Below are 56,986 nucleotides of genomic sequence, written 5' to 3'. Positions count from 1 at the left end.
GGAAACCCTGGGCACAGCGTGTCGATAGCACGACGGGGATTTGCCGCGCGGCTTCGCTCAGGAATCTCTCCGACTGCGCCGAGAAACCCCCTGCGCCCTTGCCTGCCACGACGATACCGTCGAGTTCGGAGATCGCCGGCAAGCCGACGAGAGGCCCGAAGGTCTCCATGACGATCGCAACGCGGGCGCCGAGGTCGGATACATCGAGATCCGCGTAACTCTCGTCAACGGCTCCCGAACCGGTGAGCGTCACAATGCCGGCCTCGATGGAGCCGCGGATCGCTGTTTCCGGTCCGAAGGGCTGAATGGCCTGTGGCCATACCTTGACGATCGAAACCGGATCGAAAATCCGTCCCGCGAAGGCCACGAGAGCGCTCGCGCCCTTCTGCATGGCCTGTGCCAGAAGTCCGGAATCCGCCAGATTGCGCGGACCGTCGGCATTGGCATTGCCGCCGGGGATCGCCGCACCGGTCAAAACGACGGGCCGATCGCGATCAAAAAGCAGAGCGGCCGCATAGGCGACATCTTCCATTGCGTCGGTGCCGCAGCACATGACGAAAGCTTCGCTCTCGCGATCCTGCCGCATGACGTCACGAGCCCGGCAAAGTGAGGCAAAAGTCAGATCGCAGCTATCGACAGGATCGATATCACGTCCAATCCAGTCTGCTTGACCGCTCGATACGATCAGATCGCGCGCCAGTAGACGCTTGATCGTCCCATCACTCTGATAGCTTTCCGTGATGGTGCCGCCGCAATTCAGGAGTCCGATTTTCATGGAGGGAGCCTTTAGGCAAGCGTATCCGGAATTTCCGCGTACATATCCGCGATGGCTTCGGCATTCTTGATACCCGTGCCCGTCAGCAGGACCACCGTTTCCTCTCGCGCCTCAATCGCCCCCAGTTGCGTGAGCCGATCAAATCCTGCAACCGCGGTCGCCGAAGTCAGCTCCGGCAGAAGGCCCAGTCGCGCAATCCGCCTGAGCGCGTCGACGATTGCTTCTTCCTCCACGGCCACCGTCGTACCGCCCGTCTCTCTGACAGCGTTGATCACTTGCGCCAGCCGTAGAGGATGGGCGATGGCCGTCCCCTCGGAAACCGTCTTTCGGACCTCGCGTGGAATGGGCGTCGTGACGCCCGCCTGAAAGCTGGCATCGATAGGAGAACAGTTCAATGGCTGGCATACGAAGAGCTTGGGCATTTTGTGAATCTGGCCCGCGCGCATCAGTTCCGAGAACGCCAAATAACAGCCGAGCACATTGCTGCCCGCGCCTGCAGGCATGACGATGTTGTCCGGCGCCTGGAAGTTGAGGTCCTCCCAGATCTCGTAGCCGACCGACTTGGTCCCTTCGAGGAAAAATGGCTGCCAATTATGGCTGGCGTAGAAGATGCTCGCGGACTGCAGGACGGCCTCGTCCTCACACGCCTGTCGAGGCCCGTCGACCAGTTGTACCTCCGCCCCGTAGGCTCGCATCTGGGCAATCTTCGCGGGCGACGCGTATGCGGGCGCCAGAATCTTCACGCGCACGGCGCCTGCAGCGCCATACGCCGCCACCGACGCGCCGCCGTTTCCCGAACTGTCCTCCAGAACGGACGCGATGCCTTGCTGCCGCAACATCGAGAGCATCACCGTCGTGCCGCGATCCTTGAAGCTGCTTGTGGGGCTGAACCACTCCAGCTTGAAATGCGGCCGGTGGTCGCCCCACGGCTTCTGGATCAACGGGGTGCACCCTTCCCCCATGGAGATGGGGGAGACGATCTCGACTGGAAGCGACGCGCGATAGCGCCATTGGGAGCGAATGTGTCGATCGATGTCGTCCCGGGAAATGCCAGCCTGCGGCGAGATCAGGAGCGGCCTGCGGTCGTCCGAACACCACCGAGGCGTGTCGAGAGGATAAGTAGTGCCGCTGAGCGGCTCGACATAGTGCGGTTTCAAGTTTTCCGACTCCGCTTTGGCACATACCGGATCGCTGCAAGAGCAAGACGATGACGGCTGGGACGTTGGGGATGAAACACACGGCCCGCGCGCTGCCCATGCAGTTCGAAGGCCACTTGCACCGCCGCGATCACGGCGTCCGGCACGAGCAATTGAGCGACGACATGCTGGTCGACGAGAAGTCGCGTGGCGTCATTTGACATCGCTGTACACCGTTGCGCGCGAGACGCCCAGGTAGACGGCAATGGTGTCCATCGCCCGACGGACCTCGAGCAGGCCAGCCGCCTTGAGCTCCTTCAGGAGCGAGCGGCGGTCCTCCGGCTTGAGCGAGCGCGGTGTCGACGCCATGCGTGCGGCGAACTCGTCGATACGGGCGCGAATGAGATCCGCGCCAGCGGGGTCCAGCGATTCCCTGGCAGGCGTGGTGCCCTCGACCGCCATGAAGCTGCTTAGCATGTTCTGAAATCCCCGGAACAACGTGAGGTCGATATTCAGGCACAACGCGGCGATGTAGTCGCCTTTGGAGTCCTTGATACCGATGGAAGTGCTCTTCACCTGACGGCCGTCCGAGAACTGATTCGGATAGTTGGCGATGATCTGCTCGTAGGCGGCGTCCATGATCCGCGCAAGCCCCAATTCAGTGGCAGGCTGTCCGACTTCTCGACCTGACAGGTTGTTGTGGATCGCGAGCACCGCGTGCTCCGGGTCGAGGAGATCATGGACCACGACCTCGGTAAACGGGGCGAAGGTCTTGGCCAGCCCTTCGGCGACCTGTTTGAGCTGCCCCAGCAGTAGCTGCTGTTCGGGCGTCTTCTTCGGCATGTCGGGTCCAGTGATCTTCCTTGGCATGCCGGGCAGTTTGGCCACGTCAAGACGATTTGTCAAATTCAAAACAATTCGTCTAGATTAAAATCCTGAACATGGTCGGAAGCAACCGCCGGTTCCTGGTTCTTGTCTTGATTACTGGCCCGATTCGTCTGCTGACCATACGGCCAGTTCATAGCCATCGGGATCAAGGAACTGGAAGCGCCGACCGCCAGGGAACGAGAAAATCTGACGGGTGATGGTGGCTCCCGCCGCCTCGATCCTTCGACGGGTTTCAACCAGATCGTCAGCGTAGAGGATGACTAACGGGCCGCCGGGCCGGACGGGCTCACCGGTCGTCAACCCGCCCGTGATCCGGCCGTCGCGAAACTCGGTATAGGTGGGACCATAATCCGTGAAGGTCCAGCCGAACACGCTGCCATAGAAGGCCTTGCTTCGTGCAATGCTGTTAACATTGAATTCGATGTTGTCAATCTGCCGGTCTTTCCCTCGAATGCTCATCCGTGCCACTTTCCTTGGTGTTTGTCGAGAATCGATTATAGGCACCGTGGCCACGCCCATGACGACGCGGGGTAGTTCGGAAGACGTTCGTTTCCGCCCGTTGAGCGATTTCCACGTCAATCCGTAAAAAACCTCCCTCATGACCCCGAGAATCGCTCGTTTTGTTCCGCTGCTGGCGCTCGCCGCGGCACCGTTCGCTCATGCTGACGATAGCCAGTCCTGCAACGACGAAACCATCACGGCCATCGCCCGCTGGGCCGGCATCGCAAGCGCACGCATCGCAACGCGCGACACGAACCGGCTCGTCGTCGCGTCGGCGTGCAAGGTCATGCCGAATGCACCCGAAACGACGATCGCGGCCGTTGCGTTCGATTCGCTTCCCAAAAGCAAGAACCCGGACGAAAGCAGCAAGCTGCAGGTCGTCGCCCTCGTCGAAGGTGGCACGGTCGTGGCGGCCGAGCGTTCGGTGATCCAGGAGGACGCGGCGATACAGATCGGCGAGAACAGTTATCGCATCGATACGGCGCCGTACCGACTGTCGCCGGATGTACGGGCATTCGGCGTCGTGTTCAGCAGCACCGCGCACGGACCGAGCTGCCCGGATGCCTACATGGAGAACGAACTGACACTGTGGATTCGCGAAGGCGCTCGCATCCGCCCCGTGTTTGGTACCAATCTCAATGGCTGGGTCGCCACCACAGGCACCGCGTGCGGCCCCGATACCAGCGACCTGCGCAGCGAGTCCGCCCGCATGACGATTGCGGTCGAGAAGACGTCGCACAACGGCTTTGCGGACCTGTCGATTACGGCACACGTCATGAACGCGGAAAGCAACGACGACAAACAACCGGACGCGGGAAAACGCACCGTGCGCACGATCGTCAAATACGACGGCAAATCATACGGGAGCGATATGTACCGGGACTTCTGGTATTCGCCTGCCTCGAAGAAGCGATTCAAATGACGGTAAGCGGGGCCGCAGTAACGCCGCCCCGCCCGCCTACTCCGCCACCTTCGCTCCGATCGCCTCGCCCGACGTCGGCATCCGCAGCGCGTCGTCCCGAACGCGTCGCGCCTCGCGCGCCGAATAGCGATCCTTCAACCGCAGGAACGGTTTCTCGACGAGGAAATAGCTGGCAGTCGCGGCCATCAGCGCCCACACGATCCCAAGCGGAAACGCATGCGGAACCTGCAGATCCGGATTCGCGAACGGCTGCTGCCACAGATAAAGACTGAACGAGATCGTGCCGACGAACACGACCGGCCGCGCACGCAACCACCGCGCACACCAGAACTCGCTCCGGAAATTCAACACGACGATCACGATCGCGATCAGCGCGGCTTCGACCGTCACGCCATAGGTCGCATTCCAGAACCCGCCGAGCCGATGTTCGGCGAGCGGCATGCCGATCAGTACGATGACGATGATCGCGGTCACGATGCGCGTCTCGTTGCGCCACGTACGAATCCAGGCCTCAAGCCGCTCGCGATTGAGCGACACATAACAGCCGATCAGGATCGGATCGACGCCGGTGTGCAGCATCATCCCGAGCTGCCCGCGCAGCGCAGGCGCAATGAAATATGTCACGGCGCGCACCAGCGGCACGACCAGGATCAACGCAGCCAGCCAGCGCGTGCCGCCACGCCGCATCCCATACACGAACAGCAGCGGCCAGAACCAGTAGAACTGTTCCTCGAGCGCGAGCGACCAGAAATGGCCGAGATACCACGCGCCGTCCGGATGCAGCGCGTTGTCGCCGGTCAGCCCGAACCACGCCGAGTAATTCCACAGGTGCAGCGCCGCATACAGCCACTGCCGTCGATCGACGTCGAACCAGCCGGTGAAGGCCACGATCGCCACCGCCGCGAGATAGACATAGCACGCCGGCCAGATCCGCAGCGCGCGGCGCACGTAGAACGACGTCAACGCGATGCCACCCGTGCGCGCGAACTCGGCGCGCAGCACGTTGGTGATCAGGAAACCGCTGAGGACGAAGAAGATCAGCACGCCAAGCCGGCCGTCGGCGATCAGCCGCAACGGCGCGTACCAGCCCGTGTAGCCGCCGGGCAGCACGTGCTCGGCATGTCCGACAACGACCATCGCGACCGCGACGGCGCGCAACCCGGTCAACTGCGTGACGCGATGGTTCATCGGCTGGTTTCCGTTGGCACGGTGGATGGGCAGCACGCCGGCGCCCCGCTTCGGCACGCCGATATGCCGCCGGGATTTTGTATGAAAAATATCGGAATGAAATTGCTTCAAAAATCCCCGCGCCGCTGCCGGCGGCCGCGCACGCCGCAACGAGCCGACACCCGGGGCGGCGAATGGGCATAATGACAAGCCTTGTCCGGCGGCGGCCGGGTCGATGCCGACACAACGATTTTTGCGGCGGCGCAATATCGGTAGCCCCCGCCCGCACACCGGCCCGCGCGTCGTCCACTTCCTGCCGCCCCTTACCCGGAGCCTGCCTGTGTACCCACCGATCGAACCCTACGCCCACGGCCACCTCGACACCGGCGACGGCCATCGCGTCTACTGGGAGCGCTGCGGCAACCCGGCCGGCAAGCCCGCCGTGTTCCTGCACGGCGGCCCCGGCGCCGGCTGCAGCCCCGACCATCGCCGCCTGTTCGATCCGGCGCGCTACGACATCCTGCTGTTCGACCAGCGCGGCTGCGGGCGCTCGACACCGCATGCGAGCCTCGAGAACAACACGACGTGGGATCTGGTCGCCGATATCGAGCGCCTGCGCGAGATGGTCGGCGCGGACAAGTGGCTCGTGTTCGGCGGCTCGTGGGGCAGCGCGTTGTCGATCGCGTACGCGGAAACGCATCCCGAGCGCGTGAGCGCACTGGTCGTGCGCGGCATCTTCACGATGCGTCGCGCGGAATTGCTGTGGTACTACCAGGAAGGCGCGTCGTGGCTGTTCCCCGACCTGTGGGAAGACTTCGTTGCACCGATTCCGGAAGCCGAGCGCGGCGACCTGATGGCCGCCTACCATCGGCGGCTGACCGGCAACGACGAAGCCATGAAGCTCGAAGCCGCACGTGCGTGGAGTATCTGGGAAGGCCGCACGATCACGCTGCTGCCCGACCCCAAACTCGCCGCGCACTTCGCGGACGGTCACTACGCGCTCGCGTTCGCGCGCATCGAGAACCACTACTTCGTGAACCAGGGCTTCGTCGAGGAAGGCCAGTTGCTGCGCGACGCGCCTCGCCTCGCCGGCATTCCGGGCGTGATCGTGCAGGGTCGCTATGACGTCGCGACACCCGCGCGCACCGCATGGGAGTTGTCGAAGGCGTGGCCGGATGCGACGTTCGAGATCGTGCCCGGCGCGGGGCATGCGTACAACGAGCCGGGGATTCTGGAAGCGCTGGTCGCGGCGACGGACCGGTTCGCCGCGTAAGCGCAATCAACGTGATGCAACGCGGTGCGTGCGGCCGTGCCTGCCGGCACGCTCACGCACCGCCCTGTCAAAGCGCCGCTTCGACGATCGCCCTGCCGCTGATCGCCCGCTCGACGAGTTGCTCGTCGCCGACCTTGCGAATCGCGTCGTCGAGCAATCCTTCCGGCGCTTCGGTCGCCACCTTCAGCAAGCCCGACAGCCCGCGCGCGTCGAGCACCACCAGCGTCTCCATCGAATCCGCCCGGCTCACGAGCACGCGGCGCCACGCCGGCCCCGCGCCGAAGCTCGCGCAGAGCGCAATCGTGTCGCTGCCGAGCGTGTAGTCGAAGTTCTTGATCATGATCCGCCGCCGTTGCAAGGGAATGGCGATGCGCGACGGTGCGGCGCCGTGACGTCGACGCACCCGCGCGTGCCGCCGGTGCCCCGGATCGAGTCCGATCCGTTCGCCGGCATGACCATGCTAGGCGTGCAGTATTAACGAAGACTTAAACGGCATTCGCGCGGGCACACGGCATGCGGCACACGTCAGGGCGCGTCGAGCGGCTCCACCGTCACGCCGACCTTCAGCTCCTGATCCGCGCCGCCGCCGCGAATCACGCCGCGCAGCGGCGTCACGTCCGCATAGTCGCGGCCGATCGACAGCATCACGTAGTCGTCGCCCGGCGCGCGATCGTTGGTCGGGTCGAGCTGCAGCCAGCCGTTGTCCTCGGGCCATGCCGGGTCGTACACCTCGACCCATGCATGCGACGCGTCGGCGCCGATCAGCCTCGGCTGCCCGGGCGGCGGCTGCGTGAGCAGGTAGCCGCTCACGTAACGCGCGGCCAGCCCGAGCGAGCGCAGCGCGCCGATCATCACGTGCGCGAAATCCTGGCACACGCCCTTGCGCAAGCGCAGCGCGTCGAGCGCCGACGTCGTGATGTCGGTGCTGTTCGGCGTATACGCAAAATCGGCATGCACGCGCCGCATCAGCTCCCACGCGGCCTGCACGAGCGGCCGTTGCGGCGTGAAGCTCGCGGCCGCATACGCGGCGAGTTCGGGATCGCACATGACATGCGGTGACGTGAACACGAATTCGCTCGCCGCGTCGTAGGGCTGCCCCGCGCGGAACCGCAAGCGGTCGCGCACCGCTTCCCACGCCATCGCCTGTTTCGCGTCGGGTTTCGCGATGGCGGGCGGCGGCTCGCCGCGCGCCCCGCGCGACCACACCGGCGGCGTCACGCGTACCGTGCTGCGGCTGCGCACGAGCAGCGCATCGTGCGGCTGGTTCAACGCAAACGACGCGCGCGCGTTGCCGAATGCGTCGACCTCGGTCCCGACGGATTCCGGCGCGGGGTCGATGTCGAGCGCGAACGACAGCACCTGCTGGCGCGGCGTGACGAGCGGCTGCAGGCGTGCCTGGTGCTGCGCCGATTCGACGCGCGCCGCGTAACGGTATTCGGTGTCGTGCGTGACGCGCAGCAACCGGCCGGGCGCAACGTCGGCCTTTGCGGCCGGCGCCGATGGCGGTGCCGATGCGTTCCGCGCCGTGCCGGAACCGTGCGGCGCTTTCGCCGCGCCCTTCGTCGTCACCATAACGTCCTGCCCGCCTCGCGCACGTGGCTGAAATAGCGCTCGCCGATCCGGTTCGACAGTTCCCATACTGCCTTCACCGTCGTGTCGAGCGCCTCGAGCAGCTTGTCGTGCCTGCCGCCGTCGGCGGTCTCGCACAGCTCGTGCAGCGACCACGCGGGGACGTCGGGAATCGTCTCGGCCAGCTCGGACAGCGCATAACCTTCGCTGCGCTCGACCTTCGTCAGCCGGCCGCGCAGCGCCTGCACGACCCAGCCGAGCGAGCGCGGATTGTCGGTATCGAGCACGACGAGCGACAGCAGCGGCGCGACGTCGAAGCCGCGCTGGAACCGCGAACGGAACGTGATCGTGCTGTCGAACAGCTCCAGCACGAGTTCGAAGCCGTCCTGCCGGTGCACCGCGCCTTCGTCGAAGGCCGCCTTCAGCACGCTGCACAGGAAGTCCAGCCGGTCGATCTGCCGGCCGATCGACAGCAATCGCCAGCCGTCGTCGCGCGTCATGTTGTCGGTCTGCGCGCCCGTGATCGCGCCGAGCAGCAGGCCGAGGCGCTCCAGCAACTGCAGCGCCTCGTTGCCGATCTGCTCCTCGGCTTCCGGCAGGCCGGCGCTGTCGGCGAACAGCTGGGTCGCGTCGTCGATCAGCCGCCACTGATCGCTCGACAGTCGCTCGCGGATCGCGGCGGCCGCGCCCCGCATCCCGAACAGGCACGACGCAATGCCCGACGTGCGATCCGCGCCGCGCGTCAGCGACGTCGCGAGCGTGTGCTGGAACGCACGCGGCGCATCGACGGCGTTCGGCGCGTCGGCCGCGATCAGGCCCGTCTCGCGGCACAGCGTGTCGAGCAGTTCCAGGTGCGCGGGGCTGTCGACGTCGTCCTCGCCGCGCAGCCGTTCGAGCGCGGCACGCGCGAGGCGCATCAGGTTGGTCGCACGCTCGGTGTAACGGCCGAGCCAGAACAGGTTCTCGGCCGCACGGCTCGCGATCGCGCGCGGGCGTTCGACGAGATCGTCGGGGCCGAGGTGCGTCTGGAGCAGCGTCGTCGAATCGACGATGCCTTCGGTCATCACCCACGTATCGACGGTGCTGCCGCCGCGCGGCATCGGCGCGTTGAACAGCGTGTCGCGCGTGCCGACCCGCGACAGCCCGCCGGGCAGGAGCCGCCAGCGCTGCGCGCCGTCGGCGAGTGCAAACACGCGCAGCAGCACCGGCTTCGGCACGATGCGTGCACCGCCGTTGCTGTCGGGTGCGTCGTGGCCCGGCCAGGTCGGCGCCTGCGACAGCGGCAGGTCGGCCTGCACCGTGTAGTGCTCGGGCCGCGCGAGAATCCGCGCGCGCCACTCGGCCAGTTGCGCCTGCGTGAGCCGCGCGCCGATCACCGGCTCGAATGCGCCGCCTTCCTGCACGTCGGGTGGATAGGATGCCTTGACGATGCCGCGCGCGAGCTGCGGCAGCGCGTCGTCGCACGCGGCGGCCTCGCCGCACCACCATGAATGCACGGCCGGCAGCGTCAGCGTTTCGCCGAGCAGCCCTTCCGCCAGGCGCGGCATGAAGCCGAGCATCGCCGGCGATTCGAGGAAGCCCGAACCCGGCGCGTTCGCGAGCAGCACGTTGCCCGCGCGCACCGCCTGCAGCAACCCCGGCACGCCGAGCATCGAATCGGTTCGCAGTTCGAGCGGATCGAGCCATGCATCGTCGACGCGCCGCAGGATGCCGTGCACCGGCTCGAGCCCGCTCAGCGTCTTCAGGAACACGCGGTTGTCGCGCGCGGTCAGGTCGCCGCCTTCGACGAGCGTGAGGCCGAGGTAGCGCGCGAGATACGCGTGCTCGAAATAGGTCGCGCTGTGCGGGCCCGGTGTGAGCAGCACGATCCGCGAATTCTTTCGGGTCGGGCTGAGCGCCTGCATGCTCTGCAGCAGCGCGCGATACGCGGACGCGAGCCGCTGCACGCGCAGCCCGCGAAACCCGCGCGGAAAGAGCCGCGACACGATCAGCCGGTTTTCGAGCAGGTAGCCGAGGCCGGCCGCGCCCTGCGTGTGCTGCGCGACGATCCGCCACTGCCCGTCCGGGCCGCGCGCAAGGTCGAACGCGACGACGTGCAGCCAGGTATCGCCCGGCACGCGCGCGCCGCGCATCGCGCGCAGGTAGCCGGGATGCCCGGTGACGAGCGCGGGCGGCAGCAGCCCGCGTTCGAGGATCGTCTGCGGCCCGTACAGGTCGGCCAGCGTCGCGTTGAGCAGCCGCACGCGCTGCAGCACGCCGCGCTCGATCGCGACCCAGTCCTCGGGCGTGACGATCAGCGGCAGCAGGTCGAGCGACCACGGGCCGGCCGCGCCGTCGCCCGCGCGCTGCTCGTGCAGTTGATAGAACAGGCCGTTCTCGCGCATGCGCCGGTGCAGTGCGTCGGCGCGGCGATCGAGGTCGGCCACGCCGTCGCTGCCGATCGACGTGAAGAAACTGCGCCACGCGGGCGCAAGCGCGGGCGCGTTCAGGCCGGCCGCGCTACCGCGCAGTTCGTCGTAGCGGCCGGCAGCAGCCGGCGCCGCGAGCGCGGCGGCCAGTTCCGCGGCATCCGGCTGCGCGCCGGTATCGAAAAGCGTGGGCATCGCGTCGAGGGCGGCGAGATGATCGGTGTCAATGGGCGGCACGATGTCGTTCCGTCGTCAGGGCGCGGCCGCGCACGCGCGCCGCCACCCGGGCAGCGGGCTGCGGCGCGCGGCCGCAATCTGCCCGCATCCTAGCATTCCGGCACGGCCGCCAGCGACCGAAACCGCCGGGTATCGCGAACCGCGCATCGTCATCCGCGTCGTCATCGTCCGGTCACGGCCGCCGCAGGTCGAGCGTGAACGGGAATTCACGGCTCGGCGCGGCAGCCGCGACATCCATCCGCCCCGGCGTATGCCCCATCTCGACGAAGCGCGCGAGCCGGCGACTCTCGGCCTCGTACGCATTGACCGGGAACGTCGCGTAGTTGCGCCCGCCCGGATGCGCGACATGGTAGCGGCAACCGCCGAGCGAGCGCTGCAGCCACGTATCGACGATGTCGAACGTGAGCGGCGCGTGCACGCCGAGGGTCGGATGCAGCGCGGACGGCGGCGACCACGCCTTGTAGCGCACGCCCGCGACGTACTCGCCGACGGTGCCGGTCGGCTGCAGCGGCAGCGCGCGGCCGTTGACCGTCACGACGTGCCGGTTGTCGTTCAGCCCCGTCACGCGCACTTCGAGCCGTTCGACCGACGAATCGACGTAGCGCACCGTGCCGCCGGGTGCGCCCTCCTCGCCCATCACGTGCCACGGCTCCAGCGCGCCGCGCAGCGACAGCTCCATGCCGTTCACCGCGATCTGGCCGAACAGCGGGAAGCGGAATTCGAAGTGCGGCGCAAACCATGCCGGATCGAACGCGAAGCCGGCGTCGCGCAGTTCGGTCAGCACGTCGTCGAAATCCATCTGAAGAAACGCGGGCAACATGAAGCGGTCATGCAGCGCGGTGCCCCAGCGCGTGAGCGGCGTCGTGTACGGCGCAGCCCAGAAACGCGCGACCAGCGCGCGCAGCAGCAATTGCTGCACGATGCTCATCCGCGCATGCGGCGGCATCTCGAACGCGCGCAGTTCGAGCAGGCCGAGCCGGCCGGTCGACGAATCCGGCGAATACAGCTTGTCGATGCAGAACTCGCTGCGGTGCGTGTTGCCGGTCACGTCGATCAGCAGGTTGCGCAGCACGCGGTCGACGAGCCACGGCGGCATGTCCTGCCCGAACAGCAGCTTGTTGCGCTGGATCTCCGCGAACGCGATGTCCAGTTCGTAGAGCTGGTCGTTGCGCGCCTCGTCGACGCGCGGCGCCTGGCTCGTCGGCCCGATGAAGAGCCCGGAGAACAGGTACGACAGCGACGGATGGTTGTGCCAGTACGCGATCAGGCTCGCGAGCAGGTCCGGGCGGCGCAGGAACGGGCTGTCGGCCGGCGTCGCGCCGCCGAGCACGAAGTGGTTGCCGCCGCCCGTGCCGACGTGGCGGCCGTCGACCATGAACTTCTCGCTGCACAGCCGCGACTGCCACGCGGCGTCGTACAGGAATTCGGTGTGATCGACGAGCTCGTCGAAGTTGCTGGCCGGATGGATGTTCACCTCGATCACGCCGGGATCGGGCGTCACCTGCAGCAGCTTCAGCCGCGCGTCGCGCGGCGGCGGATAGCCTTCCAGCACGAGCTTCACGCCCAGCGCGTGCGCGGTCAGCTCGATCGCGCCGAGCAGCTCGAGATAATCCTCGAGCGCGGCAAGCGGCGGCATGAACAGGTACAGGATGCCGTTGCGCACTTCGACGCACAGCGCGGTGCGCGTGATCCATGCGGCCGATTCGAAGCGCTCGGGCTGGCGACCCGGGTCGCGCGCGGCCGGCCGCCCGTTGCCGGCCGTGCCGTCGTCGCGCCACTGCATCACGGTCTGCGCGGACGCCTCGCGATGCACGCCGGACAGGTAGCGCGGCGCATCGGCCGGCCCCGCGTAGCGCGCGCGGATCGCGGCGGCATCCGGCAGCGCGTCACGCGGCGCGAACGGGTCGCGCTCGACGAGATACGGATAGTCGGCGCGGCTCGCCCACGGCAGCGAATCGAGCGGCAGCCGATAGCCCATCGGCGAATCGCCGGGCATGAGGTACATCCGCTCGTCGCGGAAGAACCACGGGCCCGTCTGCCAGCGCGGGCCGTCGAGACCCGGCGCGTTTTCCGCACGCTTGACCGGCAGCACGTAGCCGACCACGCTGTCGAGCTGCTGCTCGAACACCTTGCGCAGCCGCGCGCGTTCGAGCTCGTCGTCGAGACGCGAGTCGAACGGGTCGACGTTGACCGGCAGCCGGCGCTCGCGCCACAGGTAGTACCAGACGTCCTCGTAGCCGGGCCGGATGAATTCGCCGGTCAGGTTCAGCCGCGCGGCGAGCGCATCGATGAAGCGCTTCGCGTCGTCGGTCGTATACGCGGACGGCTCGCGTTCGTCGGCGAACAGCGACGGATCGTGCCATACGGGCTGGCCGTCCGCGCGCCAGAAGATCGACAGCGCCCAGCGCGGTAGTTGCTCGCCCGGATACCACTTGCCCTGCCCGAAATGCAGGAAGCCGCCGTCGCCGTATTCCGCGCGCAGCCGCTGCACGAGTTCGGTCGCGTAGCCGCGCTTGGTCGGGCCGAGCGCGTCGGTGTTCCACTCGGCGCCGTCGCGATCGTCGATCGACACGAAGGTCGGCTCGCCGCCCTGCGTGAGCCGCACGTCGCCGGCCGCCAGCGCGCCGTCGACCTGCGTGCCGAGCGCCAGCACGCCGTCCCACTGCGATTCCGTGTACGGCTTCGTCACGCGCGGCGATTCGTACACGCGCGTCACGGTCATCTCGTGCTCGAACGACACCTCGCACTCGTCGATCAGCCCCTCGACCGGCGCGGCGCTGGTCGGCTGCGGCGTGCAGGCCAGCGGAATGTGGCCTTCGCCGGCGAGCAGGCCCGAGGTCGGGTCGAAGCCGATCCAGCCGGCACCCGGCAGGTACACCTCGCACCATGCGTGCAGGTCGGTGAAGTCGACCGACGTGCCGCTCGGGCCGTCGAGCGACTTCACGTCGGGCGTGAGCTGGATCAGGTAGCCCGACACGAACCGCGCGGCGATGCCGAGATGGCGGCACAGCTGCACGAGCAGCCATGCGCTGTCGCGGCACGAGCCCGAGGCCAGTTCGAGCGTCTGCTCGGGCGTCTGCACGCCCGGCTCCATCCGCACGAGATAGCCGATGTCGTGCTGCAGTTGCTGGTTCAGCGCGACGAGGAAGTTCACGGTGCCGGCCGGCGTGCGGTCGACGCCGTCGAGATACGCGCGGAACAGCGGCGACGCGCTCGTCCGCGGATCGCACACGAGATACGGCGCGAGCTCGGTCTTCAGCGCGTCGTCATAGCTGAACGGGTATTGCTCCGCGCTGGCTTCGAGAAAGAAGTCGAACGGGTTGTACACCGACATCTCGGCGACGAGATCGATCGTGATCTCGAAGTGCTCGGTACGCTCCGGAAACACGAGCCGCGCGAGATAGTTCGAGAACGGGTCCTGCTGCCAGTTGATGAAGTGCTGCGCGGGCTCGACCGTCATCGAATACGCGAGGATCGGCGTCCGGCAGTGCGGCGCGGGCCGCAGGCGCACGACCTGCGGGCCGAGGTTGACGAGCCGGTCGTAGCGATAGCGGGTGGTGTGATGCAGCGCGACGTGGATGGACATGGGAGCTCGGTTCGGGTTGGGCCGGCCGCGCGCCGCGTCGCGCTCGATGCGACGCGGCACCCCGGCCTGGCGGATTCGGCGAAAACGTGCGTGAGGTCAGACGAGCTCGGGCGTCTGCACGACGCTGATCTCGACACCGACGGCCGTCGCGCCGAGCCCCGTCACCGGCTGCGCGTCGCGATAGTCGAGGCCGACCGCGATGCGCACGTAGCGCTCGTCCGGGCAGCGATTCATGAACGGATCGAACCCGACCCAGCCGAGCCCTTCCACATACGCCTCGGCCCACGCATGGCCGGCCGGCTGCTGCGTCAGCCCGGCCGCCTGCGACTGCGCGCCGTGCGCCGGCTGCGGCATCCCCTGGGACTGGGACTGGGACTGGGACTGCGACTGCGCGGCATGCGATGCACCGAGCACCTGCTGCATGCCCTCGCCGCTCTGCAGCGCGAGCGCTTCTTCCTCCTCGACGTCGCCCGCGTTCTGCTTCGCGTCGGCGATGCGCTGCATCGCGCTGTCCGCCAGCACGTAACCCGAGATATAGCGCGCGGGAATCTTCAGCACGCGCGCGGCCGCGATGAACGCATGCGCATGGTCGCGGCTCGTGCCCTCGCCGCTTTGCAGCGCGGTTTCCGCGTCGACCGGGGCGTCGGCGGCCAGGTTCGGCGCATACGCGATGCGGTCGTGCACTTCCGTCATCAGCCAGTGCAGCGCGTCGAGGCTGTGCGGCGCGATCGGCAGCGCTTGCGCGAGCGCACGCACGGTGTCGCCCGCCTTCGTCAGTGCGGTTTCGCGCTCGAAGATCCACGGCGGCGCATAGCCTTCAGGATGACCGAGTATGCCCGCGCGGTCCTGCGTCTCGACGACGCCGGCCGCGACGACGACGATCTCGGCCTTCGCGCCGCGGTCGTGCCGCACGAGGTCGATCCGGTTGCCGAGCCCGTCGGCATAGGACAGCGACGGCTCGACGCCGTCGATCGTGACCTGCCACGCGCGCACCGTCTGCCCGGGGCCCGACTGCGGGCGCAGCCGCAGCCGTTGCAGCGCATGGGTGGCTTGATCGTCGAACTGATAACGCGAGATGTGTCGGATGGCGAGTCGCATGGCAAGTCTCAGTCGAAGTTGTAAGCCTGGGCGATTTCGAGCCCGAGGCTGTTGTTGCGGCCGATGAAGTCGGTCAGGAACTCGTGCAGGCCGCTCTTGAAGATCCGCTCGACCGAGGTGTCGGACAGCATTTGCAGGATCTTCGTGGCCGTGTCGTGACACGGGTGTGTCACACCGTAATCCTTTGCGAGCAGGTTCAGGCTCGACACGACGCGCCCGTAGCAATAACGCAGCGAACGCGGCATGCGGCCGTTCAGGATCAGGTAGTCGGCGATGTTCATCGGCTTGTACTGCACGTCGTACACCCAGCGGTACGAACGGTGCGCGGCGACGCAGCGCAGGATCGTCTCCCACTGGTAGTTGTCGAGGATCGTGCCGACGTGCGACACCGACGGCAGCAGCAGGTGGTATTTCACGTCGATGATCCGCGCGGTGTTGTCGGCGCGCTCGACGAACGCGCCGATCTGCGCGAAATCGAAGATCTCGTTGCGCAGCATCGTGCTGTAGAAGCTGCCGAGGATCAGCGCGGTTTCGCGCTTCACCTGGTCGAGCACGGCCGGCAGTTCGCTCTCCGGCACCGGCTGCGCGAGCGCGCGGCGCAACGCGAGCCACGCGCCGTTCACACTCTCCCAGGCCTCGCGCGTGAGCGCCGTACGCACCATCCGCGCGTTCGAGCGCGCCGCCTCGATGCACGACAGCACGCTGGACGGGTTGTCGCGGTCGCGCAGCAGGTAGTCGGTCACGGTATCGGCCGCATACGCGTCGTATTTCTGCCGGTAGCCGTCGTCCGTGCCCGAGCTGACGAGCACCGACGACCATTCGGCCGGCGCGTCGGACGTGCGCGTGAGCGCCATCCGCAGCCCGGCATCGACGATGCGCGCGATGTTCTCCGCGCGCTCGATATAGCGGTACATCCAGTAGAGGCCGCTTGCAGTACGTCCCAGAAGCATCTCGTGTCCACTCCGTCTTCGTTCGGTTGGCGCCCCGGTCGCGGGGCGCGCGGTCGCGTCCGGCTCAGTCGGCCAGCACCCAGGTGTCCTTGGTGCCGCCGCCCTGGCTCGAGTTGACGACGAGCGATCCCTCCTTCAGCGCGACGCGTGTCAGCCCGCCCGGCGTGATGCGGATCCGGTCCGACACCAGCACGAACGGCCGCAGGTCGACGTGGCGCGGCGCGAGGCCGGCTTCGGTCAGGATCGGCGTCGTGGACAGCGCGAGCGTCGGCTGCGCGATGTAGTTCGCGGGGCGCGCGCGCAGCTTCGCGGCAAAGGCTTCGAGCTCGGCCTTCGACGCGCACGGCCCGACCAGCATCCCGTAGCCGCCCGAGCCGTGCACTTCCTTCACGACCAGTTCGTCGAGATGGTCGAGCACGTATTTCAGGCTGTCGGCTTCGCCGCAGCGCCAGGTCGGCACGTTCTCCAGCAGCGCCTTGCGCCCCGTGTAGAACTCGACGATCTCCGGCATGTACGAGTAGATCGCCTTGTCGTCGGCGATGCCGGTGCCGGGCGCGTTCGCGATCGTGATGTTGCCCGCGCGGTACACGTCCATGATCCCGGCGACGCCGAGCACCGAATCGGGGCGGAACGTGAGCGGATCGAGGAACGCGTCGTCGACGCGGCGGTACAGCACGTCGATCGGCTGGAAGCCTTCGGTCGTGCGCATCGCGACGCGGCCGTCGATCACCTGCAAGTCGCTGCCCTCGACGAGATGCACGCCCATCTGGTCGGCGAGGAACGAATGTTCGTAGTACGCGGAATTGTGGATGCCGGGCGTGAGCACGGCGACGGTCGGGTTGTCGGCGTTGCCGCCCGGCGGGCACACGGCCGCGAGCGACTGGCGCAGCATCTGCGGATAGGTCTCGACCGGGCGCACCTTCACCTGCTGGAACAGCTCCGGGAAGAGCTGCATCATCGTCTCGCGGTTTTCCAGCATGTACGACACGCCGGACGGCGTGCGCGCGTTGTCTTCCAGCACGTAGAATTCGTTCTCGCCGGTGCGCACGATGTCCACGCCGATGATGTGCGTGTAAACGTTTCCGGGCGGCCGGAAATCGATCATTTCCGGGATGAACGCCTCGTTGTGCGCGATCAGGTGCTTCGGCACGATGCCCGCGCGGACGATTTCCTGGCGGTGGTAGATGTCGTCGAGGAACGCGTTGAGCGCCATCACGCGCTGCTCGATGCCGAGCGACAGCCGGCTCCATTCGGCGCCCGAGATGATGCGCGGGACGATGTCGAACGGAATCAGCCGCTCGGCGGCCTCCGCGTCGCCATAGACGGCGAACGTGATGCCCGTCTTGCGGAACACGCCTTCCGCGTCGTAGGCCTTCTGGGCGAGGCTCGCGGGATTCTGCGTGTCGAGCCACTGCTTCAGGCGCGCGTAGGGCGCCCTTACCATGTCGCCGGATTGCAGCATTTCATCGAATGGCTTCATCGATCTTTTCTCCATCGATCGTTTTCCCCGGCATTGCGCATGCCGGACCGGCGTAATGAATGCTTTGCAAGGAACGTGCCTTGCTCGACCCCTCGATATCCCCCCGTTTTTGCGCCGCGCCGGGCACGCCCGCGCGGCATTGCGCACCATCACGGTGCAGCGTCCGACGCGACGGGCGACGACGGTGCGTCGCCGGCGCGCACGGTTCATGCTGCGCCGCGTCTTTCGAACATAGTTCCCCCGCGTGTCACGAATGTGCAATCTGCACTGCACAAAAAACGGCCCGCCCCGGCATCGGGCCACCGGAACGAAAGAATGGGAAGGCGGGCCGGCACGCGCACGGCGCAACCGGCCCTGGGGAAGTACCGTCTGCGGCCGCACCGGCAGTTCGACGCGATGAACTGTCCGGTTAAGCCGGGTCCGGCACCTCAACGCTATGCAGCCGTAATCCCGCCGACAACGCCCATGCATATTTCGACTGACACCCATCGAAAAAAAACATCGGGTCGAGCGGCGCGAGGCGCGGTACGCTAGAACGTTCGTGCAGCACACGGTGCCGCCGCCTTTCAGGCGCCCGACTATAAAAAGCGAAGATCGAAATGGAAGCAAAGTGGCTGGAAGATTTCCTGAGCCTTGCGGATACCAAGAGCTTTTCCCGGGCCGCGCGTAACCGGCACCTCACGCAATCGGCATTCAGCAGACGAATAGCGGCACTCGAAACCTGGATGGACGCGAAGCTGGTGGACCGGAGCATCAACCCGATCACGCTCACGCCAGCCGGCCAGATGTTCCGCGGCCTCGCCGCGGACATCCTGCGCAGCATGTATGCGGCGCGCAATCTCGTGAACGGCTACGACCAGTTCGCGGCCAGCGACCAGGTCGTGCGTTTCGCGGTGGCCCATACGCTCGTCTTCACGCTGTTTCCCGAATGGCTCAAGCAGCTCAACGGCGAGGTCGGCCACGTCACCGCGCGCGTCAACGCGGTGAACGTGCCGGAAGGCGTGCAGCAGCTCGTCGAAGGCGAATGCGACCTGCTGCTCGGCTACCACCATCCGCAGTTGCCGATCGTGCTCGACCCGAACCACTTCCCGTTCGTCAGCCTCGGCGTCGAACGGATCCTGCCCGTGTCGACACCCGATGCGCGCGGCAAGCCCGTGTTCCAGCTGCCGGGCACCCCCGATGCACCGCTGCCGCTGCTCGCGTATTCGTCGGGTGCGTTTCTCGGCAACATCGTCGAGATGCTGCTGCTGAATGCCACCGAGCCGTACGTGCTGCACCGCTGCTTCGAGACGCATATGTCCGAGGCGTTGAAGGGCATGGTCGTGGCCGGGCACGGGATCGGCTGGCTGCCGGAAAGCTGCGTCGCGAAGGAACTCGCGGAAGGCACGCTCGTGTGCGCGGGTTCCGGCGACTGGATCACCGAGCTCGAAATCCGCCTGTACCGGTCGGCCCGCAAGCGCGGGCTCGCGGCCGAGCAACTGTGGACCTACATCATGAACCGGCCGCGCACGGCGGTCGAAGATGCAGCCGGCGCGACCGAACCCGCGGCCGCACCGGCGATGCGCATCGCCCGGCGCAGCGCGGGCGGCAGCCGCTGATCGTCGCGTTCGCGTCGCTCCCGCGGACGACGCGAACACCAGTCCGGTTGGCGGCAATCCGGTGTGCGCATCCATTCGCGCCGCGCCGCTGCCCGATTTCGCACCCCGCTCGCGGGTAGCAATCAACGATCCCGCTTTAGCCTGAAAAATGACCGCGCCGGACGCGTAATCGATATCAGACGAATCGCAATCGTTTGCATTCCGACGATGAACTTTTTACGTCCGACATAGCACGCCGGTATTTTCCGTCTGATTATCATGACAGCAATACCCTGTTACAGAACAAATTAAAAGTTTCGATTTACCTGTAACAATCTAAACTACCCACAACGCCTCCTTCGCATTTCATATCGCGCGACTTGTATCTGGATCGATTTCAATTCCCCTGGAACACAGTCGCAAAAATTCCTTTTATCAGTCGTTATTTTTCGGCACGAATGGCCATACGTCCGACGTGATTCAATGCGTGCTCGATCATCGCTACCGAATAGCAATATTCATATTCGGCAATATCGACTTTCTTCATAGCTAAGAGATTCATACGAATACGTCGCAATCCTATTTAAATAGGATATTTAAAGCCGTTCCATTCAGGCCACACGCGGTTGTTGGTTCAAAGTCCATCGTGTATCAATAGCGTGTCTCAAAAAGAACGCTGGCAAATCTGACTCGGAATAAATGCTCGCCATTGATTCCGGACGGGAGGTTGCAATGTCTTCCTCGTTTCGACAGCATGCTCGCCCTTTCCTGAGCGTCTTCCTCTGCACGCTCAGCATGAATGCGATGGCCCAGACGCTCGCGTCCCAGCCACCCGCGTCCGCACCCGCCCCTGCATCCGCCCCGGGTGCGGATCGCTACGTCATTTCGTATATCTGCGGCGATGCGCGGATCGACGGTACCGCCCCGCTGCCGCCCGACGGCCGGCCGTACAACCTGGGCGTGTCGTTTGCTTCGGCCAAGACAGGGCAGCCGCTCGCCAACGTCCAGGTGCGCCTGCGGCGACATGGCCGCGTCCTCGTCGAATTCAATGCGGCAGGGTCGCGTTGCCTGTTCAGCGTGCCCGATGCGAGCTACCGGGTCGAAGGCACCTATCAGGGCGCGACCCAGTTCGCGATCGTCGAAACCGGTGCGCTGACCACGCAGTTGAAATGGTGACCGCCACCTGAGCGCACCCCAATCACGTCTTACACCCGAACGTATCGAATCGAGGAGACATGAATGACTCGTGCAGAACGACAGGACGGCTCGCCCGCCCACCCGCCGAAACCCTCCTGGGGTCCCGGAAAGAACGCGGCGCTCAGCGTCGCCGCATTCGCCGCGATCTTCGGCATCTTCGCGTACGCCGAACGGGACACGACGGTCGGCCATGCGAGCGTGACGCACGACCTCTCCGGCGCGATCGGCACCGCCGTCGGGAAAACCCGCAACGCGATCATGACCCTTGCCTCGCACGCAACCGCAACGGGACCGTCCGGAACCTCGGCCGAGCCCGGGGCAGCCTCGACACGCACGCCTGCCTCGCCGCCCGCGCCGCCGTCGCAGGTCGCGTCGGCTTCGGCCGCGCCCGAGGTATCCACCGCGCCGCCCGTCTCGCTCGCGGTCGAACCGAAAGCCGCGCGGCAGCCCGCCCCCCAAGCCGTCGCGAAACAGCGGCAGTCGGCGCATGCGCCGCCCGTGACGCTCGCGGCCGGTACGCATGCGGCATCGGCCTACGGTCGCGCCGCCACGCGGCACGGCGCCGCGCACCGTGCGCAACGTGCCGAAGCGCTGGCCGGCGCGAGCAGGCGCCTGGACTTCGCACCCAAGCCCCGGCCGGATGGCACCGACACCCTGCGCATGCAGACGGCCAGCATCACGCACGCGGAGCTGGAAAGCGCGCGTGCGCTGGCGAAGGCGCGCTCGTGCGCGGTGATCGACGAATGGGACTGTGTGGAACACAACGCGAGCCGGGCGCTCGCGATCGACCCCAAGAACAGCGAATCGCGCGCCTTGCTCGGTCAGGCGATCCGCAACCGGCTGTAAGTCGGGTCCGCATCGCCGGGCACTCGCAGCCCGGCCGCGCGACGTGCGACGACGTGCGTCGTCAGGCGGGCAACCGATGTGATCGTGTCAAAAGGAGGACACCTCGTGGACAACAATCGGAAACAACAATGCACCACCGTCGCTCCGTCCAGCCGACGGCTCCTCCTGCATGCGCCGCTGGTGTTGCTGCTCGTCGCGTCCGGCCCCTGCTTCTCCGCCGACGGCGATCCGGAAGCGGGCCGCGTCAACGAATTCGCCGGGACCCGCGGTGCCCCGGATGCGGTGCCGCGCGGTGCGCAGCCGACGGTCGTATCGATCCAGATTGCCCAGGCCGAGGTTCCCCCGCCCCCACATGCGCCGACGCCGATCGCGCAGGCTTCGGATGCGTCGATGCAGATCGCGCAGGCATCGAACCCGCAGGCGCCGACCCTGCCGACCACGGTCGTGGTGGAACCGGAAGCACCGCCATCGAGCGCCGCGGTGCCGGGTGCGCGTTCGCCGGATACGGCGAATACGCCGGCACCGGTCGCGCAGACATCGACAGCGCCGATGCTGCTTGCGCAGGCCGAGAACGCCCGCCAGCCCGAAGCGCCGACGCCCGCCGCCGCGACGGGGTCCGACACGTCCGCCTCCCCTTCGCCGGCGCCGCTCGCGCCGCCTTCGGATACCCCGCCGAAGATCGAACAAGCGGCACCCGCCACGCCGCCGCTTGCGCCGACGCAAACCGCGCAGGTATCCGGCACCCCGATGCCGAATTCGCCCGCACCCGTTCCCCAGATGCCTGGCGCGCCGCCGCCGTCGTCCCCGGCGCCGAACTCGCAGACGCCCGGCGCCCAGCTGCCCGGCGAGCCGACCCAGCGATCGCAGGGGCCCGACGTCGAAACGCCGAATGCCCAGGCACCGAATCTGCGTACCGCCGACGTCGAGACCGTGCGCAACGACGTGTTCGGCCTCGCGGCGAGCGGCGGCGCGGTCAAGGCGCTCGATGAAGCGAAGGCCCGCCCCGATGCGTTCTCCGCCGTCGACATCGCGCAACTGGAAGAACTGTCGATTCGCCAGCAGGTGCGCGGCGGCCGCGACAAGTCGCGCTCGATGACGAGTGCCGACCGCTTCGACGGGATCGACACCGCGCTGCGCGCGGCAGACGATCTCGACAAGCGGATGCCGGCCACGCCCGAGTACACGCCGGTCAGGACTGCGCTCGCGGGCGACCGGACGGTCGCCCTTGCGGCGCGCGGCGACATGAAGCAGGCCGTCGCGACGTTCGAGACGATTCCGTCCAACGCGGAAATCTCGATCGACGCGCTGGCGGCCGTGGGCGACGCCTACCTGTACCTGAGCGAACCGGGCAAGGCGAATGCCGTGTACCAGCGCGCGCTGAAGCAGGCGACCGCGTCGCCGACGGATCGCGCGACCCGCGGCTTCCAGTACGGCGAGCGCACGCGTCCGATCGAACTGCGCGAAGGGCTGTTCTGGTCGTACATCGACCAGGGACGCGCGGCGGACGCAAAGCAGGCGCTCGACGACATGGGCGCGTCGCTGCCGCCGGCCAAACAGGTGACCAACGTCGGTCCGGGAGAAAGCGACTATCTGCGCTACTACCGGCTGCGTGCGCAATACCTGATCTTCACGGGTCACCCCGATGAAGGGATCGCCGCACTCGAAGAGCTCGAGAAAGAGGTGCCGTTCAACGCGGAGGTTCGCGCCGCGCACGCCGACGCTGTGTCGGGCCAGGCGCATCCGCGCCAGGCGATCGCGATGTATCGCGCGTCGCTGACCGACCACCCCGACAGCGTCGAGATGCTCGCGGGCCTCGGTCGCGCATCGCTCACGGCAGACGACTACGCGACCGCGAAGTACGTCGACCAGACGCTGGACAACACGTTCCCCGACAGCGGCGCCGTGCGGGGCTTCAAGCGCGACTACAACGCGTACCGCAGCCCGGTCTTCACGACCGACCTGAGCTTCGAGCACGGCAACAGCGCCCTCGCCGACAACAGCTTCACGTCGGACAGCTACCTCTATTCGCAACCGTTCGGCGACAACTGGCGGGTCTTCGCGCACACGTTCTACGGCCATGCGCAAACCGACAGCGGCAGCGTCAGCCGCACGCGCACGGGCATCGGCGGCGACTACCGGCACGGGCCGCTCACCGTGCAGGGCGAAGTCACGCGCTCGCTCGGCGGGGACGGACGCACGGGCGGCCGCGGATCGATCGCGTACGCGCTGAACGACTACTGGACCGTCAGCGGCGGACTCGATTCCAACGACAACTCGCTGCCGTGGAAGGCGTACGCCGCGCACATCTGGGGCCGCTCGGCGAACGTGTCGGTGGTGTATCGCCAGAACGACCGTCGCGAGGTCAAGCTGAGCTACGGCGTGAGCCGCTACAGCGATTCGAACTTCCACCAGGAGATCTCGGCGACCGCCACGCAGCGCGTGTACACGACCGCCACCCAGCAGGTCAACGTCTCGCTGGATCTCGGCACCGACAGCAACACGCGCACGAACGCGCCCTACTTCAGCCCGGGCCGCGACTACGCGGCCGCGGCCACCGTCATGCACCAGCTGACGCTGTGGAAGAAGGGCGACATGGGGCTGCAGCAGCGCGTGTCGGTGTCCGGCGGCATGTACAACGAGCGCGGCTTCGGCACCAGCGCCCTGTGGAGCGCGCGCCTCGAGCACGCATGGACCTTCAAGCACGACATCACGCTGAGTTACGGCGTGGAGGTCAGCAGCCACGCGTACGACGGCCAGCGCGAACGCTCCGAAACCGGCTTCATGTCGGTCAACCTGCCGTTCTAGCAAGGAGATCGAGCCATGCTGCAATCCAGACGGACCTTCATGTGCGGATGCATGGGCGCATTTGCCGCCTGTTCGCTGTTTCCGGGCGTGACCAATGCCAGGATGATCGACCTGCTTCCGCCGTCCGATCCGGCCGACGGCAAGACGTTTCGCGTGATCTGCATGCATGACGTGCGCGACAACCTGATGGCGACGTTCAACTCCGGTACGGCGATGGTCGACGCGTTCGCGGTCGATACCGGCACGCTGACCGCCATCTTCTCGTGGCTGCAGACCAACAACTACCACACCATCACGGTCAAGCAGATCGAGGAGTCGCGGCACGGCGGCAAGCCGCTGCCGCCGCGCTCGGTGCTGCTCACGTTCGACGACGGCTTTCGCAGCCACTACACGAAAGTGCTGCCGCTGCTCGAGCGCTTCAAGTATCCGGCGGTGATGGGCCTCGTCACCGCGTGGATCGACACCCCGCCGGATACGCCGATCCGCATCAGCGACAAGGTTCAGGTGCCGCGCGACTATTTCCTGTCGTGGGACGAGGTGAAGAAGCTCGGCCAGTCGCCGTTCGTCGAGCTCGGTTGCCACACCCACAATCTCCATCACGGCGCGGTCGCGAATCCGCAGGGCAACGAATTGCCGGCGACCACGTCGCATCTCTACCTGCAAGACCAGAAGCGCTACGAAACCGACGCCGAATTCCACGCACGCGTGCACGACGACCTGCAGACTTGTGTGCGGCAGATCCGCGAACGCACGGGCATCGTCGCACGGTCGATGGTGTGGCCATACGGCGCGGAAAACCAGCCGGTGCGCCAGATCTCGACATCGCTCGGGATGGACATCCAGTTCAGTCTCGATGCCGGCCCGAATACGCCGGACGTGCCGCTGGATCGGTTGCGGCGGATCCTGATGATGTACGACGTCGACATCGGCGGGTTCGAGCGCTCGATGCGCGAGCCGGCATCGAACCGCGGCGACGTCGACGTGCCTGAGCGCACCGTGCAGGTCGACCTGGACCAGGTCTACGATCCGGACCCCGCGCGGCAGGAAGCGAATCTCGGCAAGCTGATCGAACGCATCTACCGGATGCAGCCGAAATCGGTTTACCTGCAGGCGTATGCGGACCCGAAAGGCACGGGCGTGGCCGAATCCGTGTATTTCCCGAACCGGCACCTGCCGATGCGCTCCGACCTGTTCTCGCGCGCCGCGTGGCAGCTCAACACGCGCGCCAACGTGCAGGTGTATGCCTGGATGCCCGTGCTCGCGTTCCGGCCGCCGGCCGACAAGCTGCGCGGGCTCGAGGCCGTGAGCGCCTACGGCAGCGCGCCGGCCCGCGAGAACGGCACGCGCACGTTCCGGCTGAGCCCGTTCGATCCGGATGCGCGGCTGATGATCCAGCAGGTCTACGAGGATCTCAGCAAGCACGCCTCGTTCAGCGGCATCCTGTTCAGCGACGACGCGGTGCTCGACGACTACGAGGATGCGGGCCGGCACGCGCTGCGCATCTATTCGCAGTGGGGGCTGCCGGCCGACGTCGGCAAGATCCGCGAGAACCCCGACCTGCTGAAGCGCTGGACCCGCCAGAAGTCGCGCTACCTGATCGACCTGACCAGGCAGCTGGAGCAGATCGTGCTGGCCCATCAGAACGTGGGCGACGTGCTGACCGCGCGCAACATCTTCGCGATGCCGGTGCTCAAGCCCGAATCGGAAGCGTGGTACGCGCAGAACTACGACGATTTCCTCGCGACCTACGACTACGTCGCGCTGATGGCGATGCCGTACATGGAGCAGGCGAAGGATCCCGACGGCTGGCTGGACCAGCTCGTGAAAGCCGTGCACGCGAAGCAGCGCGGCCTGCAGCGCACCGTGTTCGAACTGCAGTCGTACGACTGGCACGCCCAGAAGCCGGTGCCGGCCAGCACGCTGCTCGCGCAGATGCGGCGGCTGCGCAGCGAAGGCGCGGTGAATTTCGGCTACTACCCGGACAACTTCCTGAACGGACAGCCGGAACTCGACGCGATGCGCGACGTGATGTCGCTGAAGTCCCGCCTCGACCCGACCTCGATCAACGCGCTGATGCAACAACATACGCAGGGGACGAAGACGCCATGACCACCCACAGCATCATCCAGCGCCTGCAGGATTTCGTCTTCTACTACCCGTTCTTCATGTCGTACCTGTGGATGATCGGCGGCGTCGTGCACTACTTCCTGCTCGAGGAAGGCCGCGAGCTGTCCACGCGGACGATCGCGTCGAGCGGTATTCCGAAGATCTCGATCGTCGTGCCCTGCTTCAACGAAGCCGCGAACGCGCGCAGCGTGATCAGCCACCTGGACCGGATGCAGTATCCGAACTACGACATCATCGCGGTCAACGACGGCAGCCAGGATCGCACCGGCGAGATCCTCAACGAGCTGGCCGTCGAGATCCCGCGGCTGCTCGTGATCCATCACGCGCGCAACGAAGGCAAGGCGGTCGGGCTCACGACCGCGGCGGCCGTGTCGAACGCGGAATACCTGCTCTGCATCGACGGCGACGCGCTGCTCGCGCATGACGCGATCGGCTGGATGCTCGAGCATTTCCTGACCGATCCGGGCGTCGGCGCCGTGACCGGCAACCCGCGCATCCGCACGCGCACGTCACTGCTCGGCCGCATGCAGGTCGGCGAATTCTCGTCGATCGTCGGGCTGATCAAGCGCACGCAGCAGGTGTACGGCCGCATCTTCACGGTATCCGGCGTGATCACGATGTTCCGCAAGACCGCGCTCGCCGACGTCGGCTACTGGAGCTCGGACATGCTGACCGAGGACATCGACATCAGCTGGAAGCTGCAGTGCCGCGACTGGCGCGTCGTGTACGAGCCGCACGCGCTGAGCTGGATCCTGATGCCCGAGACGGTGAAGGGCCTGTACCGGCAGCGGCTGCGCTGGTCGAAGGGCGGCATCCAGGTGCTGATGAAGTACGCGGGCACGCTCGCGCGGCCGACGCAGATGATGATGTGGCCGCTGTTCGCCGAGTACCTGATCGGCATCGCATGGGCGTACTCGATGACGTTCATCCTGCTGCTCGCGCTCATCAATGTCGTGTACCCGCTGCCGCAAGACTGGCACGTATCGGTCGTGCCGCACTGGCACGGCATGCTGCTGGTCGCCACCTGCATCCTGCAACTGATCATCGGCAGCATGCTCGATCGTCGTTACGACGAAAAACTCCTGATGTATTTCCTGGACACCATCTGGTATCCCGTCGCCTTCTGGCTGATCAGCATGATCACCACCGTCGTCGCCCTGCCAGCCATCGTGCTGCGGGGCCGCGGCAAGCGGGCCGTATGGGTCAGCCCCGACCGAGGCATTCAACATGAAGAACGCACCGATTATTGACCTTTCCCTGCGCACACCGCGCGAACTGATCGCCGAGCGCGGCCGCATCATCGGGTCCGTGCTGACCATCTGGTTCCGGCTCCTGCGGCCGGCGCTGGTGGGCGCCGTGTGGGCATCGATCTGCATCTACACGTACCGCTACCTGCTGCCGTTCAATCCGGCCGAGATGCCGATCGAACAGATGGTGTTCTACGCGACCAGCATCGCGCTCATCGCGGGCACCATCGTCATGTGGCTGATCGCCGGGCGCGTCGTGCATCCGCTGGCCTACCGGCTGCGCGTGTCGAAGATGCTGCGGCGCTCGGCCAGCGCGAAGGTGCGCTCGGTGCCGCCGACCGTGCTGGCAAGCGCCCGCCGGCGCGGCGCGCGGCGCACGACGCGCATTCTCGTCGCGTCGCACGACGCGAACGGCTCGATTTCCGACATCGAATGGGTAGCCCACGCGGGGCCGCAGCCCCGCGAGTAGGTCAGCGGAGACGCGCCGTTGCGCACGGGACGTCATTCGTACGACGCGGCGCTACTCCAGATACCGCGCTGCCGCACTTTGCCGGCAGCCCGGCAACCTTTTGTGGACGAGGTGAATCATGTGCGGAATCGTCGGAGCAAGCGGCCTGAACAACCAGGTCCCGCAACTGGTCAATGCGCTGAGCAGGCTCGAGTATCGCGGCTACGATTCGTGCGGCATTGCCGTACAGGACGACGGCCGCCTGCGCAGCGAACGCACGTTGCGGCGCGTGACCGACCTGCAGGCCCGCGTGCTGACGCTGGGTCTCGAAGCGCAGACCTGCATCGCGCATACGCGCTGGGCGACCCACGGCGCACCGTCCGAAATGAACGCGCATCCGATCATGTCCGGCGACACGATCGCGGTCGTGCACAACGGCATCATCGAGAACCACGACACGCTGCGCGTGGAGCTGCGGGAGCGCGGCTATACGTTTCGCGGCCAGACCGACACCGAGGTGATCGCGCACCTGATCCACAGCCTCTATCGCGACGATCTGTTCGACGCGGTCGTGCGCGCCGTCAAGCGGCTGCACGGCGCGTACGCGATCGCGGTGCTGAGCGCGAAAGAGCCGCAGCGCCTCGTCGCCGCGCGCGCCGGCTCGCCGCTCGTGGTCGGCATCGGCGCCGAACAGAACTACCTCGCGTCGGACTGCGCGGCGCTCGGCGACCTGACCGACCGTTTCGTCTACCTGGAAGACGGCGACGTCGCGCTGATCACGCCGGACCGGATCGCCGTGGTCGACTCGGGCGGGCACGAGGCCCAGCGCCCGCTGTGCCAGGTAAAGGCGCGCGAAGGCGACGCCGCGCTCGGCCCGTACCAGCATTTCATGCAGAAGGAGATCTTCGAGCAGCCGAAGGCGATCGCCAGCACGCTCGACGGCATCGACACGATTTCGCCGGCGTTGTTCGACGCGACCGACGACACGCGCGCGCTGCTGTCGCGAGTGAGGAACGTGCTGCTGCTCGGCTGCGGCACCAGCTACTACGCGGGGCTGACCGCGAAGTACTGGCTGGAGGCCATCGCGGGCGTGCCCGCCCAGGTCGAGATCGCCAGCGAATTCCGCTACCGCGAGACGGTGCCCGATCCGCGCACGCTCGTCGTCGGCATTTCGCAATCGGGCGAGACGGCCGACACGATCGGCGCGATCGAGCAGGCGCGCGACATGGGCCAGGCACTGTCGATGGCGATCTGCAACGTGGCGACCAGCACGATCGCGCGCAACGCGCCGCTGCGGTTCCTGACGCGGGCCGGCATCGAGCTCGGCGTCGCGTCGACCAAGGCGTTCACGACGCAGCTCGTCGCGCTGTTCGTGCTGACGCTGACGCTCGCGCAGTTGCGCGGCCGGCTCGACGCGAAGCAGGTCGCGCTGCACCTGAAGCAGCTGCATGCGCTGCCCGAGCGCATCGGCCACGCACTCGCGCTCGAAACGCAGATCATGGGCTGGGCCACGAAGTTCGCACGCACCGAGAACGCGCTGTTCCTCGGGCGCGGCATTCATTTCCCGATCGCGATGGAAGGCGCGCTGAAGCTCAAGGAGGTGTCGTACATCCACGCGGAAGGCTATGCGGCCGGCGAACTGAAGCACGGCCCGCTCGCGCTCGTCACGAGCGCGATGCCGGTCGTCACGATCGCGCCGGACGACCGCCTGTTCCAGAAGCTGAAATCCAACATGGCCGAGGTACGCGCGCGCGGCGGACGGCTCTACGTGCTGGCCGGCGACCAGCTCGGGATCGACGCCGACCGCGACACGCACCTGATCCGCGTGCGCGAATCGGGCGACGTGCTGTCGCCGATCGTCAACGTGATTCCGCTGCAACTGCTCGCCTATCACGTCGGCTGCGCGCGCGGCGCCGACGTCGACAAGCCGCGCAACCTCGCGAAATCGGTGACCGTCGAATGAAGGGGCGAACGCGCCCGGCACAGGCGGTCGCGCAGTGCGTCGCGGCCGCGCTGTGCGGCGCATGCGGCATCGTCACGGCGATGCCGCCCGCCTTCGCGGCCACACCGGTCGTGCATACGGTCACCGTGCAGGGCGCCCCTTCATCTCGCCCGGCCGTCGATCCGCGCAGCTTCATGCACGGCATCGGCGTGGCCGACGCCGGCAACGGCAAGCGCTGGGTGTTCTTCAGCAGCTCGGGTGTCGTGCCGCGCGGCGCGATGCGCGGCGGCAGCTGGCCGCATGACGTGTACGTCGGCGAATGGCTGCCCGGCAAGCCGAACCTGCTGCACGTCCGCACGTTCATCAGCCGCCCCGAGGCGCAGGAGCCCGTGTCGATCGCGCAGAACGCGCGCGGCGACATCTTCGTCACGTTCGAGGACGGCTGGAACGCGCCGCAGGAAGTCAGCCAGCGCTACGGCGTCTACCGCCGCGACCTGAAGCCGATCAAGCCCTATCCGAACGACGTCGAATCGGGCGGTCACTCGGGGCATGTCGCCACGGCGGCCGACCGCTTCGTCGTGTTCTATTCGGCCGACTGGATCGACGGCGGCGGCGTCGACAACCTCGGCACCGGCAACGGCGTGTACGTGAAAACCTACGACGCGGCCGGGCGCGTGCTGAACCATGTCGCGGTCGTGCCGCACCGCCGCGAGTGGTGGCCCGTCGTCGCGGGCTCGCCGCACACCGCGCTGCTCGTGTGGCAGAAATACATCGAGGGCAGCACGGACGCGACGCTCGAATACGCGATGTTCGACCCGGTCACGGCGAAGCTGGACAAGCTGGGGACGCTGAACGACGCGATCCAGTACTACGTGTATTCGTCGGCTTACGTGCCGGAGATCGACCGCTTCATCGTCGTCACGACGACGGCGGACGATCGCGGCGTCGCGATGCTGATCGCGCCGGACGGCCGCCGCACGGCGACGCTCGACTGCCTGCCGGCGTCGGTGCGCGAATCCGGTATCGGGGTGTCCGGCTCGCATGCGTACGTACCGATCCGCGACGGGCGGCTGCTGACGCTCGCGCTCGGGCCGTCGGACATTTCAGCGAGCGGCGTGCAGCGTTCGCCGATTCCGTGGGGTTTGACCGGTATCGCCGGCTTCCCGGGGAGCGGCACCGCGATGCATTTCGTGTCGCTGACGCCGTCGGGCACGCGCGAAGCCGATTTCGAACCGGCGCACGAAACGCCGTTGCCGAAGCGCGAAGTGCCTTGTTCTAGTCATTGACGGCGGGCTTGGTAACGGGCCGGCTCGCAGTGAGTGCCGCGGGCCCGCTTCTTCCGCCTCTTCCGCCTCTTCCGCCTCTTCCGCCTCTTCCGCCTCTTCCGCCTCTTCCGCCTCTTCCGCCTCTTCCGCCTCTTCCGCCTCTTCCGCCTCTTCCGCCTCTTCCGCCTCTTCCGCTCCTTCCGCTTCTTCCGCTTCTTCCGCTTCTTCCGCTTCTTCCGCTTCTTCCGCTTCTTCCGCTTCTTCGTGCTCAAACCTCGCCCCGCAATGCCGCCTCCCTCTCGCGGGCCGGCCGCCAGCCGCGCTGCCGCCGGCCGGCCCGATCATGACTGGCCGCCCCATCCCCGCGCCGCAGTCGCCAGCGCCGCGCGTACCGGATAGACTGTCGCCCGATTCCTTCCATCGGCCGCGGCGTCCGCCCCCTGTCGCTGCCGGAACGCCCTTTCCCGGAGAACGAATGCTGAAGCGCCGGTGGTTTTCGCTTTTGCTGCTGACGGTTTGCCTGATCGGACAACGCGCGTCGGCCCAGTCCGCGCTCGAACTCGAGACCGACGGCACGGCCCGCGCCCTCACCCGGCAGACGCTGCTCGCGCGCCCCGATGCCGCCGACATCCACGTGCCGCGCGACATCGCGTACGGCCGGCCGATGACGTTCCGCGCGGTGCCGTTCGCCGCGCTGCTCGGCGACACGCTGCCGGCCGACGGTGTGCTCGAAACCCGTGCCGCCGACGGCTTCGCCGCGCAACTGCCGCTGGATCTCGTGCGCCGCCGCCCGCAGGCGGGCGCCATCCCGTGGCTCGCGATCGAGGATCCGGCGCATCCGTGGCCGACGCTGCCCGGCAAACAGGTCAGCGCCGGGCCGTTCTACCTGGTCTGGCTCGGGCCTGACGCGTCGTCGGTGCGCGGCGAGCAGTGGCCGTACCAGATCGTGCGCGTCACGATCGAATCGTCGCCGCTCGCGCGCTGGCCGTCGCTCGCCGTCGATGCCGCGCTGCCTGCAAACGACCCGGCTCGCGCGGGCCAGCACCTGTTCGTCACGCAATGCCTCGCGTGCCACCGCCTCGACGGCGCGGGCAGCAGCCATGCCGGCCCCGACCTGAACACGCCGATGAACCCGGTCGACTACTTCCAGCCCGCCGCGCTGCGCCGCTATATCCGCAACCCGGCGTCGGTGCGCGACTGGCCGGGCCGCAGCATGCCGGCGTTTCCGCCCGACCAGCTGAGCGACCGCGAACTCGACCAGATCGTCGCGTATCTCGCTTATATGGCGCGGCGCAAGGCCGCTCAGTAACGCGCGGCTGAATCGAATGACTCGAGGAACGTTGATGACGTCAGGCGACACGCTGTTCACCATCGCGCCGATCGATGCCGCGCAGACGCGCCCGCTCCGCGCGATGATCCTGCTGAATGGCGATCTGGATGCGAGCGCGCTGGCCGGCGACCTTGCGCCGACGACGCTGCACGTCGGCGTACGTGATACGTCGGGCATCGTCGCGGTTGCGTCGATCTGCGAGGAGGTGCGCGAAGACGATCCCGCGCGACCGGCGTGGCGGCTTCGCGGGATGGCCGTCCACCCTGCCGTCCGTGGCATGGGCTTCGGGCGTGTGCTGGTGCAGGTCTGCGTACGGCACGCGGAAGCACATGGGGCCGCACTCGTGTGGTGTACGGCACGCGAATCCGCGCACCGGTTCTATGAAAAACTCGGCTTCGCAGCCGATGACGCGACGATCACGATTCCGGAGCGCACCGATCTCGCGTTCCATGTGATGCGGCGGTACATCGATCGGCATTCGCCGGGCGCCTGACGACGCAACCCACGCGTTCGCATCGTCAGGCATTGACCCGCGTAGCCTGGCGCAGATTCTCCCGCCGGACCACTACCGTCACACTCCGGTTCAGCTTTCCTGCGCGCTCCGCAGCACCGCCCGCAACAGCACGTCGGCACCCGCCGCCGCCCACTCGGGCGTAATCGCTTCGGCTTCGTTGTGGCTCAGCCCATCGACGCACGGGACGAAGATCATCCCCGTCGGCGCGACGCGCGCCACATAGCACGCGTCATGCCCCGCGCCGGACACGATATCCATGTGCGACAACCCGAGCGCCTGCGCCGCCTCACGCACCGTATCGATGCAACGCGGCGCGAACGGAATCGGCGCATACGTGAAGATCTGCTCGATCTGCGCACCGAGGCCCGTTTCGTCGGCCACCCGTGCGAGTTCCGCGCGCAGCGTCGCGTCGAGCTCGTCGAGCACCGCGTCATCGGGATGACGGAATTCGATCGTGAAGAAGCAGCCGCCCGGCACGGTATTCCGCGAGTTCGGCCGCGCCTCGATCATCCCGACGGTCGCCCGCGCGTACGGCGCGTAACGGCGGCCGAGCACTTCGACGAACGAGACCATCCGTGCGGCGCCAACGAGCGCATCGCGGCGGAATTCCATCGGCGTCGTGCCCGCATGCGCGTCGACACCGGTGAGCGTCACCTCGTACCAGCGCTGCCCCTGCCCGGCCGTCACGACGCCGATCGTCTTGCCGGCCCGTTCGAGAATCGCGCCCTGTTCGATATGCAGCTCGTACGCCGCATGCACCGGATAGCCGCCGACGGGCTCGGCGCCCGCGTAGCCGATCCGCGCCAGTTCCTCGCCGATCGTCCTGCCTGCGCCATCGGTGCGCGACAGCCCGTATTCGAGCGTATAGACGCCCGAGAACACGCCGGCCGACACCATCGCCGGCGCGAAGCGCGAGCCTTCCTCGTTGGTCCAGATCACGACGTCGATCGGGCGCTCGGTCTCGATGCCCGCATCGTTCAGCGCGCGCACGACCTCGAGCCCGCCGAGCACGCCGTAGATGCCGTCGTAGCGGCCGCCCGTCGGCTGCGAATCGGCGTGCGAGCCGGTCATGACGGGCGCGGCGTCGGGGTTGCGCCCCGCGCGGCGCGCGAACACGTTGCCCATCCGGTCCACGCGCACCGTGCAGCCGGCGTCTTGCGCCCATTGCACGAACAGGTCGCGCGACTCGCGATCGAGATCGGTCAGCGCGAGGCGGCAGACGCCGCCCTTCGGCGTTGCACCGATCTGCGCCATCCGGTCGAGCGACGCCCACAGGCGGTCGCCGTCGACGCGCGGCGCGCTCACGCTTTCGGCAATCGTGGTGTCGTCACGCATCGCCGTTCTCCGGCGCGGCCCGCAGCGCGTAACGGAAATCGCAGCGCTTGCCGCCCTGCATGATCGTGCTCGTCCGCGTGAGCGCGATGTCCGGCGCATAGCCCTGGATGAAATAGCTGTCGCGCGCGCAGCTCAGCAGGTGGCCGATCTCGCCGAGCCCCATCGCGTGATACATCTCCGCGTAGCTGCAGCGGTGCACGTCGTAGTCGTAATGCGCGTCGTCCGCGCGCCGCACCTCGACGTCGAGCGCGTCGTCCTTCTCCCACAGCACCTGCAGCGCGATGAACGACTTCACGCTCGTGCCACCCGGTTCCTGCGCGGCGAACGTGCGGCCGGCGTCCACTGCCGCGCCGCGCACGGCTTCCGCGATCACGGCCTGCGCGCGCTCGGCGCCGAACTCGCGCTTCATGATCTCGTAGATCGGCTTGATGATTTCCGCTTCGATGCGGCGCCGCGCGAGGATCCCGAGGCGCGTGTCCTCGGGTGCGGCGGCGGATGTCTGGGTGGCTTCGGTCATGGGGATCGTCTTGGTTGTCTTATCGCGGTGTCGTGCTGTGTCGCGATGGGTCGTTTACTTGGTCGCGGTGCGCGAGCCGCCGAGCACGTCGACGACGGCCCACTTGCCGCCGCGCACCTGATAGATCGTGAAGGCCGGATCCTTCAGGTTGCCTGCGTTGTCGAACGCGATCCGCCCCGTCACGCCGGGCCGGTCGATCGTGCGCACCGCCGCGACCAGTTTCGCCGGCTGCGTCGTACCGGCCTTCTGCGCGGCCGCGATCAGCGTGGCGGCCGCGTCGTACGCGAACGGCGCATGCAGTTCGATCGGGGCGCGGAAGCGTGCCTGGTATTGCGTGTCGAACGCCTTGCCGCCCGGCATCCGGTCGAGCGGCAGGCCCGGTTCGAGCGCGGTCACGCCGTCGCCGTCCTTGCCGGCCAGCGACAGGAAGGTCTGGCTCACGAAGCCGCCCGCGCCGAGCAGCGGCGCGTTCACGCCGAGCTGACGCATCCGGCGCGAGATCGGCGCGGCCTGCGCATCGAGGCCGCCGAAGAACACGAGATCCGCGCGCTTGCCCTTGATCGCGGTCAGCACGCCGCTGAAGTCGGTGGTCTTGTCGTTCACGTACTGGCGATCGACGATCGTGCCGCCGTTCGCCTGCACGCCCTTGATGAACTGGTCCGCCAGGCCCGAGCCGAACGACGTGCGATCGTCGATCACCGCGATGCGCTTCGCCTTCAGCGTCTTCACCGCATACGCGCCGGTGAAATTACCGCCCGCATCGTCGTGGCCCATGATGCGGAAGGCCGTCGCGTAGCCCTGCTGCGTGTATTGATGGCCGGTGGATGCCGGCGCGATCTCCGGGATGCCCGCATCGCGGTAGACGCGCGACGCCGGCACGCTGCAGCCCGTGTTCCAGTGGCCGACGACGCCGATCACGTGCTGGTCGACGAGCTGCTGCGCAACCGCGACGGCCGTGCGCGGATCGGATTGATCATCGGCCGCGACGAGCTTATAGACGACCGGCTTGCCGCCGATGGTCGGATGCTTCGCGTTCGCGTCGTCGATCGCGAGTTGCGCGCCGTTCTGCAGATCCTTGCCGATCCGCGCGGACGGGCCGGTGAGCGGCGCAGCGAGACCGATCAGGACGGTCTGCGGCGCGGATTGCGCGAACGCGGGAACGGAGGCGACCAGGGCGGCCGCCGAGAATGCGAGGCTGGCGGGGAGAAAGGCGATTTTCATGTGTGGGGGATCGGTGATTCGGATCAAAAACATGAAAAATATTAAATATTCAGCACCCAAACCCCAAATATCCAATTGTTGGATGCTTATACCGTTCCCGACACATTAACGCAGACCACTGTAAACACGGGATATTTTTGTGTTGTCGCTTACCCTGACTTTTCGATAAAATTCGACACATGAAAAATATCGAACAATTGCCGCACGATCCGCCGCTGCGCGCGGTGCGTGCGTTCGAAGCTTTCGCGCGTCTCGGGTCGGTTACCGCGGCGGCGGGCGAACTCGACATCACGCCGTCGGCGGTCAGCCATCAGCTGCAACTGCTCGAAGCGTTCATCCAGACGCCGCTGACGGTGCGCGAGGGTCGGCTGCTCGCGCTCACGGACGAAGGCCGCGACTACTACCGCTCGATCAGCGCCGCGTTCTCGGTGCTGCGCAGCGCGACGCGCTTCGTGCGCGACCGTTCGTCGCTGCGGCAGATCACCGTCAGCCTGATTCCGCTGCTCGGCATCGGCTGGTTCATTCCGCGGCTGCACGCATTCCTGGCCGATAACACGGACGTCGACGTGACCGTGCTGTACGCGCATCACCGCAACTACCGCAGCGACGCATCGGACCTGTCGATCCGCTTCGGCACCGGCGACTGGCCCGGCTACCGCTGCGAAAGGCTGCTGCCGGGCGCGATGGTGCCGATGTGCAGCCCGTCGTTCCTGAAGCGCTACGGGCCGTTTCGCACGCCGGCCGATCTCGCGCGCGCCCCGCTCGTGCACGACGAGGATCGCAGCACGTGGGTCAACTGGCTGCAGGGCGCGGGCGTGAAGCATGTGTCGCATGCGGTCGGGCCGATGTTCGAGGACGGCCAGCTCACGCTGAGCGCCGCGCGCGCGGATCTCGGCGCGGCCTTGCTGCGCGCGCCGCTGGTCGAGCGCGAGCTGGCGAATGGCGAGCTCGTGAAGCTGTTCGATCACGTGCTCGACGACGGCCGCGATTACTACCTGTGCACGCGCGAGGACGCGGACATGCCGGACGGGGCCAGGCGGCTCGCGGCGTGGTTGAGGAAGATGGCGGGGATTTGAGCGGAGCACGAAGACGCCGCTCCGACAACCGGCCGAATCGGGAAGCCGCATTTGCATCAGACGTGCCGCGCACTTGCACCTGGCCGACCGGATCGCCACGATGGTCGTGTCCCGTCACGGAGGTTGAGATGAGCAGAATTCCAGTCGATCTATCGGATGACCAGCATGCCGCGTTGACCCGCATCGCCACGCACCAGAACAGATCCTCGGCCGAGGTCGTCCGGGACGCGATCGACGCCTACATCGCGCTACGGAACCGGACACTTGCTGACAATGTGTTCGGCCTCTGGAAGGGGTGCAATGCCGTCACCCAGGAAGACTTGCGCTCGGAGTGGTGAACGCGCCCCCCCCGAACGCCCATCGCTGCCGCCTGGAGTCGATCCACCGCGGCTTTTGACTTTCTGCGCATTCCCGCTCGCCGCATTTCCGCCCGGCTGCCGCTCGTCCACGCACCCGCGCGTCGATGACCTCCCCGCCCACCCCACCCAATCAAGGGCCGGAAGCAGATAGAAATTCCCGATGCCCCGGATTGAAACAAGCAATTTCACAAGCTCAGGGTGAACCCGGATACTGGGAACACTTCATCAACACCACCGCAAAGGAACTCGCAAGATGCCGATCATCAACACCCAAATCAAGCCGTTCAAGGCAACCGCTTACCACAATGGCGATTTCGTGCCCGTCTCGGAAGAGAACTTCAAGGGCAAGTGGTCCGTCGTCGTGTTCTACCCGGCCGACTTCACGTTCGTCTGCCCGACCGAGCTGGGCGACCTCGCCGACCGTTACGCGGAATTCCAGAAGCTGGGTGTCGAAATCTACGGCGTGTCGACCGACACGCACTTCACGCACAAGGCATGGCACGACACGTCGGACACGATCGGCAAGATCAAGTACCCGATGATCGGCGACCCGACGCTCACGCTGTCGCGCAACTTCGACGTGCTGATCGAGGAGGAAGGAATGGCCCTGCGTGGCACGTTCGTGATCAACCCGGAAGGCGAGATCAAGCTGTGCGAAATCCACGACAACGGCATCGGCCGTGACGCAGGCGAACTGCTGCGCAAGGTGCAGGCGGCGCAATACATCGCGGCGCACCCGGGTGAAGTGTGCCCGGCCAAGTGGACGCCGGGTGCGGAAACGCTGACCCCGTCGCTCGACCTGATCGGCAAGATCTGACGATCGCGCCGCGCGCCTCGCACGAGGCGCGCGAGCCTCCCGATGACGGGCCGCCGCGGCATGCGGCCCGCGCCCTCCTCCGGCACGACGTGCCCGACCAGAATCATTAATACGGAATCCGAAACGCCATGCTCGACGCCAATCTCAAGAACCAACTCAAAGCGTACCTCGAAAAGATCACGCGCCCGATCGAACTCGTCGCCTCGCTCGACGACAGCGCGAAATCGCAGGAACTGCTGGCGCTGCTGAACGAGATTGCGTCGCTGACGGATCGCGTGACCGTGACCGAACGCCGCGACGACGCCGAGCGCAAGCCGTCGTTCTCGATCGGCGAGCCCGGCAAGCCGGCCGGCATCCGCTTCGCCGGCATCCCGATGGGCCATGAATTCACGTCGCTCGTGCTCGCGCTGCTGCAGACGGGCGGCCATCCGATCAAGCTCGACGACGACGTGATCGAACAGATCCGCGCGCTCGACGGCGACTACGCGTTCGAGACGTATTTCTCGCTGTCGTGCCAGAACTGCCCGGAAGTCGTGCAGGCGCTGAACGTGATGTCGCTGATCAACCCGCGCATCCGTCACGTCGCGATCGACGGCGCGCTGTTCCAGGGTGAAGTCGAGTCGCGCCAGATCATGGCCGTGCCGACGATGTTCCTGAACGGCGCCTCGTTCGGCCAGGGCCGCAGCAGCGTGAAGGAAATCCTCGCGAAGCTCGATACGGGCGCCAGCGCACGTGCCGCGAAGTCGCTCGAAACCAAGCCGGTGTTCGATACGCTGATCGTCGGCGGCGGCCCGGCAGGCGCGGCGGCTGCGATCTACTCGGCGCGCAAGGGCATTGCGACGGGTGTCGTGGCCGAGCGTTTCGGCGGCCAGGTGCTCGACACGATGGCGATCGAGAACTTCGTGTCGGTGCAGGAAACCGAAGGGCCGAAGTTCGCCACCGCGCTCGAACAGCACGTGAAGCAGTACGACGTCGACATCATGGACGTGCAGCGCGCCGATGCGCTGATTCCGGGCGACGTGCACCAGATTCGCCTCGCGAACGGCGCGGTGCTGAAGGCGAAGACGATCGTCCTCGCGACCGGCGCGCGCTGGCGCGAAATCAACGTGCCGGGCGAGCGCGAATACCGCAACCGCGGTGTCGCGTACTGCCCGCACTGCGACGGCCCGCTGTTCAAGGGCAAGCGCGTCGCGGTGGTCGGCGGCGGCAACTCGGGCGTCGAGGCCGCGATCGACCTCGCCGGCATCGTGAAGGAAGTCACGCTGATCGAATACGGCGCGCAACTGCGCGCGGACGAAGTGCTGCAGCGCAAGCTGCGCAGCCTGCCGAACGTGACGATCGTCACGCAGGCGCAAACGACCGAGCTGACCGGCGACGGCAGCAAGCTGAACGGGCTCGTCTACAAGGATCTGCGCTCGGGCGATACGCAGCGCATCGATCTCGAAGGCGTGTTCGTGCAGATCGGCCTCGTGCCGAACACCGAATGGCTGAAGGGAACGGTCGAACTGTCGAAGCACGGCGAGATCGTCGTCGATGCACGCGGCGCGACGTCGGTACCGGGCGTGTTCGCGGCCGGCGACGTGACGACGGTGCCGTTCAAGCAGATCGTGATCGCCGTGGGCGAAGGCGCGAAGGCATCGCTCGGTGCGTTCGACCACCTGATCCGGCAGGACGTGGCGCCGGTTGCCGCCGCGCAGCGGCAGGCCGAGGAAGCGGTCGCCGCGTAACGCGCGTCAGCCCGTCGGCACAACAGTTTGTCTCTCTTGGCCCCGCATGCTTTGGTCGGCATGCGGGGTCCTTTTTATTCCGGAAGCGATTGCGGTTACTTGGTCGCGGTCGGGCCGCCGTCCGCGGGCGCAGGCGCCGTCGACTTGAAGCTGCTCGACTGCCTGACCAGTTGCTCGGTCATCGCGGCCGCCACCGGATTCGCGCCGGACGACGAACCGCCCTGCCGGGTCGAACCGGCGTTCGCCGGCATCGACGACACCGATGACATCGACGGCGGCGGCAACGACGGGTCGAGCTTCGCCGATTCCCTGACGAGCGCGGCCGTCTCCGGCGTTTCGGATTTCGTTGCGGAGGGTGCTGCGCCCGCGTGGCGTTCGAGGCCGTCGCGCTTGCGCGGCGCACGTTGCGTGACCTGCGCGGGTGCGGGTGCCGGTGCGGCCTGCTGCACGGGTTTGGCGGCCGGCGGCGGCGAAGGCGGGGTCGAATCCTGCGCGTCGACGGTCACGACGTTGACCTTCGGCGGCGGTGCGCTCGGCTTCGTCACCGGCTGCGGTTTGTCGCTGACAACCGGCACGGCAGGCGCCGCGTCGACGCGCGCGGTGGCGGCCGGCGCAGCAGGCGCCGGTGCGGGGGGCGGCGGCGCGACAGCCGCCTGTTTCGATGCCATCGCGGCGGCCGGGGCCGGCGGCGCGATGGTGCCCTGCACCGCGTGATCGTTGCCCGCCGGCGCCGCGGCAACGGGCGCGGCCGAATCGCCGATGCCGGCATCCTCGATCGCGCGGTGATCCGCACGCAGGAGCATCACGTAGGCAGTGCCGGCGGCGGCTACCAGGAGCCCACCGGCGATCATCAAGGTCTTGCGGGTACTCGTCATGCTTGCTCACCGCTCATATCGACGTGAACAAGCCATCATACGCGGCGATGGGCCGTCGATCCCGCACGAATACATTTGGTTGCATTGTGCCGGAACAGGTCGGCAACACGTTCGTCAGACGTATCGCTTCCGTTGTTCCGGCACGATCAACGCACGGGCATCACTCCGGAAACGGCAATTCGGTCTGCCCTTGCGCGCGCATGCCGAACGTGTTCAGCGTCATCGCGACGAGCGCGTAGTAGCCGAGCAATGCAACGAGATTGACGACGGTTTCGTGGCCGAAGCGCGCTTGCGCCCGTGCGAACGTCGCGTCGCTCACGCGCCGCGTGTCGTACAGCTCGCTCGCGAATGCATGAATCAGCGCATCGTCGTCCGACTCGAATGCGGGCGCGACGCCGCGCCGGATCGCGTCGGCCGTCGCGGCCGGCACGCCCGCCTCCAGTGCGATCGGATGGTGGATGTGCCACTCGGCCTGCGAGCGCCAGCGCGCGGCCGTCACGAGAATCGCGAGTTCCGACAGGCGCAGCGGCAGGCCCGTGCGATAGCGGCAGAACGCGCCGAGTTTCTGTGCGTGCTGCGCCAGCTCGGGGCTCGCGATCCAGCCGAGAAACGGCCCGTTCAGGTTGCCGCGCGGGCCGCTGAGAATGTCGGCCAGCACGGCCTTCTGTTCATCGGTGGCCGATGCGGGATCGAACGGAGGCAATCTGTTGGTCATGGCGAAGTCCTGACAAGGTTCGACGAATACGGTCACGCGCCGGCCGACGCGAGCGCCGCGCCGATCGCGCCCGACAGCCGCTCGACGATCGTATCGATCTGCTGCGCGGTGCAAATGAACGGCGGCGCGACCAGGATGTGATCGCCGCGCACGCCGTCGATCGTCCCGCCCATCGGATACACCATCAGGCCGCGCTGCATCGCCTCGCGCTTGACCGCCGCATGCAGCTTCAGCGCCGGATCGAACGTCGCCTTGCTGTCGCGATCGCGCACGAGCTCGACGCCGACGAACAGCCCGCGGCCGCGCACGTCGCCGATATGCGGATGCGGGCCGTAATGCTCGCGCAACGATGCGCGCAGTTGCTCGCCGCGTGCCTTCACGTTGTCGAGCAGCTTCTCCTCGGCGATCACGCGCTGCACTTCGAGCGCGGCCGCGCATGCGGTTGCGTGGCCGAGGTACGTGTGGCCGTGCTGGAAGAAACCAGAGCCGTCGACGATCGTCCGGTAGATGCGATCACTGACGAGCGTCGCGCCGATCGGCTGGTAGCCCGCGCCGAGCCCTTTCGCGATCGTCAGCAGATCGGGCGCGACGCCATCTTCGTCGCACGCGTACAGGTAGCCGGTGCGCCCCATCCCCGACATGATCTCGTCGAAGATCAGCAGCACGCCGTACTTGTCGCACACCGCGCGAATCTTCTTCAGGTACGTGCGCACCGGCGGCACCGCGCCGGCCGTTGCGCCCACGACCGTCTCCGCGACGAACGCCGCGACGTTGTCCGCGCCGAGTTCGACGATCTTCCGTTCGAGTTCGTCCGCGAGGCGTTGCGCATACGCGTCGTCGGTTTCACCCGCCTGCTGGTCGCGATACGCATAACACGGGCTCACGTGGTGCGCCTCGATCAGCAGCGGCAGGAACGGCTCGCGCCGCCACGCATTGCCGCCGATCGCGAGCGCGCCGAGCGTATTGCCGTGATAGCTCTGGCGTCGCGCGATGAAATGGCGGCGCTGCGGCTCGCCCTTCTCGACGAAATACTGGCGTGCAAGCTTCAGCGCGGCCTCGACCGCCTCGGAACCGCCCGACACGAAATACACGTGTTCGAGGCCGGCCGGCGCGGCGTCGACGAGCCGGTCGGCCAGTTCCTCGGCCACGTCGGTCGTGAAGAACGACGTATGCGCGTACGCCAGTTGCTGCGCCTGCCGCTTGATCGCGTCGATCACGCGCGGGTTGCTGTGGCCGAGACACGAAACGGCCGCGCCGCCGCACGCGTCGATATAGCGTTTGCCGGTCGAATCGATGATCTCGATGCCGTCGCCTGCGACGGCAACGGGCAAGGTGGCGCGCGGAGCGCGATGGAAAACGGTCGTCATGCGTTGCCTCATGGATCAGGGCGCGTCGTGCGCGCGCCCGGACGGCACGATGCGCGTCGCGAAACGCTGCGTGCCGTGTTGGTGAAGAGTGAAATCGATCGATGCCGCGCCGATCGCGAACACGGCGGTGGCCAGCGTGTTCTCGTCGTCGGGGTCGGCCGGATCGTCGCGGTAGATCGGCAGCCCTTGCGGCGCGCGATCGCCGAGCACGCTCCGCAGCGCGGCTTCGTCGATCGCGTCGATGGCGGGCGTCAACGCGTCGACACGGCGCTGGCGGTCGGCCGACGATTGCGTGACGATCTGCGCTTCCGCGTCGCAGCCGGGATGCACGAGATGGTTCGCATGCCCCGCGAGCCGCGTGACGTCGATCACCGAACAGCGCGCGACGCTTGCCTCGATGCTCAGCAGCCGCGCATCGCCGGTCGCGCCCAGCGTGTGATGAAAGCCGCTTGCACGCGCATGGCTACGCAGCACGTCGGCCGCCGCGTCGAGCGATGTCGCATCGAGCACGGCACGCGCGAGGATCATGCGCGGCACGCCCGCTGCCGGCGTGCGGATCCGCAGGTTGTTGATCGCCTGCGCGATGCCCGCGCGGTTCGCCGCAAAGGTATGGCCGGGCAGCGAACCCGGGTAATAGAAGCTGATGAAGCCGGGCTTGCCCGCCGGCTGCACGTCGACGAGCAGGCAGCGCTCGCGCAGGTACGGATCGCCGTCCTCGTTGTGCGCGATCCAGCGCTTGCCGGCCGCGTCGCGCGCGGCAAGCGTCGTGCAGCCGTCCGGCGCGTTGTGGATCAGCTCGCCGCGGCAGTTCCACAAGAAGATGTCCTCGGCCGGCCAGCCGACACCCGCCGCGATCCCGTCCAGCTCCGCGACGAGCTCCGGATACGCGGCCAGCGCAGCCTGCCGCAGCGCGGCGACGAACGGATGGCCGCGCCAGCGGCGCACGGCCTGCCACGCGCTGCTCTGCTGCATATATTCATCGAATACGGGACGGGCAAGCTCACCGAGGCGCACGCCGATGTCGAACGGCGCGCCGGCGATGACGGGGGAAAGGGAAAGCGGCATGTCGGTATTTCGGTTTCGTTCAGGACACGTGTTTCAGGAATTCCTTCAGGCGCGGGGTCGGCGGCCGGTCGATCAGCTCGACCGGATGGCCGTCTTCCGCGATCCCGCCCTGATCCATGAACAACAGGCGCGTGCCGACCCGCTTCGCGAAGCCGATCTCGTGCGTGACGACGATCATCGTCATCCCTTCGGTCGCAAGATCCTGCATCACTTTCAGCACTTCGTGGCGTAATTCCGGATCGAGCGCCGACGTCGGTTCGTCGAACAGCATCAGCCGCGGCCGGATCGCGAGCGCACGCGCAATCGCGACGCGCTGCTGCTGGCCGCCCGACAGCTCCGACGGGTAATGATTCGCGCGCGATTCGAGGCCGACCTTGTCGAGCAGCGCCATCGCCTGGTCGCGCGCGTCGGCGCGTGACGCGCCGCGCACCTGCATCGGCCCGAACATCACGTTCTCGAGCGCGGTCATTTGCGGGAACAGGTTGAACTGCTGGAACACCATGCCGGCTTCGAGCCGGATGTTGCGGATCGTCGTCGCGTTGCCGCGCACGCTCTGGCCGTCGACCAGTAGCTCGCCGCCGGTGATTTTCTCGAGCGCGTTGATACAGCGCAACATCGTCGACTTGCCCGAGCCGGACGGGCCGACCACGACGACCACCTCGCCCGCGTCGATCTTCAGGTCGATGTTCTTCAGCACCGGCACGTGGCCGAAGCTCTTCGACACGTTCTGGAATTCGATCATGCTCATAGAATCCTCATGCGCTTTTCGACGAGCCGCAGCGTCAACGTCATGGCGCCGGTCAGCAACAGGTAGATGACGGCCACCGCACTCCAGATCTCGACCGCCTGGAAATTGCCCGCGATGATTTCCTGCCCCTTGCGCGTCAGCTCGCCGACGCCGATCACGATGAACAGCGACGTGTCCTTCAGGCTCACGATGCATTGGTTGCCGAGCGGCGGAATCAGGCGCCGGAACGCGAGCGGCCCGACCACCTTCAACAGCACGCGCGGCATCGACAGGCCCATCGCGAGCCCCGCTTCCGTCAGCCCCTTCGGGATCGACAGCAGCGCGCCGCGCACCACTTCCGCGAGATACGCGCCCGAATTCACCGTGATCGCGATGATCGCGGCCGTCAGGCCGTCGATGCGGATATGCGCGAGCAGCGGCAGCGCGAAATACAGGAACATCACCTGCACGACGATCGGCGTGCCGCGGATCAATTCAATATAAACCTGCGCGAGCACGTTCATCGCCTTCGGTCCGTATGCGCGGAACATGCCCGCGACCATCCCGACGACGAAGCCGCCCACCAGCCCGAAAAATGCGATGAACACCGTCAACCGGACCCCGTCCATCAGGTCCGGCAACGCCGCCCAGATCGCCGACCAATCGAAATTCACTTGTCGCTCCCCGTTCGATTCAAGACCGGCGCGACCATCCGGCCGCGCGCTGTTGCGGCGTCACGCTCACATCTTCGGCGGTTCGGCACCGAACCACTTCTTGTAGATCTGCGCGTAGCGGCCATCGGCCCGGATCTTCACGAGCGATGCGTTGACCTTCGGCACGAGCGGGCTGCCCTTCGGGAAACCCATGCCGTACTTGTCGCCGCTGACCGGCTGGCCCGCCACCTTCACCTTGCCCTTGCCTTCGTTGTTCACGAAGAACAGCACGTTCGGCGTGTCGTGCATCGCCGCGTCGACGCGGCCGGCCTCGAGCGCGAGGTACGCCTGGTCGATGTTCGGGAACTGGCGGATCTCCTTCGGCTTCAGGTGCGCCTTGATCCAGTCGATCGTCGCGGTGCCCGTTTTCGCGGCGACCACCTTGCCGTTCAGGTCGTCGATCGATTTGATCGTCGTGTTGCCGGTCTGCACCATCGCCGCGAGGCCGCTGTCGTAGTACGGCGCGGAGAAGTCGATCGCCTTCTTGCGCTCCTCCTTGATCGTCATGCCCGACAGCGCGACGTCGATGTTCTGCGTCTGCAGTGCCGGGATCAGGCCCGCGAAATCCATCGGCTGGATCGTGTATTTCCAGCCCTGGTCCTTCGCGATCTCCGCCCACAGGTCGAGATCGAAGCCGACGTACTTGTCGCCCTGCTTGAACTCGAACGGCATGAACGACGTATCGGTGCCGACGACGAGCGTCTTGGTATCGGCGTGCGCGAGGCTGGCGCCGAGCGCGGCAACGACCGCGACGGCTTTCAGGAAGGAACGGCGACTCATGGTTTCTCTCCGCATGATTGAGCGATGTGACCGGCCAGGCGGCCGGCGGAACGACGACATCAAGCCGCACCGCAACATGCGATGTCGAATTAGACCTTAGTGCAACAAGTGTTGTCAATGGCGATACTACGACAACAAAAAAAACCGCAACGGGGAAATGCATCGAGACAAACCCGCGGCGCGCGGGGCGGATAAATCGGAGGAAAGGGAGAGCGGCTCGGGGGCGAAGCGGCGGGGCCGGATCGTGCTGCGTCGGCCGTAGGCGGCGTCTGACGAGCAGTGGGCGGTGGCTGTGGACTGGCCGGGAGGGTTTGCCGTTAAGAGCATCACGCGCCAGAGGAGGATGGCGGCGGCGGCGATCGGCGCCGACTGCTGTCGCCCGTGCGCTGGTCAGTCCATTGGCCGGCCCGTTTGTCAGCACCGATCATCGGCGCTTCGACGCGCGGCGCGTTGCCGGAGCGGCCGCCCCCGCGACGCCGGCAATCGCCGGCGCGGTTCAACGCATGTTGCGGAAAGCGCGCGGCCCGCCGGCCGGCCGCGCGCCGATGCCGCGTCGCTTACGCCGCCACCCCGCTCGCCTGATGCGACACGAGCCGCGCATACGCGCCCTGCCGCGCCATCAGGTCCGCATGCCGTCCGGCCTCGATCACGCTGCCGTGCTCCATCACGAGAATCAGGTCGGCATTGCGCACGGTCGATAGCCGGTGCGCGATGATGATCGACGTGCGCTGCGTCATCAGGTCTTCCAGCGCCGCGCGGATCTGCTGCTCGCTGAGCGTGTCCAGATGGGACGTCGCTTCGTCGAGGATCAGCACCGGCGCATCCTTCAGGAACGCACGCGCAATCGCGACACGCTGGCGCTGGCCGCCCGACAGTTGCACGCCGCGCTCGCCGACGCGCGTCGCGAGCCCGTCCGGCAGCCGCGCGACGAAGTCGCCGAGCGCCGCATGGTCGATCGCGCGCTGCACGTCCGCGTCGGACGCGTCGCTCGCGGCGAGCCGGATGTTCGCTTCGAGCGTGTCGTTGAACAGGTAGGTATCCTGCGCAACCAGCGCGATGTGCTGCCGCAGTTCGTCGAGCCTAAGATCGCGGAGGTCGACGCCGCCGAGCGTCACGCGGCCCTGCTGCGGATCCCAGAAGCGCAGCAGCAAGCTCGCGACCGTCGACTTGCCGGCGCCCGACGCCCCGACCAGCGCGACCGTGCTGCCGGGCGGCACGTCGAAGCTCACGCGGTCGATCGCGGGCACGCTGCGGCCCGGGTACGTGAAGGACGTAGCCTCGAAACGCACCGCCGGATTCGCAGGCATCGCATGCGTGCCGTCCGTCACCGGTACCGGCTCCTTCTCCAGCGCACGCAAGCGTCGCGTCGATGCGATCGTATCGGCGAGCTGGCGCGCGACCTGGCCGATTTCGGCCACCGGCATGAAAGCGGCCACCGCCACCAGCACCAGCAGCGGCAACGACTCGCGCGGAAACCAGCCGCGTGCGCACAGCAGCGCGCCGAGCGCCGCGACGACCAGCCCGCCGAGCCCGCTCGCGATTTCCAGCGCGGCACTTTGCGCCGACAGATCGTCGAGCAGCTTTGCGCGTTGCTTGCGGTACGCATCGACTTCGGCCACGAACGCTGCGCGCCGGCGCGCGACGGCCTGGAACGCGGTCAGCTCCGCGAGCCCCTGGATCGTTTCGGTCAGGTGCGCCCCAAGCTGGCCGAGCGCTTCACGTGCGCCGGTGCCGAGCCGGTCGACGTCGCGCCGCGCCAGCACCGGCGCGAGTCCGGCCCACAACAGGAACGGCAGCAGCACGAACGCGAGCGGCCAGGCAACCGACGCGAGCAGCACCAGCACGGCGGCCGGCACGAGCACCGCGACGAACGCGGGCGCCAGCGTGTGCGCATAGAAATACTCGACGGTCTCGACGTCCTGCGTCGCGAGCGACACGAGATCACCCGAACGGCGACGCAGCAGCCCGGCCGGCGCGAGGCGTTCGAGCGTCGCGAACAGCGCGATGCGCATCTCCGCGAGCAATCGGTACGCCATGTCGTGCGCGAGCCACGATTCGAGCCAGTGCAGCACGGCCGCCACGGGTGCGATCACGAGCAACGCGGTGACGAGCGCCGGGCTCACGTGGCCACTCGGTACCGCACCGACCACCAGCGCGCCGATCACGCCGACGCCGATGAAGGCGAGCACGCGGCCGATCCCGAACAGCACCGTCAGCACGACCTTGCCCGTCCACGGGCGCACGAAGCGCAGCAGCGTCCGCAGGGTTTCCGGCCAGCCGATCTCCGCCGCATCGTCGTTCAACGGCCGCACCTGCGGGCCCGACGACGCGCGCGCGGTCGCGCCGGCCGTTGCCGCCACACCGACCGATTCGGCGACCGCCTCCAGTTGCGGCCCCATCAGCCGGCGATACGGGCCGTCGCGCGAGATCAGCGCCGCGTGCGTGCCCTCGTCGACCACCTGCCCCTGGTCGAGCACCAGGATGCGGTCGGCGCCGATCACGCTCGACAGCCGGTGCGCGAGCACGAGCGTGGTCCGCCCGCGCGTGAGCCGGTCGAGCGCCTGCTGGATCAGCGCTTCGTTCTCCGCGTCGACCGACGACAGCGCCTCGTCGAGCAGCAGGATCGGCGCATCGCGCAGCAGCGCGCGGGCAATCGCGAGACGCTGGCGCTGGCCGCCCGACAACATCAGCCCGCGTTCGCCGATGCGCGTCGCGTAGCCGTCGGGCAGCGCCGAGATGAAATCGTGCGCATTGGCCGCGCGCGCGGCGGCGATCATGTCCGCATCGCTCGCGTCGGGGCGGCCGAGCCGCAGGTTGTCGGCCACGCTGCCGTCGAACAGCGTCGCATCCTGCGCGACGACCGCGATCATCTCGCGCACCTGGCCGGCATCGAGCGTGCGCACGTCGTGGCCGCCGATGCGGATCGCGCCGCCCTGCGCATCGTGCTGGCGCAACAGCAGGCGCACGATGGTCGACTTGCCCGCGCCGCTCGGCCCGACGATCGCCACCGTCTCGCCTTCGCGCACCGAGAAGCTCAGTGCCGCATGCGCGTCCGCGCGGCGCCCCGGATACGCGAAGCTGACGGCGTCGAACGCGATCTCGGGCCGCAGGCCCGCGACGCGCGGCGCGTCGGTGGCCGGTGCATGACTCTGCGCGTCGAGCAGCGCGTGGATCGCATTCGCCGCCGACTGGCCGATCATCCCCTGGTGCAGCACGGCACGCAGGTCGCGCAGCGGCCGGAAGATCTCGCTGCCGGCCATCAGCACGATCAGCAGCGCCTCGAGGCTCATGTCGCCGTGCCGCACGCGCCACGCACCGACGGCGATCGCGGCGGCCGCGCCGAGGCCGGTGCCGAGATCGGTGAAGAGCCGCGTCAGCAGGCCGAGCGCGAGCACCCAGAACGTGCTGTCGGACAGTGCGCGTGCCTTCGCGGCCAGCTTCGCGCCGAATGCCGTGCTTTGCCCGAACGCCTTCAGCGTCGGCAGGCCTTGCACCGCGTCGAGGAACTCCTCGCCGAACGCCTTGAAGGCGGCCGAGCGCGCGAGCGCCGCGCGCTTGTCGGCGCGATGCACGAGTTGCGGCAGCGCGAGCGTGACGAGTGCCGCGACCAGCAGGATCGCGGCCGTCGGCACGTCCCACCACGCGAGCACCGCGAAGATCATCACCGGCGCGCACGCGGCGATCACGAGCTGCGGCAAATAGGTGCCGAAAAAGGTCTGCAGTTGCTCGACGCCGTCGACGACGGCCAGCATCACGCCGCCCGTGCGTTCGCCGCTGAACCACGCGGGGCCGAGTGCGGCGATCCGGTCGAACAGCCGCGCGCGCAGCGTGGCCTGCACGCGCCCGGCCGTGTGCTGCGCGAGCACCGTGCGGCGATGGTCGAGCCACGCGCGCAGCAGCACGCAGCCCGCCGTTGCAACGACGGCTTCGCCGATGCTGCGTGCCGGCGCACCGGTAAAGACCAGCGCCAGCACGCGGCCGAGAAAGACGAAACGCAGGATCCCGACACCCATCGCGAGCAGGCCGAGCGCGACGGCCGCGGCCACCCGCCAGCGCAGCCCCGCCATCATTGCCCATAGTCGTCGGTCGAAATACATGAAGCCCTCCGGTGGTATCCGATGATGTTTTTTCTTGACCGGATCGAGGCTACCCGCGCCACCCGCGCGCGGCAAAAGATGATTTTTCAACGGGTGTTGAGTCAACTACAATACCCCGCATGTCGCACCTCCCTCCCCTCAGTGCATTGCGAGCTTTCGAGGCGGCCGTCCGCCTCGGCGGATTCGCGCGCGCGGCGGCGGAGCTGAACGTGTCGACGAGTGCGGTCAGTCACCAGATTCGCGCGCTCGAGGAATCGCTCGGCGCGCGGCTGCTCGAACGCAGCACGGGGCTCGGCGGCATCAGCCTCACGCCGGCCGGCGCACGCCTGCTGCCGGCCGTCAGCGATGCGCTGTCGCGGCTCACCGACGCCTGTGCCGACATTCGCGGCACCGCGCAACGGCTCACCGTATCCGCCAATGCGCCGTTTTCGGCGATGTGGCTCGCCCGCCGCCTCGCGGAATTCTCGTCGCTTCATCCCGACACGCCGCTGCATGCCGTCGTGCTTGACGACGAACCGGATTTCGCGCGCAGCGGCGTCGATCTGGCGATCGTGCACGTGCCCGCGCACCGGCTGCAGGCCGACGACGACATCCTGCTGCAGGAAACGGTGTTCCCGGTATGCAGCCCCGAACTGCATCCGTTTGCCTCCGTGAACGTGTGCCGCTCGCGGCTGCTGCAGGAGATGCACGAGCACAGCCCCGAGATCGACTGGCGCAACTGGTCCACGGAGTTCGGCCTGCCGGGCGACTTCGAGACGAAGATCGTCCGCTACAGCAGTTTCAGCCAGGTCATCGGCGCGGCGGTCGGCGGCGCGGGCATCGCGCTCGGCCGCGCGCCGCTGATCGAGCCCGAACTGCGCAGCGGGCGCCTCGTGCCGCTGAGGCCGGGCCTCGAACGCGCCGCGTCGTGGCGCTTCGTGCTGCGCCGCAACCCGTCGACGCGGCACCGGCTGCTCGATCCCCTGATCGCGTTCCTGCGCCGCGAAGCGGAAGCCGACGCGGAAGCGGAAGCCCCGCCGATCGCGGGCCCGATCGTTGCGCCCGCATCCAACGACAGCCGCGTGCGCGGCACCGGCGGCGCGACCGGCAAATAACGCGCCGGCCTCGCCCGCATGCGCCGCTTACGGCGCAGCGAAGAACAACGCCACCGCGCACGCCATCCCGCCGAACCACACGAGCGAACGCAGCGACGCCCAGTTCAGCAGGTACATCAGCATGTAGACGACGCGGATCGCGACGAACGCCATCGCCAGCTGGTCGACGCGATGCACGTTCGCACCGTTGTGCCATGCCACCACCAGCGCGGCCGTGAACAGCGCAAGCGCTTCCCACCCGTTCTGGTGCGCGGCCTGCGCACGGGCGCGCCAGCCTTCGAGTTTCGCCAGGTAGTCGCGCGGCGTGCGGTTGTCGTAGCCCTTGCGGGCCTTCGCGAGAAACGTCATCGAGAACGGCAACAGCGCCACGATGAACAGGCACAGCTGGGACGTCGTCATCAAATGTCTCCTCCTTTATGATTACATTGATCAATGACAAGATCGCCGAGAGCTTAGCATTGCGTCGTGCTGTTCGTGCACCGGTTTTCTAGACGGGAGACTCGGCTGCGCGGCCCGCCAGCAGCCGCGACGCGCCTGGTTCGACACCAAAATTTCCACCAAATCGTCGCCAAAAACGTTAATTAAAACTGGTCGAACACCAATAAGATAGCGTTCAACACTGGCCCGGCGCGTTGTCGCGCCAGGCCGCCGAACCCGCGCCGTCGCGCGCGCCGAACGACATCCGATCCGAGACATCGCCATGCCCCGTCCCATCGTCGCCCATATCCGCCCTGACGCCGTCCGCCACAACCTCGACTTCATCCGCCGCACCGCCGCGCAATCGCGCGTGTGGGCCGTGGTCAAGGCCAATGCGTACGGTCACGGCATCGAGCGGATCTACCCGGGCCTCGCCGCCGCCGACGGCATCGCGCTGCTCGATCTCGACGAAGCCGTGCGCGTGCGCGAACTCGGCTGGGACAAGCCCGTGCTGCTGCTCGAAGGGATCTTCGAGCCGGCCGACGTCGAGCTGGCCGATCGCCACCGCCTGACGGTGGCCGTGCACTGCGACGAGCAGCTCGACCTGCTGATCGCGGCGAAGCCGCGGCAGCCGATCGACATCCAGCTCAAGATGAACTCCGGGATGAACCGGCTCGGCTACCGCCCCGCCGTGTTCCGCGCCGCGTGGGAGCGCGCGGCGAGCGCGCCGTCGATCGGCAAGATCACGCTGATGATGCATTTCGCGAACGCCGACGAAGGCGAAGTCGACTGGCAGCTCGACCAGTTCGATGCGGCGACGGCGGGGATACCCGGCGAGCGCTCGACGTCGAATTCGGCCGCCGTGCTGTGGCATCCGCGCGCGCACCGCGACTGGGTGCGGCCCGGCACGATCCTGTACGGTGCCTCGCCGACGGGTGCGTCGCGGGGTATCGCCGACACGCCGCTGATGCCCGCGATGACGCTGACGAGCAAGCTCATCGGTGTGCAGACGCTGTCGCCGGAAGAGACCGTCGGCTACGGCCGCCGCTTCACGGCCGACCGGCCGATGCGGATCGGCGTCGTCGCGTGCGGCTATGCGGACGGCTATCCGCGCCACGCACCGACCGGCACGCCGATCGCGGTGGACGGCGTGATGACGCGCGTCGTCGGGCGCGTATCGATGGACATGCTGACCGTCGACCTGACGCCGTGCCCGAACGCGGGCATCGGGTCGAGCGTCGAGCTGTGGGGCGACCAGGTGAAGGTGGATGACGTGGCGGAAGCCAGCGGCACGATCGGCTACGAGCTGATGTGCGCACTCGCGCGCCGCGTGCCGGTCGTGATCGTGCCGCCGGGCGCGTCGAGCGAGCAGCCAACGCTGCGGACCGGAAGCTACGGGCGCTGACCGGCTTGGATGCGGCGCACGCGCCGTTGCATCGCCTGACGTGCGCTTCGGTTGCGGGTCGCCTCGGGCGGCCCGTTTGCTTTTCCGTGCGAGCGCAAGGCGTGGGTGACGGCCCTTCCGCTTCGTTCAACGCACTACGAACGCCACGTCGGCTTGCGCTTCTCGAGGAACGCGTCGATCCCTTCGCCGGCATCCTCTTCCATCATGTTGCGCGCCATCACGTCGCCCGCATACGCATAGGCTTCGTCGAGCGGCAACTCGCGCTGGCGATAGAACATCTGCTTGCCATACCGCACCGCGGCCGGGCTCTTCGCGACGATCTCCGCGACCTTGCGCGCGACGGCCGCGTCGAGCGCATCCTCGGGCACGGCCTCGTTGACGAGGCCCCATGCGGCGGCCGTTGCCGCATCGACGAAGCGCCCGGTCACGAGCATGTCGAACGCGCGCTTCGCCGTGACGTTGCGGCTCAACGCAACGGCCGGCGTCGAACAGAACAGCCCGACGTTGATGCCCGATACCGCGAAGCGCGCGGTATCGGCCGCGATCGCCAGGTCGCACGCGGCGACGAGCTGGCAGCCGGCCGCCGTCGCGATGCCGTGCACGCGCGCGATCACCGGCACCGGTAACGCACGCATCGCGAGCATCACGCGGCTGCACTGCGCGAACAGCGTGCGGTAGTAATCGAGTTCGGGCTGGCCGCGCATCTGCCGCAGGTCGTGGCCCGCGCAGAACGCCTTGCCTTCCGCGGCCAGCACGACGCAGCGCACGTGCGGATCGGCCGCCAGCGACTCGAACGCGTCGTGCAGGCTCGCGAGCATCGCCTCGGACAGTGCATTGAATTGCTGCGGACGGTTCAGCCGCAGCGTGACGACGCCGTCGTGCGCGTCGCGCAACAGGATCGGCTCGGCCGTGTCTTGATCGGATTTCATGATGTTCCGCTCGATGGGGTTCGGCAGGATTCGATGCGGCGCGAACGCGCGGCGATGATGCGTGCACGCTCACGGCACCGTGGTGATGAAATGCTCCTCCACATTCCGTGCGACGTCCAGTCGTGGTGCAGCAGGCTCGCACGGTCACATCCGCGTGCGCCCCCGGCGCCACGCGCGCACGCCCGAGCGTAGTTGACTGATGCCAGCGAGGAAAAAGACCGCGCCCATCCCGCCGAAGGTCAGTACGCCACCCCAGATCGCGCCGAACGTATTCATCCGCGCCGTCATATGGGGCGCGTCGGGTGCGTAGCGCACCTCGACCGTCGCGCCCTCCTCCACGCTGACGTCGCCGCCCTGCGGGTATTCGACGTGCTCGCCCGCGAGCGTCGTGAACGCGATCTCCGGATGATGCGGGCCCGCGTTCAGCTTGATGACGCGCCCCGGCACGACGACCGATGTCCGCAGGAATTCGTGCGTCGACTGCGCGTACAGGGCAGTGCCGATCAGCAGGCACGTACCGACGATGGTAAAGACGATGCCCTTCGCGATCAGCGTTTCCGTCTGCTGCGCGTCGGTGCGGCCGGATCCGGACACCATTGCGCTCACCTCAAGGTCGCGACTGATGGAACGACACGTCGATCTTCGACTGCGTGTTGCAGCGGCACATCACGCCGCGCCCCGTTTCGTCGGTCACGCGTTCATACGGGCCGTTGCATGCGCCGCGCACGTGCGCCGCCCGATCGATCCTGATTGTCATGGGAAGGTGTCCCGTTCCTGATTGTCGTGGATGCCGTGCGTGCTGCGCAGGTCGCGCAGACACGCCGCCCTCGGCATCCAGCAGGATACGGAGATCGCGGTGCGCTGTAAATTGCGCGCGCGATCGTCTGCGTCGTCGCCGGGCAAACGCTCGCGTCGCTGCTGATCGACCACTACGGGCTGATGGGGCTCGCGCCCCCCGGCCGCATCGCGGGCGTCGCGCTGATCTTCGCGGGGATGATCGTCGTGCAATGGCAGATGCCCGCGCCACACGTGCCGGCCGCGACCGGCGACGCGTCGGCCGCGCAACCGGAACCGCAGCGCCGAATGCGCGGGCGGCAGCGGGCGCGCTAAAGCCCGGAGTGCGTCAGCCCGCGAGCTTCTTCAGCGCGTCGAGCACCGCATCGCCCTTGAACGGCTTCACGATCCAGCCCTTCACGCCGGCGGCCTTGCCGCGCTCCTTCATCGCCGGGCTGCTTTCGGTCGTCAGCATCACGACGTTGACCGTCGCGTTCGCCAGTTCGCCACGGATCTTCTCGACCATCGTCAGGCCGTCCATGTTCGGCATGTTCACGTCGCTGATCACGAGGCGCACGCCGGGCGTCGCCTTGAGCTTCGCGAGCCCGTCCTTGCCGTCGACGGCCGTCGCGACGTCGAGCCCGTGATTGCGCAGGAAGCCCGCGACTTCGTCGCGCACCGTGCCCGAATCGTCGACCACCAGAATCTTTGCCATGTCGTCTTCCCCTTTCCTTTCCTTGTTGCTGACTTCAGTCTTCAAAACAGTTCGAGTTCGCCCGATTCGACCATCGGCCCCACGTCCTGCACCGATTCGCGGAAATCCTCCGGCGACCAGCTCAGGCTGAACACGAAGCGCTGGTCGAGGCACACGGAGCGCCCCGAGGCCGGATCGGTCATCCGGTACTTGAAGCAGAGCTGCGGGCAATCGCCGCCGAACGAGATGAACTTCTGCTTGTGATTGACGACGAGCGGCACCTGCACCGGATGGCGCGCCAGCGCCTCGGCGTCGCCGAGATAGCGGTTCTTGAACGCGCCCCATACGAGGTTGGTCAGCTCGCCGAGCACGCTGTTCACGTCGCGGAAATCCGGCGCGCGGCCGTCTTCGCGCGTGCCGCCAATCATGTCGAGCAGCGGCTGCTCGCTCGTCTGCAGCAGCATGTAGCCGCGGCACCACGCGCTTTCGAGCGCGATCAGGCTGAACACTTCGCCGAAGATGATCTGGTCGCGCACGATGCACGGCGTTTCGTGCTCGATCGTCATGCCCGGGAACAGGCTGTCGATGCGCGCCTCGGTGATCTCCGAGATGCCGCGCACGAGCGCGTTCGGGTAGTCGCGACCGAACAGGTATTCGTCGATCGCGCGCTTGAGCGGCGTCATGTCGTCCGCGACGTAGGCCGCGCACGCGACGCGCGCGAGCGCCTCCGGCAGCCCGTCGCGCGACGCGAGCGATTCGCGGCGCAGGATGATCGGCAATTCGGGGCGCAGCGCATCGATCTGCGTCGCGATGATCGCGCTCTCGGCCGGCGAACCACCGTAATCCTCGGCCAGCAGGATCGCGCCCAGGTCGATGTTCGAGCGCAGCACCTTCAGCAACCGGCTGCGCCGCACGGTCAGGCCGACCAGGTTGTGCTCGTCGCAGAAGCGCTTGATCGCGTCGGCGTGCGCGCGACTGTCGTCGAGTACGAGCA

Annotated in this window: 52 protein-coding genes (2 of these 52 only partly in view); 22 read left to right on the top strand and 30 right to left on the bottom strand. The window is 67.3% G+C overall.

Annotated elements, in window-relative coordinates; all coding sequences use genetic code 11:
* Positions 1 to 775 carry the 5' portion of an asparaginase domain-containing protein gene (locus tag LGM89_RS10130; RefSeq protein WP_226272981.1) on the bottom strand. 155 nt of this gene lie to the left of the window's left edge, so the window shows 775 of its 930 coding nt (coding positions 1-775); the start codon lies at positions 773 to 775; its stop codon lies beyond the left edge, outside the window.
* 11 nt (positions 776 to 786) lie between these two features.
* Complete coding sequence (locus tag LGM89_RS10125; RefSeq protein WP_226272980.1) at positions 787 to 1,932, bottom strand: threonine synthase; 1,146 nt, start codon at positions 1,930 to 1,932, stop codon at positions 787 to 789.
* A 71-nt stretch (positions 1,933 to 2,003) separates the two neighbouring features.
* Between LGM89_RS10125 and LGM89_RS37150 the strand changes: the two genes are divergently transcribed.
* On the top strand, positions 2,004 to 2,132 hold the full coding sequence (locus tag LGM89_RS37150) for a hypothetical protein (RefSeq protein ID WP_264172479.1): 129 nt from the start codon (positions 2,004 to 2,006) through the stop codon (positions 2,130 to 2,132).
* Here the strand turns inward: LGM89_RS37150 and LGM89_RS10120 are convergent.
* Together LGM89_RS10120 and LGM89_RS10115 are read right to left on the bottom strand one after the other, a co-directional pair.
* Positions 2,125 to 2,754, bottom strand: a complete 630-nt coding sequence (locus tag LGM89_RS10120; protein WP_226272979.1) for a transcriptional regulator — start codon at positions 2,752 to 2,754, stop codon at positions 2,125 to 2,127. The genes LGM89_RS37150 and LGM89_RS10120 overlap by 8 nt on opposite strands.
* A gap of 138 nt (positions 2,755 to 2,892) precedes the next feature.
* A complete protein-coding gene (locus tag LGM89_RS10115; RefSeq protein WP_089427747.1) occupies positions 2,893 to 3,258 on the bottom strand; it encodes a VOC family protein in 366 nt (121 codons plus the stop codon).
* Positions 3,259 to 3,397: 139 nt separating this feature from the next.
* Here LGM89_RS10115 and LGM89_RS10110 point away from each other — a divergent pair, with 139 nt between their 5' ends.
* The gene (locus tag LGM89_RS10110; protein ID WP_226272978.1) at positions 3,398 to 4,222 is read left to right on the top strand and encodes a multidrug ABC transporter ATPase; all 825 of its coding nucleotides are present in this window, start codon (positions 3,398 to 3,400) and stop codon (positions 4,220 to 4,222) included.
* 36 nt (positions 4,223 to 4,258) lie between these two features.
* On the opposite strand, the gene LGM89_RS10105 is transcribed toward LGM89_RS10110, so the two are convergent.
* Positions 4,259 to 5,410, bottom strand: coding sequence for an acyltransferase family protein (locus tag LGM89_RS10105; protein WP_226203750.1), 1,152 nt, complete (start codon positions 5,408 to 5,410; stop codon positions 4,259 to 4,261).
* 319 nt (positions 5,411 to 5,729) lie between these two features.
* On the opposite strand from LGM89_RS10105, the gene pip reads away from it, so the two are divergent.
* The gene (gene pip, locus LGM89_RS10100; RefSeq protein WP_226272977.1) at positions 5,730 to 6,662 is read left to right on the top strand and encodes a prolyl aminopeptidase; all 933 of its coding nucleotides are present in this window, start codon (positions 5,730 to 5,732) and stop codon (positions 6,660 to 6,662) included.
* 67 nt (positions 6,663 to 6,729) lie between these two features.
* Here the strand turns inward: pip and LGM89_RS10095 are convergent, their stop codons facing one another.
* The 7 genes from LGM89_RS10095 to LGM89_RS10065 all read right to left on the bottom strand — a co-directional run bounded on the left by LGM89_RS10095 (position 6,730) and on the right by LGM89_RS10065 (position 17,990).
* A complete protein-coding gene (locus tag LGM89_RS10095) occupies positions 6,730 to 7,002 on the bottom strand; it encodes a hypothetical protein (protein WP_226203754.1) in 273 nt (90 codons plus the stop codon).
* A 185-nt stretch (positions 7,003 to 7,187) separates the two neighbouring features.
* Complete coding sequence (locus LGM89_RS10090; RefSeq protein ID WP_226272976.1) at positions 7,188 to 8,234, bottom strand: transglutaminase family protein; 1,047 nt, start codon at positions 8,232 to 8,234, stop codon at positions 7,188 to 7,190.
* Positions 8,228 to 10,834, bottom strand: coding sequence for a circularly permuted type 2 ATP-grasp protein (locus LGM89_RS10085; RefSeq protein WP_226273022.1), 2,607 nt, complete (start codon positions 10,832 to 10,834; stop codon positions 8,228 to 8,230). The genes LGM89_RS10090 and LGM89_RS10085 overlap by 7 nt, the downstream gene beginning before the upstream one ends.
* 214 nt (positions 10,835 to 11,048) lie before the next feature.
* Complete coding sequence (locus LGM89_RS10080; RefSeq protein ID WP_226272975.1) at positions 11,049 to 14,462, bottom strand: DUF2126 domain-containing protein; 3,414 nt, start codon at positions 14,460 to 14,462, stop codon at positions 11,049 to 11,051.
* 96 nt (positions 14,463 to 14,558) lie between these two features.
* Positions 14,559 to 15,560: a transglutaminase family protein gene (locus LGM89_RS10075; RefSeq protein WP_226272974.1), complete on the bottom strand. Its 1,002-nt coding sequence runs from the start codon at positions 15,558 to 15,560 to the stop codon at positions 14,559 to 14,561.
* Between the two features lie 8 nt (positions 15,561 to 15,568).
* Positions 15,569 to 16,510: an alpha-E domain-containing protein gene (locus LGM89_RS10070; RefSeq protein WP_174910732.1), complete on the bottom strand. Its 942-nt coding sequence runs from the start codon at positions 16,508 to 16,510 to the stop codon at positions 15,569 to 15,571.
* Between the two features lie 64 nt (positions 16,511 to 16,574).
* A complete protein-coding gene (locus tag LGM89_RS10065; protein WP_046547558.1) occupies positions 16,575 to 17,990 on the bottom strand; it encodes a circularly permuted type 2 ATP-grasp protein in 1,416 nt (471 codons plus the stop codon).
* A 599-nt stretch (positions 17,991 to 18,589) separates the two neighbouring features.
* Between LGM89_RS10065 and LGM89_RS10060 the strand changes: the two genes are divergently transcribed.
* From LGM89_RS10060 to LGM89_RS10005, 12 genes are all read left to right on the top strand, one after another.
* On the top strand, positions 18,590 to 19,588 hold the full coding sequence (locus tag LGM89_RS10060) for a LysR substrate-binding domain-containing protein (protein WP_226272973.1): 999 nt from the start codon (positions 18,590 to 18,592) through the stop codon (positions 19,586 to 19,588).
* 711 nt (positions 19,589 to 20,299) lie between these two features.
* The gene (locus LGM89_RS10055; protein ID WP_089497217.1) at positions 20,300 to 20,743 is read left to right on the top strand and encodes a hypothetical protein; all 444 of its coding nucleotides are present in this window, start codon (positions 20,300 to 20,302) and stop codon (positions 20,741 to 20,743) included.
* A gap of 63 nt (positions 20,744 to 20,806) precedes the next feature.
* Positions 20,807 to 21,610 carry a hypothetical protein gene (locus LGM89_RS10050; protein WP_226203762.1) on the top strand — a complete coding sequence of 268 codons (804 nt, stop codon included), beginning with the start codon at positions 20,807 to 20,809 and terminating at the stop codon, positions 21,608 to 21,610.
* A gap of 105 nt (positions 21,611 to 21,715) precedes the next feature.
* A complete protein-coding gene (pgaA, locus tag LGM89_RS10045; protein WP_226272972.1) occupies positions 21,716 to 24,415 on the top strand; it encodes a poly-beta-1,6 N-acetyl-D-glucosamine export porin PgaA in 2,700 nt (899 codons plus the stop codon).
* 18 nt (positions 24,416 to 24,433) lie between these two features.
* Positions 24,434 to 26,524, top strand: coding sequence for a poly-beta-1,6-N-acetyl-D-glucosamine N-deacetylase PgaB (pgaB, locus tag LGM89_RS10040; protein ID WP_226273021.1), 2,091 nt, complete (start codon positions 24,434 to 24,436; stop codon positions 26,522 to 26,524).
* A complete protein-coding gene (pgaC, locus tag LGM89_RS10035; protein WP_226272971.1) occupies positions 26,521 to 27,792 on the top strand; it encodes a poly-beta-1,6-N-acetyl-D-glucosamine synthase in 1,272 nt (423 codons plus the stop codon). The genes pgaB and pgaC overlap by 4 nt, the downstream gene beginning before the upstream one ends.
* Complete coding sequence (locus LGM89_RS10030) at positions 27,770 to 28,258, top strand: Biofilm PGA synthesis auxiliary protein PgaD (RefSeq protein WP_089497221.1); 489 nt, start codon at positions 27,770 to 27,772, stop codon at positions 28,256 to 28,258. The genes pgaC and LGM89_RS10030 overlap by 23 nt, the downstream gene beginning before the upstream one ends.
* A 118-nt stretch (positions 28,259 to 28,376) precedes the next feature.
* Positions 28,377 to 30,200, top strand: a complete 1,824-nt coding sequence (gene glmS / locus LGM89_RS10025) for a glutamine--fructose-6-phosphate transaminase (isomerizing) (RefSeq protein ID WP_226272970.1) — start codon at positions 28,377 to 28,379, stop codon at positions 30,198 to 30,200.
* Positions 30,197 to 31,465 carry a hypothetical protein gene (locus LGM89_RS10020; protein WP_226272969.1) on the top strand — a complete coding sequence of 423 codons (1,269 nt, stop codon included), beginning with the start codon at positions 30,197 to 30,199 and terminating at the stop codon, positions 31,463 to 31,465. Before glmS ends, LGM89_RS10020 begins: the two co-directional genes overlap by 4 nt.
* A 33-nt stretch (positions 31,466 to 31,498) precedes the next feature.
* Entirely contained in the window at positions 31,499 to 31,843 is a 345-nt protein-coding gene (locus tag LGM89_RS10015; protein ID WP_226272968.1) for a hypothetical protein, read from the top strand.
* Positions 31,844 to 31,919: 76 nt separating this feature from the next.
* On the top strand, positions 31,920 to 32,753 hold the full coding sequence (locus LGM89_RS10010; protein ID WP_226272967.1) for a c-type cytochrome: 834 nt from the start codon (positions 31,920 to 31,922) through the stop codon (positions 32,751 to 32,753).
* 34 nt (positions 32,754 to 32,787) lie between these two features.
* The gene (locus tag LGM89_RS10005; RefSeq protein WP_089497225.1) at positions 32,788 to 33,267 is read left to right on the top strand and encodes a GNAT family N-acetyltransferase; all 480 of its coding nucleotides are present in this window, start codon (positions 32,788 to 32,790) and stop codon (positions 33,265 to 33,267) included.
* A 90-nt stretch (positions 33,268 to 33,357) separates the two neighbouring features.
* Here the strand turns inward: LGM89_RS10005 and LGM89_RS10000 are convergent, their stop codons facing one another.
* The 3 genes from LGM89_RS10000 to LGM89_RS09990 are packed head-to-tail and all read right to left on the bottom strand — an operon-like array spanning position 33,358 to position 36,361.
* The gene (locus LGM89_RS10000; RefSeq protein WP_089497226.1) at positions 33,358 to 34,623 is read right to left on the bottom strand and encodes a Zn-dependent hydrolase; all 1,266 of its coding nucleotides are present in this window, start codon (positions 34,621 to 34,623) and stop codon (positions 33,358 to 33,360) included.
* Entirely contained in the window at positions 34,616 to 35,140 is a 525-nt protein-coding gene (locus LGM89_RS09995) for an L-2-amino-thiazoline-4-carboxylic acid hydrolase (RefSeq protein ID WP_089497227.1), read from the bottom strand. The genes LGM89_RS10000 and LGM89_RS09995 overlap by 8 nt, the downstream gene beginning before the upstream one ends.
* Positions 35,141 to 35,194: 54 nt before the next feature.
* On the bottom strand, positions 35,195 to 36,361 hold the full coding sequence (locus LGM89_RS09990; RefSeq protein ID WP_226272966.1) for a branched-chain amino acid ABC transporter substrate-binding protein: 1,167 nt from the start codon (positions 36,359 to 36,361) through the stop codon (positions 35,195 to 35,197).
* A gap of 179 nt (positions 36,362 to 36,540) precedes the next feature.
* Here LGM89_RS09990 and LGM89_RS09985 point away from each other — a divergent pair, with 179 nt between their 5' ends.
* From LGM89_RS09985 to ahpF, 4 genes are all read left to right on the top strand, one after another.
* Entirely contained in the window at positions 36,541 to 37,437 is an 897-nt protein-coding gene (locus LGM89_RS09985) for a LysR substrate-binding domain-containing protein (protein ID WP_226272965.1), read from the top strand.
* Between the two features lie 128 nt (positions 37,438 to 37,565).
* A complete protein-coding gene (locus LGM89_RS09980; RefSeq protein WP_226272964.1) occupies positions 37,566 to 37,775 on the top strand; it encodes a CopG family transcriptional regulator in 210 nt (69 codons plus the stop codon).
* Positions 37,776 to 38,049: 274 nt separating this feature from the next.
* The gene (gene ahpC / locus LGM89_RS09975; RefSeq protein ID WP_006488685.1) at positions 38,050 to 38,613 is read left to right on the top strand and encodes an alkyl hydroperoxide reductase subunit C; all 564 of its coding nucleotides are present in this window, start codon (positions 38,050 to 38,052) and stop codon (positions 38,611 to 38,613) included.
* A gap of 128 nt (positions 38,614 to 38,741) precedes the next feature.
* Positions 38,742 to 40,340, top strand: a complete 1,599-nt coding sequence (gene ahpF, locus LGM89_RS09970; RefSeq protein ID WP_226272963.1) for an alkyl hydroperoxide reductase subunit F — start codon at positions 38,742 to 38,744, stop codon at positions 40,338 to 40,340.
* 95 nt (positions 40,341 to 40,435) lie between these two features.
* Here the strand turns inward: ahpF and LGM89_RS09965 are convergent, their stop codons facing one another.
* The 8 genes from LGM89_RS09965 to LGM89_RS09930 form a co-directional block, all read right to left on the bottom strand.
* Positions 40,436 to 41,215, bottom strand: a complete 780-nt coding sequence (locus LGM89_RS09965; protein WP_226272962.1) for an extensin — start codon at positions 41,213 to 41,215, stop codon at positions 40,436 to 40,438.
* Positions 41,216 to 41,375: 160 nt separating this feature from the next.
* Positions 41,376 to 41,930, bottom strand: a complete 555-nt coding sequence (locus LGM89_RS09960; protein ID WP_089497233.1) for a carboxymuconolactone decarboxylase family protein — start codon at positions 41,928 to 41,930, stop codon at positions 41,376 to 41,378.
* A 32-nt stretch (positions 41,931 to 41,962) separates the two neighbouring features.
* Complete coding sequence (locus LGM89_RS09955) at positions 41,963 to 43,297, bottom strand: aspartate aminotransferase family protein (RefSeq protein WP_226272961.1); 1,335 nt, start codon at positions 43,295 to 43,297, stop codon at positions 41,963 to 41,965.
* Positions 43,298 to 43,312: 15 nt separating this feature from the next.
* The gene (locus LGM89_RS09950; protein ID WP_226272960.1) at positions 43,313 to 44,362 is read right to left on the bottom strand and encodes a C45 family autoproteolytic acyltransferase/hydolase; all 1,050 of its coding nucleotides are present in this window, start codon (positions 44,360 to 44,362) and stop codon (positions 43,313 to 43,315) included.
* A gap of 19 nt (positions 44,363 to 44,381) precedes the next feature.
* A complete protein-coding gene (gene glnQ / locus LGM89_RS09945; protein ID WP_174388472.1) occupies positions 44,382 to 45,110 on the bottom strand; it encodes a glutamine ABC transporter ATP-binding protein GlnQ in 729 nt (242 codons plus the stop codon).
* Positions 45,107 to 45,763, bottom strand: coding sequence for a glutamine ABC transporter permease GlnP (gene glnP, locus LGM89_RS09940; RefSeq protein ID WP_089474611.1), 657 nt, complete (start codon positions 45,761 to 45,763; stop codon positions 45,107 to 45,109). Before glnP ends, glnQ begins: the two co-directional genes overlap by 4 nt.
* Positions 45,764 to 45,829: 66 nt before the next feature.
* Complete coding sequence (glnH, locus tag LGM89_RS09935; RefSeq protein ID WP_226272959.1) at positions 45,830 to 46,582, bottom strand: glutamine ABC transporter substrate-binding protein GlnH; 753 nt, start codon at positions 46,580 to 46,582, stop codon at positions 45,830 to 45,832.
* Between the two features lie 557 nt (positions 46,583 to 47,139).
* Positions 47,140 to 50,679, bottom strand: a complete 3,540-nt coding sequence (locus LGM89_RS09930; RefSeq protein ID WP_226272958.1) for an ATP-binding cassette domain-containing protein — start codon at positions 50,677 to 50,679, stop codon at positions 47,140 to 47,142.
* Between the two features lie 119 nt (positions 50,680 to 50,798).
* Here LGM89_RS09930 and LGM89_RS09925 point away from each other — a divergent pair, with 119 nt between their 5' ends.
* Positions 50,799 to 51,773 (top strand): LysR family transcriptional regulator, encoded by a 975-nt coding sequence (locus LGM89_RS09925; RefSeq protein WP_226203782.1) that lies wholly within the window; start codon positions 50,799 to 50,801, stop codon positions 51,771 to 51,773.
* 27 nt (positions 51,774 to 51,800) lie between these two features.
* Here the strand turns inward: LGM89_RS09925 and LGM89_RS09920 are convergent, their stop codons facing one another.
* On the bottom strand, positions 51,801 to 52,172 hold the full coding sequence (locus tag LGM89_RS09920; RefSeq protein WP_089497240.1) for an MAPEG family protein: 372 nt from the start codon (positions 52,170 to 52,172) through the stop codon (positions 51,801 to 51,803).
* Between the two features lie 301 nt (positions 52,173 to 52,473).
* Between LGM89_RS09920 and alr the strand changes: the two genes are divergently transcribed.
* Positions 52,474 to 53,595, top strand: coding sequence for an alanine racemase (alr, locus tag LGM89_RS09915; protein WP_226272957.1), 1,122 nt, complete (start codon positions 52,474 to 52,476; stop codon positions 53,593 to 53,595).
* Positions 53,596 to 53,729: 134 nt separating this feature from the next.
* On the opposite strand, the gene LGM89_RS09910 is transcribed toward alr, so the two are convergent.
* The 4 genes from LGM89_RS09910 to LGM89_RS37370 form a co-directional block, all read right to left on the bottom strand.
* The gene (locus tag LGM89_RS09910; RefSeq protein ID WP_226272956.1) at positions 53,730 to 54,524 is read right to left on the bottom strand and encodes an enoyl-CoA hydratase; all 795 of its coding nucleotides are present in this window, start codon (positions 54,522 to 54,524) and stop codon (positions 53,730 to 53,732) included.
* Positions 54,525 to 54,668: 144 nt separating this feature from the next.
* A complete protein-coding gene (locus tag LGM89_RS09905) occupies positions 54,669 to 55,121 on the bottom strand; it encodes a DUF3592 domain-containing protein (RefSeq protein ID WP_226272955.1) in 453 nt (150 codons plus the stop codon).
* Positions 55,122 to 55,131: 10 nt separating this feature from the next.
* Positions 55,132 to 55,281, bottom strand: coding sequence for a hypothetical protein (locus LGM89_RS09900; RefSeq protein WP_226272954.1), 150 nt, complete (start codon positions 55,279 to 55,281; stop codon positions 55,132 to 55,134).
* Positions 55,223 to 55,393 carry a hypothetical protein gene (locus LGM89_RS37370; RefSeq protein WP_413227463.1) on the bottom strand — a complete coding sequence of 57 codons (171 nt, stop codon included), beginning with the start codon at positions 55,391 to 55,393 and terminating at the stop codon, positions 55,223 to 55,225. The genes LGM89_RS09900 and LGM89_RS37370 overlap by 59 nt, the downstream gene beginning before the upstream one ends.
* On the opposite strand from LGM89_RS37370, the gene LGM89_RS09890 reads away from it, so the two are divergent.
* Positions 55,392 to 55,634 (top strand): DMT family transporter, encoded by a 243-nt coding sequence (locus LGM89_RS09890; RefSeq protein ID WP_413227462.1) that lies wholly within the window; start codon positions 55,392 to 55,394, stop codon positions 55,632 to 55,634. The two genes, LGM89_RS37370 and LGM89_RS09890, sit on opposite strands and share 2 nt — an antisense overlap.
* Positions 55,635 to 55,647: 13 nt before the next feature.
* Here LGM89_RS09890 and LGM89_RS09885 read toward each other — a convergent pair whose 3' ends face one another.
* Both LGM89_RS09885 and LGM89_RS09880 read right to left on the bottom strand, forming a co-directional pair.
* On the bottom strand, positions 55,648 to 56,013 hold the full coding sequence (locus tag LGM89_RS09885) for a response regulator (RefSeq protein WP_031401467.1): 366 nt from the start codon (positions 56,011 to 56,013) through the stop codon (positions 55,648 to 55,650).
* Between the two features lie 41 nt (positions 56,014 to 56,054).
* Positions 56,055 to 56,986 carry the 3' portion of a chemotaxis protein CheX gene (locus tag LGM89_RS09880; RefSeq protein WP_089497244.1) on the bottom strand. 28 nt of this gene lie beyond the right edge of the window, so the window shows 932 of its 960 coding nt (coding positions 29-960); its start codon lies off the right edge, out of view — the gene reads right to left on this strand; it ends in the stop codon at positions 56,055 to 56,057.

The organism is Burkholderia sp. AU31624 (assembly GCF_020420065.1).
GTDB lineage: Bacteria > Pseudomonadota > Gammaproteobacteria > Burkholderiales > Burkholderiaceae > Burkholderia.
The sequence above is the reverse complement of the archived record's forward strand: the minus strand, read 5'-3'. Positions and strand labels throughout refer to the sequence as shown.

Bases quoted from the DNA above. Each gene is read 5' to 3' on its own strand.
- LGM89_RS09985 (WP_226272965.1), top strand. From the start codon at position 36,541: ATGAAAAATATCGAACAATTGCCGCACGATCCGCCGCTGCGCGCGGTG.
- glnQ (WP_174388472.1), bottom strand. From the start codon at position 45,110: ATGAGCATGATCGAATTCCAGAACGTGTCGAAGAGCTTCGGCCACGTG.
- LGM89_RS10080 (WP_226272975.1), bottom strand. From the start codon at position 14,462: ATGTCCATCCACGTCGCGCTGCATCACACCACCCGCTATCGCTACGAC.
- alr (WP_226272957.1), top strand. From the start codon at position 52,474: ATGCCCCGTCCCATCGTCGCCCATATCCGCCCTGACGCCGTCCGCCAC.
- LGM89_RS10055 (WP_089497217.1), top strand. From the start codon at position 20,300: ATGTCTTCCTCGTTTCGACAGCATGCTCGCCCTTTCCTGAGCGTCTTC.
- LGM89_RS10070 (WP_174910732.1), bottom strand. From the start codon at position 16,510: ATGCTTCTGGGACGTACTGCAAGCGGCCTCTACTGGATGTACCGCTAT.
- LGM89_RS10010 (WP_226272967.1), top strand. From the start codon at position 31,920: ATGCTGAAGCGCCGGTGGTTTTCGCTTTTGCTGCTGACGGTTTGCCTG.
- LGM89_RS09900 (WP_226272954.1), bottom strand. From the start codon at position 55,281: ATGACAATCAGGATCGATCGGGCGGCGCACGTGCGCGGCGCATGCAAC.
- LGM89_RS09960 (WP_089497233.1), bottom strand. From the start codon at position 41,930: ATGACCAACAGATTGCCTCCGTTCGATCCCGCATCGGCCACCGATGAA.
- LGM89_RS09920 (WP_089497240.1), bottom strand. From the start codon at position 52,172: ATGACGACGTCCCAGCTGTGCCTGTTCATCGTGGCGCTGTTGCCGTTC.
- LGM89_RS09950 (WP_226272960.1), bottom strand. From the start codon at position 44,362: ATGCCGCTTTCCCTTTCCCCCGTCATCGCCGGCGCGCCGTTCGACATC.
- LGM89_RS09990 (WP_226272966.1), bottom strand. From the start codon at position 36,361: ATGAAAATCGCCTTTCTCCCCGCCAGCCTCGCATTCTCGGCGGCCGCC.
- LGM89_RS37150 (WP_264172479.1), top strand. From the start codon at position 2,004: ATGAAACACACGGCCCGCGCGCTGCCCATGCAGTTCGAAGGCCACTTG.
- LGM89_RS10065 (WP_046547558.1), bottom strand. From the start codon at position 17,990: ATGAAGCCATTCGATGAAATGCTGCAATCCGGCGACATGGTAAGGGCG.
- LGM89_RS10020 (WP_226272969.1), top strand. From the start codon at position 30,197: ATGAAGGGGCGAACGCGCCCGGCACAGGCGGTCGCGCAGTGCGTCGCG.
- LGM89_RS09885 (WP_031401467.1), bottom strand. From the start codon at position 56,013: ATGGCAAAGATTCTGGTGGTCGACGATTCGGGCACGGTGCGCGACGAA.
- LGM89_RS10090 (WP_226272976.1), bottom strand. From the start codon at position 8,234: ATGGTGACGACGAAGGGCGCGGCGAAAGCGCCGCACGGTTCCGGCACG.
- LGM89_RS10060 (WP_226272973.1), top strand. From the start codon at position 18,590: ATGGAAGCAAAGTGGCTGGAAGATTTCCTGAGCCTTGCGGATACCAAG.
- LGM89_RS09910 (WP_226272956.1), bottom strand. From the start codon at position 54,524: ATGAAATCCGATCAAGACACGGCCGAGCCGATCCTGTTGCGCGACGCG.
- LGM89_RS10050 (WP_226203762.1), top strand. From the start codon at position 20,807: ATGACTCGTGCAGAACGACAGGACGGCTCGCCCGCCCACCCGCCGAAA.
- LGM89_RS09980 (WP_226272964.1), top strand. From the start codon at position 37,566: ATGAGCAGAATTCCAGTCGATCTATCGGATGACCAGCATGCCGCGTTG.
- LGM89_RS09995 (WP_089497227.1), bottom strand. From the start codon at position 35,140: ATGACCGAAGCCACCCAGACATCCGCCGCCGCACCCGAGGACACGCGC.
- LGM89_RS10120 (WP_226272979.1), bottom strand. From the start codon at position 2,754: ATGCCGAAGAAGACGCCCGAACAGCAGCTACTGCTGGGGCAGCTCAAA.
- LGM89_RS10095 (WP_226203754.1), bottom strand. From the start codon at position 7,002: ATGATCAAGAACTTCGACTACACGCTCGGCAGCGACACGATTGCGCTC.
- LGM89_RS10005 (WP_089497225.1), top strand. From the start codon at position 32,788: ATGACGTCAGGCGACACGCTGTTCACCATCGCGCCGATCGATGCCGCG.
- LGM89_RS10030 (WP_089497221.1), top strand. From the start codon at position 27,770: ATGAAGAACGCACCGATTATTGACCTTTCCCTGCGCACACCGCGCGAA.
- ahpC (WP_006488685.1), top strand. From the start codon at position 38,050: ATGCCGATCATCAACACCCAAATCAAGCCGTTCAAGGCAACCGCTTAC.
- LGM89_RS10075 (WP_226272974.1), bottom strand. From the start codon at position 15,560: ATGCGACTCGCCATCCGACACATCTCGCGTTATCAGTTCGACGATCAA.
- LGM89_RS09925 (WP_226203782.1), top strand. From the start codon at position 50,799: ATGTCGCACCTCCCTCCCCTCAGTGCATTGCGAGCTTTCGAGGCGGCC.
- LGM89_RS09905 (WP_226272955.1), bottom strand. From the start codon at position 55,121: ATGGTGTCCGGATCCGGCCGCACCGACGCGCAGCAGACGGAAACGCTG.
- glmS (WP_226272970.1), top strand. From the start codon at position 28,377: ATGTGCGGAATCGTCGGAGCAAGCGGCCTGAACAACCAGGTCCCGCAA.
- pgaC (WP_226272971.1), top strand. From the start codon at position 26,521: ATGACCACCCACAGCATCATCCAGCGCCTGCAGGATTTCGTCTTCTAC.
- LGM89_RS10105 (WP_226203750.1), bottom strand. From the start codon at position 5,410: ATGAACCATCGCGTCACGCAGTTGACCGGGTTGCGCGCCGTCGCGGTC.
- LGM89_RS09930 (WP_226272958.1), bottom strand. From the start codon at position 50,679: ATGTATTTCGACCGACGACTATGGGCAATGATGGCGGGGCTGCGCTGG.
- LGM89_RS10110 (WP_226272978.1), top strand. From the start codon at position 3,398: ATGACCCCGAGAATCGCTCGTTTTGTTCCGCTGCTGGCGCTCGCCGCG.
- ahpF (WP_226272963.1), top strand. From the start codon at position 38,742: ATGCTCGACGCCAATCTCAAGAACCAACTCAAAGCGTACCTCGAAAAG.
- LGM89_RS10115 (WP_089427747.1), bottom strand. From the start codon at position 3,258: ATGAGCATTCGAGGGAAAGACCGGCAGATTGACAACATCGAATTCAAT.
- LGM89_RS09965 (WP_226272962.1), bottom strand. From the start codon at position 41,215: ATGACGAGTACCCGCAAGACCTTGATGATCGCCGGTGGGCTCCTGGTA.
- LGM89_RS10085 (WP_226273022.1), bottom strand. From the start codon at position 10,834: ATGCCCACGCTTTTCGATACCGGCGCGCAGCCGGATGCCGCGGAACTG.
- LGM89_RS09955 (WP_226272961.1), bottom strand. From the start codon at position 43,297: ATGACGACCGTTTTCCATCGCGCTCCGCGCGCCACCTTGCCCGTTGCC.
- glnH (WP_226272959.1), bottom strand. From the start codon at position 46,582: ATGAGTCGCCGTTCCTTCCTGAAAGCCGTCGCGGTCGTTGCCGCGCTC.
- LGM89_RS10000 (WP_089497226.1), bottom strand. From the start codon at position 34,623: ATGCGTGACGACACCACGATTGCCGAAAGCGTGAGCGCGCCGCGCGTC.